56 protein-coding genes and 1 other RNA gene (2 of these 57 cut by a window edge) are annotated in these 57,671 nt (G+C 45.0%); 50 read left to right on the top strand and 7 right to left on the bottom strand.

All coding sequences use genetic code 11. The features are described 5' to 3' along the window. Nucleotides 1–152 carry the 3' portion of an MATE family efflux transporter gene (locus NE671_RS03685; RefSeq protein ID WP_118752516.1) on the top strand. The gene continues 1,138 nt to the left of window position 1, outside the view, so only the last 152 of its 1,290 coding nucleotides appear in the window; the start codon falls outside the window, past its left edge; the stop codon is at nt 150–152. A gap of 125 nt (nt 153–277) precedes the next feature. Here the strand turns inward: NE671_RS03685 and NE671_RS03690 are convergent, their stop codons facing one another. Further along, complete coding sequence (locus NE671_RS03690) at nt 278–769, bottom strand: DUF2798 domain-containing protein (protein ID WP_118752517.1); 492 nt, start codon at nt 767–769, stop codon at nt 278–280. 487 nt (nt 770–1,256) lie between these two features. On the opposite strand from NE671_RS03690, the gene eno reads away from it, so the two are divergent. The 19 genes from eno to rlmD all read left to right on the top strand — a co-directional run bounded on the left by eno (nt 1,257) and on the right by rlmD (nt 25,300). Then, nucleotides 1,257–2,552: a phosphopyruvate hydratase gene (gene eno, locus NE671_RS03695; protein WP_044961624.1), complete on the top strand. Its 1,296-nt coding sequence runs from the start codon at nt 1,257–1,259 to the stop codon at nt 2,550–2,552. Nucleotides 2,553–2,691: 139 nt separating this feature from the next. Continuing rightward, nucleotides 2,692–3,468 (top strand): ABC transporter permease, encoded by a 777-nt coding sequence (locus NE671_RS03700; RefSeq protein WP_044961662.1) that lies wholly within the window; start codon nt 2,692–2,694, stop codon nt 3,466–3,468. Nucleotides 3,469–3,480: 12 nt separating this feature from the next. Further along, complete coding sequence (locus tag NE671_RS03705) at nt 3,481–4,218, top strand: ABC transporter ATP-binding protein (RefSeq protein ID WP_021651749.1); 738 nt, start codon at nt 3,481–3,483, stop codon at nt 4,216–4,218. Between the two features lie 149 nt (nt 4,219–4,367). Further along, nucleotides 4,368–5,111 carry a nickel pincer cofactor biosynthesis protein LarB gene (larB, locus tag NE671_RS03710; RefSeq protein ID WP_022426321.1) on the top strand — a complete coding sequence of 248 codons (744 nt, stop codon included), beginning with the start codon at nt 4,368–4,370 and terminating at the stop codon, nt 5,109–5,111. Continuing rightward, entirely contained in the window at nt 5,112–6,488 is a 1,377-nt protein-coding gene (gene larC / locus NE671_RS03715) for a nickel pincer cofactor biosynthesis protein LarC (RefSeq protein ID WP_256163684.1), read from the top strand. Between the two features lie 138 nt (nt 6,489–6,626). Then, nucleotides 6,627–7,655 (top strand): LacI family DNA-binding transcriptional regulator, encoded by a 1,029-nt coding sequence (locus NE671_RS03720; RefSeq protein WP_022426319.1) that lies wholly within the window; start codon nt 6,627–6,629, stop codon nt 7,653–7,655. A gap of 409 nt (nt 7,656–8,064) precedes the next feature. Beyond that, nucleotides 8,065–9,099 (top strand): 5-dehydro-2-deoxygluconokinase, encoded by a 1,035-nt coding sequence (gene iolC, locus NE671_RS03725; RefSeq protein WP_015524405.1) that lies wholly within the window; start codon nt 8,065–8,067, stop codon nt 9,097–9,099. A gap of 18 nt (nt 9,100–9,117) precedes the next feature. Further along, entirely contained in the window at nt 9,118–11,049 is a 1,932-nt protein-coding gene (gene iolD, locus NE671_RS03730) for a 3D-(3,5/4)-trihydroxycyclohexane-1,2-dione acylhydrolase (decyclizing) (protein WP_256163685.1), read from the top strand. Nucleotides 11,050–11,065: 16 nt separating this feature from the next. After that, entirely contained in the window at nt 11,066–11,851 is a 786-nt protein-coding gene (locus NE671_RS03735; protein WP_114001738.1) for a 5-deoxy-glucuronate isomerase, read from the top strand. A 138-nt stretch (nt 11,852–11,989) separates the two neighbouring features. Continuing rightward, complete coding sequence (locus tag NE671_RS03740) at nt 11,990–13,141, top strand: iron-containing alcohol dehydrogenase (RefSeq protein ID WP_015524408.1); 1,152 nt, start codon at nt 11,990–11,992, stop codon at nt 13,139–13,141. Nucleotides 13,142–13,260: 119 nt separating this feature from the next. Next, nucleotides 13,261–14,208 carry a substrate-binding domain-containing protein gene (locus NE671_RS03745; RefSeq protein WP_256163686.1) on the top strand — a complete coding sequence of 316 codons (948 nt, stop codon included), beginning with the start codon at nt 13,261–13,263 and terminating at the stop codon, nt 14,206–14,208. 305 nt (nt 14,209–14,513) lie between these two features. Then, nucleotides 14,514–15,881 (top strand): MFS transporter, encoded by a 1,368-nt coding sequence (locus NE671_RS03750; RefSeq protein WP_227752198.1) that lies wholly within the window; start codon nt 14,514–14,516, stop codon nt 15,879–15,881. 134 nt (nt 15,882–16,015) lie between these two features. Continuing rightward, a complete protein-coding gene (locus NE671_RS03755) occupies nt 16,016–17,755 on the top strand; it encodes a cache domain-containing sensor histidine kinase (RefSeq protein WP_256163687.1) in 1,740 nt (579 codons plus the stop codon). Then, on the top strand, nt 17,755–19,341 hold the full coding sequence (locus NE671_RS03760; protein ID WP_129974429.1) for a response regulator transcription factor: 1,587 nt from the start codon (nt 17,755–17,757) through the stop codon (nt 19,339–19,341). The genes NE671_RS03755 and NE671_RS03760 overlap by 1 nt, the downstream gene beginning before the upstream one ends. A gap of 15 nt (nt 19,342–19,356) precedes the next feature. Further along, nucleotides 19,357–20,400 (top strand): LacI family DNA-binding transcriptional regulator, encoded by a 1,044-nt coding sequence (locus NE671_RS03765; protein WP_118368426.1) that lies wholly within the window; start codon nt 19,357–19,359, stop codon nt 20,398–20,400. A gap of 683 nt (nt 20,401–21,083) precedes the next feature. After that, nucleotides 21,084–22,097, top strand: coding sequence for an inositol 2-dehydrogenase (gene iolG, locus NE671_RS03770; protein WP_015524414.1), 1,014 nt, complete (start codon nt 21,084–21,086; stop codon nt 22,095–22,097). Between the two features lie 25 nt (nt 22,098–22,122). Next, a complete protein-coding gene (iolE, locus tag NE671_RS03775) occupies nt 22,123–23,022 on the top strand; it encodes a myo-inosose-2 dehydratase (RefSeq protein ID WP_114001744.1) in 900 nt (299 codons plus the stop codon). Between the two features lie 157 nt (nt 23,023–23,179). After that, complete coding sequence (locus NE671_RS03780) at nt 23,180–24,025, top strand: class II fructose-bisphosphate aldolase (protein ID WP_114001745.1); 846 nt, start codon at nt 23,180–23,182, stop codon at nt 24,023–24,025. A gap of 102 nt (nt 24,026–24,127) precedes the next feature. After that, complete coding sequence (gene rlmD / locus NE671_RS03785; protein WP_059085471.1) at nt 24,128–25,300, top strand: 23S rRNA (uracil(1939)-C(5))-methyltransferase RlmD; 1,173 nt, start codon at nt 24,128–24,130, stop codon at nt 25,298–25,300. Here the strand turns inward: rlmD and eutJ are convergent. Together eutJ and NE671_RS03795 are read right to left on the bottom strand one after the other, a co-directional pair. Further along, complete coding sequence (gene eutJ / locus NE671_RS03790; protein WP_059085472.1) at nt 25,297–26,121, bottom strand: ethanolamine utilization protein EutJ; 825 nt, start codon at nt 26,119–26,121, stop codon at nt 25,297–25,299. The genes rlmD and eutJ overlap by 4 nt on opposite strands. A 59-nt stretch (nt 26,122–26,180) precedes the next feature. After that, nucleotides 26,181–28,313 carry a glycogen debranching protein gene (locus tag NE671_RS03795; protein WP_256163691.1) on the bottom strand — a complete coding sequence of 711 codons (2,133 nt, stop codon included), beginning with the start codon at nt 28,311–28,313 and terminating at the stop codon, nt 26,181–26,183. A 214-nt stretch (nt 28,314–28,527) separates the two neighbouring features. Here NE671_RS03795 and NE671_RS03800 point away from each other — a divergent pair, with 214 nt between their 5' ends. Further along, complete coding sequence (locus NE671_RS03800; RefSeq protein WP_173723194.1) at nt 28,528–29,709, top strand: ATP-binding protein; 1,182 nt, start codon at nt 28,528–28,530, stop codon at nt 29,707–29,709. Between the two features lie 20 nt (nt 29,710–29,729). Here NE671_RS03800 and NE671_RS03805 read toward each other — a convergent pair whose 3' ends face one another. Then, nucleotides 29,730–30,098: a hypothetical protein gene (locus tag NE671_RS03805; protein ID WP_015524421.1), complete on the bottom strand. Its 369-nt coding sequence runs from the start codon at nt 30,096–30,098 to the stop codon at nt 29,730–29,732. Nucleotides 30,099–30,368: 270 nt separating this feature from the next. Here NE671_RS03805 and pap point away from each other — a divergent pair, with 270 nt between their 5' ends. After that, entirely contained in the window at nt 30,369–31,841 is a 1,473-nt protein-coding gene (pap, locus tag NE671_RS03810; RefSeq protein WP_129974468.1) for a polyphosphate:AMP phosphotransferase, read from the top strand. Nucleotides 31,842–31,905: 64 nt separating this feature from the next. Here pap and sigG read toward each other — a convergent pair whose 3' ends face one another. Further along, complete coding sequence (gene sigG, locus NE671_RS03815; RefSeq protein WP_015524423.1) at nt 31,906–32,685, bottom strand: RNA polymerase sporulation sigma factor SigG; 780 nt, start codon at nt 32,683–32,685, stop codon at nt 31,906–31,908. A 113-nt stretch (nt 32,686–32,798) separates the two neighbouring features. Next, complete coding sequence (locus tag NE671_RS03820; protein ID WP_015524424.1) at nt 32,799–33,053, bottom strand: YlmC/YmxH family sporulation protein; 255 nt, start codon at nt 33,051–33,053, stop codon at nt 32,799–32,801. Nucleotides 33,054–33,191: 138 nt separating this feature from the next. Here NE671_RS03820 and nrdR point away from each other — a divergent pair, with 138 nt between their 5' ends. Next, nucleotides 33,192–33,638 carry a transcriptional regulator NrdR gene (nrdR, locus tag NE671_RS03825; RefSeq protein ID WP_256163692.1) on the top strand — a complete coding sequence of 149 codons (447 nt, stop codon included), beginning with the start codon at nt 33,192–33,194 and terminating at the stop codon, nt 33,636–33,638. 191 nt (nt 33,639–33,829) lie between these two features. On the opposite strand, the gene gdhA is transcribed toward nrdR, so the two are convergent. Continuing rightward, nucleotides 33,830–35,164 (bottom strand): NADP-specific glutamate dehydrogenase, encoded by a 1,335-nt coding sequence (gene gdhA / locus NE671_RS03830; RefSeq protein WP_021650707.1) that lies wholly within the window; start codon nt 35,162–35,164, stop codon nt 33,830–33,832. A gap of 220 nt (nt 35,165–35,384) precedes the next feature. Between gdhA and NE671_RS03835 the strand changes: the two genes are divergently transcribed. The 27 genes from NE671_RS03835 to dxs form a co-directional block, all read left to right on the top strand. Next, nucleotides 35,385–36,602 carry an aminotransferase class I/II-fold pyridoxal phosphate-dependent enzyme gene (locus NE671_RS03835; RefSeq protein WP_015524426.1) on the top strand — a complete coding sequence of 406 codons (1,218 nt, stop codon included), beginning with the start codon at nt 35,385–35,387 and terminating at the stop codon, nt 36,600–36,602. A gap of 247 nt (nt 36,603–36,849) precedes the next feature. Further along, the gene (locus tag NE671_RS03840; protein ID WP_129974431.1) at nt 36,850–38,211 is read left to right on the top strand and encodes a citrate/2-methylcitrate synthase; all 1,362 of its coding nucleotides are present in this window, start codon (nt 36,850–36,852) and stop codon (nt 38,209–38,211) included. A 21-nt stretch (nt 38,212–38,232) separates the two neighbouring features. Further along, the gene (locus NE671_RS03845; RefSeq protein ID WP_110103007.1) at nt 38,233–38,739 is read left to right on the top strand and encodes a YqeG family HAD IIIA-type phosphatase; all 507 of its coding nucleotides are present in this window, start codon (nt 38,233–38,235) and stop codon (nt 38,737–38,739) included. Further along, nucleotides 38,736–39,245: a shikimate kinase gene (locus NE671_RS03850; RefSeq protein WP_015524429.1), complete on the top strand. Its 510-nt coding sequence runs from the start codon at nt 38,736–38,738 to the stop codon at nt 39,243–39,245. Before NE671_RS03845 ends, NE671_RS03850 begins: the two co-directional genes overlap by 4 nt. 86 nt (nt 39,246–39,331) lie before the next feature. Next, complete coding sequence (gene efp / locus NE671_RS03855) at nt 39,332–39,889, top strand: elongation factor P (RefSeq protein WP_015524430.1); 558 nt, start codon at nt 39,332–39,334, stop codon at nt 39,887–39,889. 260 nt (nt 39,890–40,149) lie between these two features. Further along, nucleotides 40,150–40,495: a transfer-messenger RNA gene (ssrA, locus tag NE671_RS03860) on the top strand. Nucleotides 40,496–40,611: 116 nt separating this feature from the next. After that, on the top strand, nt 40,612–41,772 hold the full coding sequence (locus tag NE671_RS03865) for an FtsW/RodA/SpoVE family cell cycle protein (RefSeq protein ID WP_092070471.1): 1,161 nt from the start codon (nt 40,612–40,614) through the stop codon (nt 41,770–41,772). 141 nt (nt 41,773–41,913) lie between these two features. Further along, entirely contained in the window at nt 41,914–42,147 is a 234-nt protein-coding gene (acpP, locus tag NE671_RS03870) for an acyl carrier protein (protein ID WP_015524431.1), read from the top strand. 173 nt (nt 42,148–42,320) lie between these two features. Next, entirely contained in the window at nt 42,321–43,775 is a 1,455-nt protein-coding gene (gltX, locus tag NE671_RS03875; RefSeq protein WP_015524432.1) for a glutamate--tRNA ligase, read from the top strand. Nucleotides 43,776–43,797: 22 nt separating this feature from the next. Next, nucleotides 43,798–45,624: an ATP-dependent helicase gene (locus NE671_RS03880; protein ID WP_129974469.1), complete on the top strand. Its 1,827-nt coding sequence runs from the start codon at nt 43,798–43,800 to the stop codon at nt 45,622–45,624. Further along, nucleotides 45,621–46,169, top strand: coding sequence for a 4'-phosphopantetheinyl transferase family protein (locus NE671_RS03885; protein ID WP_022426374.1), 549 nt, complete (start codon nt 45,621–45,623; stop codon nt 46,167–46,169). Before NE671_RS03880 ends, NE671_RS03885 begins: the two co-directional genes overlap by 4 nt. A gap of 17 nt (nt 46,170–46,186) precedes the next feature. Beyond that, nucleotides 46,187–47,335 (top strand): YncE family protein, encoded by a 1,149-nt coding sequence (locus NE671_RS03890; RefSeq protein ID WP_092070438.1) that lies wholly within the window; start codon nt 46,187–46,189, stop codon nt 47,333–47,335. 84 nt (nt 47,336–47,419) lie between these two features. Beyond that, nucleotides 47,420–48,352 (top strand): stage III sporulation protein AA, encoded by a 933-nt coding sequence (gene spoIIIAA, locus NE671_RS03895; protein WP_015524435.1) that lies wholly within the window; start codon nt 47,420–47,422, stop codon nt 48,350–48,352. After that, entirely contained in the window at nt 48,337–48,855 is a 519-nt protein-coding gene (locus NE671_RS03900; protein ID WP_021650701.1) for a stage III sporulation protein AB, read from the top strand. Before spoIIIAA ends, NE671_RS03900 begins: the two co-directional genes overlap by 16 nt. 58 nt (nt 48,856–48,913) lie before the next feature. Continuing rightward, nucleotides 48,914–49,108 carry a stage III sporulation protein AC gene (spoIIIAC, locus tag NE671_RS03905; RefSeq protein WP_021650700.1) on the top strand — a complete coding sequence of 65 codons (195 nt, stop codon included), beginning with the start codon at nt 48,914–48,916 and terminating at the stop codon, nt 49,106–49,108. 15 nt (nt 49,109–49,123) lie between these two features. Continuing rightward, a complete protein-coding gene (locus tag NE671_RS03910) occupies nt 49,124–49,510 on the top strand; it encodes a SpoIIIAC/SpoIIIAD family protein (RefSeq protein ID WP_021650699.1) in 387 nt (128 codons plus the stop codon). Next, nucleotides 49,507–50,649, top strand: a complete 1,143-nt coding sequence (locus NE671_RS03915; protein WP_129974432.1) for a stage III sporulation protein AE — start codon at nt 49,507–49,509, stop codon at nt 50,647–50,649. The genes NE671_RS03910 and NE671_RS03915 overlap by 4 nt, the downstream gene beginning before the upstream one ends. Beyond that, complete coding sequence (locus NE671_RS03920) at nt 50,646–51,218, top strand: stage III sporulation protein AF (RefSeq protein WP_161206330.1); 573 nt, start codon at nt 50,646–50,648, stop codon at nt 51,216–51,218. Before NE671_RS03915 ends, NE671_RS03920 begins: the two co-directional genes overlap by 4 nt. Continuing rightward, the gene (locus NE671_RS03925; protein WP_021650696.1) at nt 51,184–51,498 is read left to right on the top strand and encodes a stage III sporulation protein AG; all 315 of its coding nucleotides are present in this window, start codon (nt 51,184–51,186) and stop codon (nt 51,496–51,498) included. The genes NE671_RS03920 and NE671_RS03925 overlap by 35 nt, the downstream gene beginning before the upstream one ends. A gap of 11 nt (nt 51,499–51,509) precedes the next feature. After that, a complete protein-coding gene (locus NE671_RS03930; RefSeq protein ID WP_129974434.1) occupies nt 51,510–52,334 on the top strand; it encodes a SpoIIIAH-like family protein in 825 nt (274 codons plus the stop codon). A gap of 87 nt (nt 52,335–52,421) precedes the next feature. Beyond that, nucleotides 52,422–54,011: a peptide chain release factor 3 gene (locus NE671_RS03935; protein ID WP_022426368.1), complete on the top strand. Its 1,590-nt coding sequence runs from the start codon at nt 52,422–52,424 to the stop codon at nt 54,009–54,011. Nucleotides 54,012–54,091: 80 nt separating this feature from the next. Further along, nucleotides 54,092–54,478, top strand: coding sequence for an Asp23/Gls24 family envelope stress response protein (locus tag NE671_RS03940; protein WP_015524453.1), 387 nt, complete (start codon nt 54,092–54,094; stop codon nt 54,476–54,478). A 32-nt stretch (nt 54,479–54,510) separates the two neighbouring features. Next, a complete protein-coding gene (nusB, locus tag NE671_RS03945; RefSeq protein WP_015524454.1) occupies nt 54,511–54,987 on the top strand; it encodes a transcription antitermination factor NusB in 477 nt (158 codons plus the stop codon). Beyond that, nucleotides 54,984–56,189, top strand: coding sequence for an exodeoxyribonuclease VII large subunit (gene xseA, locus NE671_RS03950; RefSeq protein WP_129974435.1), 1,206 nt, complete (start codon nt 54,984–54,986; stop codon nt 56,187–56,189). Before nusB ends, xseA begins: the two co-directional genes overlap by 4 nt. Continuing rightward, nucleotides 56,189–56,407: an exodeoxyribonuclease VII small subunit gene (xseB, locus tag NE671_RS03955; RefSeq protein ID WP_021650691.1), complete on the top strand. Its 219-nt coding sequence runs from the start codon at nt 56,189–56,191 to the stop codon at nt 56,405–56,407. The genes xseA and xseB overlap by 1 nt, the downstream gene beginning before the upstream one ends. After that, nucleotides 56,397–57,284: a polyprenyl synthetase family protein gene (locus NE671_RS03960; protein WP_161208615.1), complete on the top strand. Its 888-nt coding sequence runs from the start codon at nt 56,397–56,399 to the stop codon at nt 57,282–57,284. The genes xseB and NE671_RS03960 overlap by 11 nt, the downstream gene beginning before the upstream one ends. Nucleotides 57,285–57,306: 22 nt before the next feature. Further along, a protein-coding gene (dxs, locus tag NE671_RS03965; RefSeq protein WP_182465472.1) for a 1-deoxy-D-xylulose-5-phosphate synthase crosses the window boundary here: on the top strand, nt 57,307–57,671 show its 5' portion. 1,522 nt of this gene lie beyond the right edge of the window; 365 of the gene's 1,887 nt are visible here — the first part of the coding sequence; it begins with the start codon at nt 57,307–57,309; the stop codon falls past the right edge of the window.

The raw sequence follows: 57,671 nt of genomic DNA on the forward strand, positions 1-57,671 counted from the left end.
GCCTTGGAGAAACGGTGATCCCTCTGGTTTCCAGTGCGCTGGAGATGATCGGAAAAGTAGTGATCGCGGTGACTCTGGTGCCACTTCTCGGTATGGTGATCCCGCTGATCGTGAAGATACTTAAGATGCCTGAATTAAAGAAAACAGTCTGAGAGATTCGAAGATCCGATGAGAAAGATTCGCGTGAAAAATAAAAAGCACATTGTATGGAATGAGCCGCCACCGGAAAGTATGACTTTTGGGGTGGTTCAACCATAGCAATGTGCTTTCTTTAATTTTACATAGTTGCTGTCGCTTCTTTTACGTTTTCCTTTTCAGGAAAGATATGTCTGAAAATAAAACGTACGATCGGACCTGCATAGATCAGCTGCCAGAAGAATGCCATCGGGAAGTTGAATGCGGTTGTCTGAAGCCATACAGCTACAAACTGATTTCCGGCATCCTTAAAGAGAATGGTTGCCGCGAGGCTCATTAACGGGCACATGAAAGCAACGGAAGGAACGGAGATCGCAAGGATCTTGCTGAACGGATGGCAGTTTTTGAAATCTACCATGCGCATTGCACAACCAAAGGCAAGCTTGGATACAATAAAGAAGTCAAGGATAAATGCGATCGGTCCCATGATCACCAGTTCATGAAAAGCGTCAAGGAACACACGGTTTGTCATACTCCCTGTGTTCAGGGAAATGTTGTAGCAGATCATGGCGTAAACCATAAAAAATACCATGATAAGGGTAAAGATAACTTCCTGAAATTTGTTTTTTGGCATAAAAATCCTCCTTTAAAATGATTAAGTGATAATGTAAAACCTCAGAGCATGTGTTGTTCGTTAATCATTCAGGAGAATGTGCGTTTCCAATATATGACAGGATTTTGTCATAAACCATATTCGGTTTTTTGACCAAATCAAACTGCGAAGCAGTTATTTGGCTGTAAGCAGGCAGCAGAGCGGTTTACGAATATCCGCTTGATACCGGCGGTTATGATATCATAAGTAGTAAAGCCTTGTCAATAAGTAAAATTCGCAACATCCTGCGGAATGTTCTGAAAAAACATGGAAATATCAGAAGAGTAATTGAGAAAAAAATGGCAATAACTCCTCTTGACCGTTAAAGTTAGATATAGTAAACTTGTAAACGGTTAGCGGATTCTAACTAATGCGTAAAATTTGTGGCGGGCCGTATCCCTTGACAAAATGCGGCCTGAACAGGAGTTACGGACAGGGCGAAAAGACCAGACAGGAGGATAAATATCAAATGGATTATTTAGAGATTGAGAAGGTCATTGGAAGAGAGATTATTGATTCAAGAGGAAATCCGACCGTAGAGGCAGAGGTTTATCTGGCAGATGGAACGGTCGGAAGAGGAGCAGCACCAAGCGGAGCGTCCACAGGAGAATTCGAAGCACTTGAGCTGAGAGATCAGGATAAAAGCCGTTTTGGAGGAAAAGGTGTTTCGAAGGCCATTGAAAATATCAATACAGTAATTAATGATGCGTTGGCAGGAATGGATGCATCTGATATTTATGCAGTGGATGCTGCCATGCTCAAAGCAGATGGAACAAAGGACAAATCAAAACTGGGCGCAAATGCCATTCTTGCGGTTTCTATTGCGTGCGCACGTGCGGCTGCGATTTCTCTTGACATCCCCCTTTACAGATTTCTTGGTGGGGTGAACGGAAACAGACTTCCGGTTCCGATGATGAATATCCTAAACGGTGGTGCACATGCTGCGAATACCGTTGATGTTCAGGAATTCATGATCATGCCGGCAGGAGCACCAAGCTTTAAAGAGGGACTTCGCTGGTGTACGGAGGTATTCCACGCTCTTGCTGCACTTCTGAAAGAAAAAGGCCTTGCAACAAGCGTTGGAGATGAAGGTGGTTTTGCACCAGACCTTGGAAGCGATGAGGAAGCCATTGAGTACATCCTTGAAGCAGTGAAAAAAGCAGGATATGAGCCTGGAAAGGATTTTGTACTTGCCATGGATGCTGCATCCAGTGAGTGGAAAGGAAACAAAAAGGGGGAGTATGTTCTTCCGAAATGCGGAAAGAAATTTACATCTGCGGAGCTTGTTGATCACTGGAAAAATCTGATCGAAAAATATCCGATCTACTCTATTGAGGATGGCCTTGATGAGGAAGACTGGGAAGGCTGGCAGATCATGACAAAAGAACTTGGAGGAAAAGTACAGCTTGTAGGTGATGACCTGTTTGTTACAAATACAGAGCGTCTTGAGAAAGGTATCAGCCTTGGCTGCGGAAATTCTATTCTGATCAAACTGAATCAGATCGGTTCTGTATCTGAGACTCTGGAAGCCATCAAAATGGCACATAAAGCTGGCTATACAGCGATTTCTTCCCATCGTTCCGGAGAGACAGAGGATACAACCATTGCAGATCTTGCAGTGGCACTGAATACCTGCCAGATCAAGACAGGAGCTCCTTCCAGAAGCGAACGTGTGGCAAAATATAATCAGCTTCTCCGTATTGAGGAAGAGCTTGGTGATGCAGCAGTATATCCGGGATTCCGGGCATTCAATATCAAGAGATAAGATCATAACTAACACATTTCTCAAAAAGGTACGCTTTGGCGTGCCTTTTTTTGGCGAAAATAAGGTTGCCAGATTTCTCAAAATAGTATATTATGATTTACAGCCGTGTGAAAAAATAAAATTGAATATTGGAGATGCTATGAAAGAATACGTAAATACTTTTATGCGTTACAGGTTTCTTCTGGGAGAGCTTGTAAAAAAAGGAATCAAACTGAAGTACAGACGTTCCTATCTTGGTATCATCTGGTCTCTTCTTGAGCCGTTGCTTACCATGATCGTACTGACGATCGTATTCGGTACCCTGTTTGGAAACAAGGATCGGACATTTCCTGTATATATCCTGACAGGACGTCTTTTGTACACATTCTATTCCAGTGCCACAAAAGCGGCATTGAAATCAGTAAGAGCGAATTCGGCAATGATCAAGAAAGTTTATGTGCCAAAATATCTCTATCCGCTGTCAAGTGTACTTTTTAACTATGTGATCTTCCTGATCTCACTGATCGTGCTGGTTCCGGTAGGAGCAGTACTTGGTGTGGAGCCGACACTTTATATGCTCCAGATCCCGATCGCGCTGATCCTGGTATTTCTGTTGTCTTATGGTTGTGGAATGATCCTTGCTACGATTGGCGTTTTTTTCAGAGATATGGAATATCTGTGGTCAGTAGCGCTGATGCTGATCATGTATACCTGTGCGATCTTTTATTATCCGTCCAGACTGCTGAAAAGTGGTTTTTCATGGATCCTGAAATATAATCCGCTGTACTGTACCATCGATGTTTTTCGTTCAGGAATGTTCGGGGAGCCGATGAACCTGCATTATGCGGCATACGCACTGGTATTCAGCCTTGTGACGATTGCCATCGGAATGTTCTGTTTCAAGAAGAAACAGGATGAGTTTATCCTTTATATTTAACAGGAGAAAAATATGGAAAAACCTGCAGTAGTTGTAGATAACGTAAGTATGAAGTTTAATCTCAGTAAAGAAAAGGTAGACAGCCTGAAGGATTACGTGATTAAATTCTTAAAAAAAGAAATTAAATATAATGAATTCTGGGCTCTTCAGAATGTTGATTTTGAGGTGAAAAAAGGTGACCGTGTAGGAATCCTGGGACTTAATGGAGCGGGAAAAAGTACTCTGCTCAAAGTAATTGCCGGTGTATTCAAGCCTACCGAAGGCAAGGTGGTCCGAAACGGACGTCTGGTCCCTCTTCTGGAACTGGGAGCCGGTTTTGATTCGCAGTATACAGGACGTGAGAATATTTTTCTGTATGGTGCGATGCTCGGATATTCCAAGAAGTTTCTGGAATCGAAATTTGATGAGATCGTTGAGTTTTCTGAACTGAAGGAATTTATCGATGTCCCTATTAAGAATTATTCTTCCGGTATGAAGGCAAGACTTGGATTTTCCATTGCCACACTGGTATCACCGGATATCCTGATCCTGGATGAAGTCCTTTCTGTAGGAGATGCCAAATTCCGGAAAAAGAGTGAAAAGAAAGTCTTAAGTATGTTTGATAAGGGCGTTACGGTACTGTTTGTATCCCATTCTCTGGAACAGGTACAGCGCTTGTGCAATAAAGCAATGATACTTGAAAAAGGAAAACTGATCGCATATGGAGATATTGATGAGATCTCGGCCAAATATACGGAGATGATCAGATAAAGAACAGAAGGCGGCCTAGGCAGTCGCATAAATAAAAAGAACCGGACAGTGAACGGTTTGAATAGCAGATAGCCAGACGATTTGCGGAAATGATGCAAATGTCTGGCTATTGTGTTATTATATTACGAAGAAAACAGGGAGGCAAAAAGATGACTTTACAGCAGATCCTTGAAAAGGTAAAAAAAGGCCAGCTCTCTGTGGAGCATGCAGAGGACCTTCTGAAAAAAGAGGGATATGAAGAAATGGATTATGCGAAGCTGGATACTACCCGAAAAGCGAGGACCGGTTTTGCGGAGGTAGTTTACTGTGCGAGAAAAGCAGACGAACATCTTTTGAATATCTATCAGAAGCTTTATGAGGAAGATGGAGAAGTCTTTGGAACAAGGGCGTCAGAACATCAGTATGAACTGGTAAAAAAGGTTCTTCCTGATGTGGTTTATGATCCTGTTTCCGGAATTTTGAAGATTGAAAAAGAGAAGGAGCATATCGGAAAGGTGGCAGTATGTACAGCCGGAACAGCAGATATTTCTGTTGCGGAGGAAGCTGCCCAGACAGCAGAGTATTTCGGCACACATGTGGAGAGGATCTATGATGTGGGAGTCAGTGGTATGCACAGACTCTTTTCCAGGCTGGATACCATCCAGGAGGCTAACTGTGTGGTTGCGGTAGCAGGAATGGAGGGTGCGCTGGCAAGTGTTATGGGTGGTCTTGTGAAACGTCCGGTGATCGCGGTACCTACTTCTGTGGGATATGGCGCCAGCTTTCATGGATTGTCAGCGCTTCTGACAATGATCAATTCCTGTGCCAACGGAATTGCAGTAGTAAATATTGACAACGGATTTGGGGCAGGATATCTGGCAACCCAGATCAATCGGCTTGCGGAGGGAAAATAAATGAGAAACAAATTATATCTGGAGTGTACCTCCGGGATCAGCGGGGATATGACAGTTGCGGCTCTTCTGGATCTGGGTGCAGATCAGATAAAACTGGTGAGAACTCTTAAAAGTCTGCCGGTAAAAGGTTTCGACATAAAGATCAGCCGTGTGATGAAATCAGGGATCGATGCCTGTGATTTTGATGTACTACTGGATCATGAGAATCATGATCATGATATGAAATATCTGTATGGGCATGATGGAGATTCTCACAGCCAGGATCATGAGGAACATCATTATCAACATAGTCATGAAGCCCATGAGCATCCCCATTCTCATGAACATCATGTACAGGAAACCCATGGAAACAGTCATATATATACAGAAACGATGCATTCCCACCACGGACACCATCACCATGAACACCGTGGCCTTAACGAGATCATGGAGATTATCGACCATGCAGATATGACAGATCGTGCAAAATCCTATGGAAAAAGAATTTTTAAGATTCTTGCCGAGGCAGAAGCAAAAGCCCATAATGTACCGGTGGATCAGGTCCATTTCCATGAAGTGGGTGCAGTGGATTCCATTGTGGATATTCTTTCTGTTGCAATCTGTATGGATGATCTGGATGTGGAGGAAGTGATCGTTCCAAGACTTTGTGAGGGTAGCGGAACGATTCGCTGTCAGCACGGAATCCTTCCGGTGCCGGTACCGGCGGTAAGTAATATTGTAAGTGCTCATCAGCTGAAGCTGCATATCACATCGGTGCAGGGTGAACTGATAACGCCTACAGGAGCAGCCATTGTGGCGGCATTCCTTACATCAGAAAAACTGCCTGAAGATTTTACGGTGGAGAAGATCGGTATCGGAGCAGGCAAGCGCCAGTATGAGTGCCCGGGAATTCTCCGTGCCATGCTGATCCGGGAATCCGAGGAGGAGGCTTCAGGCAATGATACTTGTACGGAAATAGACACCATTATAAAGCTGGAATCCAACATTGATGACTGTACAGGAGAAACGCTTGGCTATGTTATGGAGCTTCTGTATGAGGCAGGAGCCAGAGAGGCCAATTACATGCCTGTATTTATGAAGAAAAACCGTCCGGCATGGCTGCTTACCGTTCTATGTAAAAAAGAACAGGTTTCAGCGATGGAGCAGATTATTTTCAGAGAAACGACAACCATTGGGATTCGTCGCCAGGAGATGGAGAGAACCATTCTGAAAAGAGAGAAAAGAACGGTTACAACCCCGCTGGGAAATGTAGAAGTGAAGGTCTGCACTTTTGACGGACAGGAATATTATTATCCGGAATACGAAAGCGTAAAAAAACTTTGTGAAAAAACAGGGATTTCTTATAAAGAAGTATATCATATGGCTGTGCGGGGATAAGATCGGGTTGGTTGCCTTGTATAATGCACTTACATATTGACACCTTTTCGAAAAAACTATATAAATGTATATAGAAAGATTATTGCCGGACGGAACAGTTGGCAACGACACAGTAAGGCAGAGGCAGGAGAAGGATTTATGGCGGTAACAATACAGCAGATTGCAGAACAGGCAGGGGTTTCCAGGGGAACCGTGGACAGAGCATTGAACCACAGAGGACGGATCAATCCGGAGGTGGCAGAGAGAATCTGCCGTCTGGCGGACGAGATGGGATATGTACAGAAAGAACGGAAACATTCCAGAACAGCTAAAGATGAAAGACTGAAGATCGGAGTGGTGACACAGCTTGCCAGATCTTCTTTTATGCAGGAAGTAAACCGTGGTATTGAGAAGGCAGCCGTGGAACTGAAAGAAAAAGGGATCCAGCTGATCCTGAAAGAGGGTCTTTCCGTTGATGAAGAGGAACAGCTGCAGGCCATTGAGGAACTGGAACAGGAAGGAATCCGGGGACTTGCGATCATGCCGGTAGACAGTGAGACTGTCCGGGAGAAACTGAATGCTTTGATCGAAGAGAAGAATATCCCAGTAGTAACCTTTAACTCTGATATTGTAGGAACGAGAAGAACCTGTTTTGTGGGAATGGATAACCGCAAGAGCGGACGTACCGCAGCCGGACTTCTTGGAATGCTGACAAGAGGAAATGGAAAGATCCTGATCATCACCGGATATTTCAGCAATCATGTTGACAATCAGCGAGTGGATGGCTTTGTGGAGGAAGCCAAGCGGGCTTTTCCACATCTGGAGATCGCCGGTGTTCACGGAAGCTTTGATGAAGCAGCTGAGGTGGAGCACATTATAGAAAATGCCATGATGAGTACTTCAGGGATCAGCGGGATCCTGGTGGTATCCGGAGGCCAGGCAGGAGTGGGTAAGGCATTTGAAAAGCTGAGACTTGACCGCAGGCCCTACGTTGTGATCTACGATCAGACTCCGAAGAATGAACGGGCACTGAAGAATGATCATGTGGATTTTCTGATCGACCAGAATGGATATGTCCAGGGGTATGAACCGCCAAGGATCCTGGCGGATATCCTGACAAAAGGACAGGAGCCGGAGAGAGAATATCTCTTTACAGATATCAAGATCAAAACAAAATATAACCTTTGAACATGTATTGTGCAAAGTATCATATAAAATAGTCTGCAGGATGAAAACTGCAGGCTTTTTTATATTACAGGAAATCTGTAAGATACTACGATATGAAATATAGATTCCAAGAAAACGACTGTCTGGATACATTTGATTGCGTGCTAATAGCGTGCTAAAAATATCAACACGCAAATGCACATGTAGATAATAGCTACTTTGAACAAAACAAAACTACAAAAATTGTATAGAATAACTGAAAAAAAGAAAAATGAAAAGAAGTACTTGCCCAAATTGTAAAACAGTGCTATATTAACATCATAAGAAACACGCAAGAAAGCACGCTAAACAAAAGAAAAAGCACGCAAAGTAAAAAAAGCACATAAAAAAGAAGTAAAAAATAAACCATCAAACAAACGGAGGTAAGATCATGAAGTATATCGAATTTGATGAATCCAGACCAATGGACCTGGTGCTCCTTGGAAGAGTTGCCATTGATTTTAATCCTGCTTACAACGATCAGGTAAAGGAGGAGTTCAAACCCCTGAAGAAGGTACATATGTTTGAGAAATTTGTAGGAGGATCTCCTGCAAACATCGCTGTAGGTGTTACCAAGCATGGCCTGAAAGCAGGATTTATCGGAAAGGTTTCGGATGATCAGTTCGGTGAGTATGTTGTAGATTATTTTGATGAGAGAGGAATCGATACCTCACAGATCACAAAATGTACAAACGGAGAGAAGCTGGGACTTACCTTTACCGAGATGCTTTCTCCAAAGGAAAGCAGTATCCTCATGTATCGTAACCGTATCGCAGATCTGCAGCTTCATGTAGACGACATCCACGAGGATTATATCAAAAATGCAAAAGCGATCCTCATTTCCGGAACTGCTCTTGCAGAGAGCCCTTCCAGAGAAGCAGCGATCAAAGCGGTTATGCTTGCTAAGAAAGTAAACACAAAGATCATTTTTGATATTGATTACAGAGAGTACAACTGGAAGAATGCAGATGAGATTTCCATCTACTATTCCATCGTAGCTAAGGAAGCTGACATCATCATGGGCTCCAGAGAAGAGTTTGACCTTACAGAGAAACTGATCAAAGAAGGCATGACTGATGAGGAGAGTGCAGCTTACTGGCAGGCAAAAAATGCAAAGATCGTTGTCATCAAACACGGTATGAAGGGTTCCACAGCCTACACAGTTGACGGACAGAAGTTCAGCATCAAGCCATTCCCGGTTGAGGCAAGAAAAGGCTTCGGCGGCGGCGACGGATACGGCTCCGGATTCCTGTATGGACTGTATCAGGGCTGGGAGATCATTGACTGCCTGGAGTTTGGTTCTGCTGAGGCATCCATGATGGTTAAAAGCAACAACTGCTCCGATTCCCTTCCGGGACCGGATGAAGTTCACGCATTCATTAAAGATGAAAAAGAAAAATTCGGCGAAATGATCGCAAGAGTATAAAGAAAAGGAGTGGAAAAAATGTCAAAGACAGTAAGAATGACAACTGCACAGGCAATTGTAAAATTTCTGGATAATCAGTATGTTTCCATGGACGGAGTGGAGACAAAATTCGTAGAAGGATTTTTCACGATCTTCGGACACGGTATTGCTGTAGGACTTGGTGAGGCACTGGATACAAATCCGGGACAGCTGAAGGTTCTTCAGGGAAGAAATGAGCAGGGTATGTGTCACGTTGCTACCGCTTTTGCAAAACAGAGCAACCGCAAAAAAATCATTGCATGCGCTTCCTCCATCGGACCTGGAGCTGCAAACATGGTAACAGCATGTGCAACAGCAACTGTAAATAATATTCCGCTTCTTGTATTCCCGGCAGATACTTTTGCATCTCGCCAGCCTGACCCGGTTCTCCAGCAGCTGGAGCAGAGCAGCAGCCTTGCCGTCAGTACGAACGATGCATTCAAGCCAGTCTGCAAATACTGGGATAGGATCACAAGACCGGAGATGGTCATGACCGCTCTGATCAATGCAATGAGAGTTCTTACAGATCCGGCTGAAACAGGTGCATGCTGCATCGCGCTTTGCCAGGATGTTGAGGGTGAGTCCTTTGACTTCCCGGAGTACTTCTTCAAGAAGAGAGTGCACAGGATCACAAGACCGGTTGCAGTAGAGGAAGAGCTTGAGGATGTGGCAGAGGTCATCGCAGGAGCGAAGAAACCGCTTATCGTTGTTGGTGGTGGTGTCCGTTACTCAGAAGCTGGAGAAGCTGTTGAGAAATTCTGTGAAGAGTTCAAGATCCCGTTCGGCGAGACACAGGCCGGAAAGAGCGCCTGCCAGTCTGGCAATCCATACTGCCTTGGCGGTATCGGTGTAACAGGAACCTACGCTTCCAACATCATCGGTAAAGACGCAGACGTGGTAATTTCTATCGGTTCCAGAATGTCTGACTTTACAACAAGCTCCAAGCATCTGTTCCAGAATGAGGATGTTCAGTTTGTAAGTATCAACAACTGCAGATTCCACGCATACAAGATGGATGCAGTAAAAGCAGTGGGTGATGCAAAAGCTACCGTAGAAGCACTAGCAGAAAAGCTTCGTGCAAGAGGATATAAATCTGCATACACAGATGAGATCGAGAAAGCAAAAGCTGCATGGGATAAAGAGATGGAGCGCCTTGGAAGCATTGAGTACACAGGAGATGATTTTGAGCCGCTGATCAAGGCAAGAGATCCTCGTACGATTCCGGAATATGTAAAGCTTACAAACGGAAAGATCACACAGACAGCAGCACTTGCAGCGATCAACAGAACTATCGACAAAGATGCAACCATCATCACAGCAGGCGGTTCCCTTCCAAGCTGTATGCAGCGTATGTGGAGAACAGACAAACGTGGCGGATATCATGCAGAGTACGGATATTCCTGTATGGGATATGAGGTTGCCGCTACCCTCGGCGTGAAATTTGCTGAGCCGGATAATGAAGTATACTGCGTAGTTGGAGATTCTAGCTTCCAGATGCTTCACAGTGAGATCATGACTATCATGCAGGAGAGACAGAAAGTCAATATCATGGTATTCGATAACTGCGGATTTGGCTGCATCAACAACCTTGAGATGAACCACGGAATCGGAAGCCTTGCAACAGAGTTCCGTTATACAGACGGCAAGAAACCGACCGGAGATCTGATCCCTGTAGATTATGCAAAGATCGGCGAAGGCTATGGTCTGAAGACCTATACCTGCCGCACCATCCAGGAATTGGTAGACGCTCTGGAAGATGCCAAAAAGCAGGAGATCGCATGCCTCTTTGATCTCAAAGTTATCCCGAAGACCATGACAGACGGATATGAGTCCTGGTGGGATGTAGGAATTGCAACAACATCTGAGAAAGAAAGCGTAAGAAAGGCCTGCGAGGGAGTTATGAAAGGCCGTGAAGAGGCAAGACTGTACTAATTTGGGAGGTAAGAAAATGAGTAAAGTATTTGGTTATCCGGAATATGACGAAAAAGGCGAAAAGATTCTTACAACATACGATAATGAGTACAAGGCCATGATGATGGACATCCGTGTTTACCGTATGAAATCAGGAGAGACAAGAACATTTTTAAGAGAGGGTGAGGAGACAGCAGTTCTCCTCCTCTCCGGAAACATTACCTATAAATGGAACGGAAACGAAGCTGCAGCAACCAGAAAAGACGTGTTCACAGAGGGACCATGGTGTGTTCACGGATGCACAGGAACTGAGATTACAGTTGTAGCAAATGCAGAGTCACAGATCCTTGTTCAGTGCACAAAGAACGAGAAAGATTTCGGTGCAAAACTCTACAAACCGGAAGATGCTCCGTGGGGATATTCCTGCGTAGGCAAGTTCGGAAACGTGGCAAAGAGAAGAGTAAACACCATCTTCGATCATGACATTTCACCGGAGTCCAATATGGTACTTGGTGAAGTCCTCAACGACAGAGGAAACTGGTCCGGATATCTGCCACACAGACATCCACAGCCGGAGACATACTTTTTTAAATTCGACCATCCGGAAGGATTTGGAGCAAGCTTTGTCGGTGATCAGGTATTTAAGAGTACAGACGAGAGCTTTTCCGCAATTCCAGGAGGAGAGCTTCATCCGCAGGCAGTTGCACCTGGATATCAGATGTATACATGCTGGATGATCCGCCACATTGACGGAAATCCGTGGCTGCAGACAGACCGCTGCGAGGATGAGAGATATACCTGGCTTCATGACGCCGAGTTTTAAGGATTCGGAGATACTGATACTGGATCGTAAATAACAGGCAGCAGGAAGAGGAGAATGCTGTTGTCCGTGAGAAGCGGACAGCAGTAGACCTGCTGCTATTATGAAAAAAATTGTACTGACTGAAGGGAGATTTTGACAATGGCAAGAGAATTTATTGTACCTGGAGAAATTATTTCCGGTTCCGGAGCACTGGACATGGCAGAAGGAGCACTGAAACTCCTTGGTAAAAAAGCTCTGATCGTAACCGATAAAGTAATGATCGACCTGGGAAACTGTGCAAAAGTTGAGAAGGCGCTGACAAATCAGGGCATTGAATACAGCATTTATTCTGACATCTGTGGTGAGCCAACAGATACCATGATCGAAAAAGGCTTACAGATCTATAAAGATGAGAACTGTGACTTCCTGGTAGCTCTGGGAGGCGGAAGCCCCATTGACTCCATGAAAGCCATCGGCTCACTGGTAGTAAACGGTGGAAGCATTTCCGACTACATGGGAAAAGTGATCGATGTAAAGATGCCGCCAATGGCGGCGATCCCTACCACAGCAGGAACGGGATCTGAGGCAACACAGTTCACGATCATCACGGATACCAAAAAAGACATCAAGATGCTTCTTAAAGGCAAAGTTCTCATGCCGGATCTTGCCATTATCGACCCGCAGTTTACTATGACTGCACCTCCAAAGATCACAGCAGCAACAGGTCTTGATGCACTTTGCCACTGTGTGGAAGCTTATACATCCAGAAAAGCACAGACACTTTCCGATACTTTTGCAGTATCTGCAGTAAAGAGGATCTTTAAATATCTTCCGGTTGCATATAAAGACGGAAAGAATGAAGAAGCTCGTGTACAGATGTCTGTCGCTGCTCTTGAGGCAGGAATCGCATTTAACAATGCATCTGTTACCATTATCCATGGAATGAGCCGTCCGATCGGAGCACTGTTCCATGTAGCACACGGACTTTCCAATGCCATGCTTCTGAAGGAGTGCCTTACCTTTGCGCTTCCCGGAGCATACGACAGATTCGGAGCGTTGGGACGTGATATTGGTGTGGCGGATGCAACTGATTCTGATCAGGAAGCAGCTGAGAAATTCCTGAAAGCAGTAGAGTCACTTGTAAATGAACTGGATACTCCGACTCTGGAGCAGTTCGGTATCAATAAAGAAGAGTTCTTCAACGTCATCGACAAAATGGCACATGATGCCATGGACAGTGGAAGTCCTCAGAATACCATGCGTGATGTAACAGAAGAGGAAGTAAAAGAAATCTACAGAAAACTCTGGTAAAATGTAAATGTAAACCCTGCATTGCCAGATAGGAAAAGACTCCGGACCGGAGAAAAAGGCTCCGGAGTCTTTTTTCCCGTAGCAAATATAGCTGCAAAAGAAAAGGAGGCATATCCTTCATGAGAAAAAAGTATATCTGTATTCTGGTGGCAGTCATAGGAGTTTGCAGCCTTTCCGGATGCGGGTCTTCTGCAAAGAAAACAGAAGAAGAGCAGGTAACGATCGGTGTTGTTACAAAATCTAAAAGCAGTGAATATTGGTTGTCTGTCTGCGACGGAATGAAAGATGCGGCAGAAAAATATCATGCAGATGTGGTGATTCTGTCTCCGGATTCCGAAACAGAAGAAGATGTTCAGAAAAATATGATCCGGGATCTTCTGAAAACCGATATCCAGGCGATGGCAGTTTCTCCTATAGATTCCTATGAATGCGAAGATTATTTAAATTTCGCAAGAGAAAAGGGGATTTCTGTATATGCCTGTGATACTCCCATAGAGGATTCAGAAATCCCTTATATTGGAATTGACAATGAAAAACTAGGCTATGAGCTGGGCGAGCAGCTTGCAAAGGCTCTGGATCATAAAGGAAAGATTGGCGTGATCGCCGGTGATTTTAAGCAGGCTGGACACCGGATGCGTGTTGCTGGATTTGAAAAATATATGGAAAAAGAGCCTGGGATCACCATTGAAATGGTTCGGAACGGATACAGCAATATGCGGGTTTCCCAGAAGGATGTGGATGAGATCCTGGTGAAGTATCCGGATCTTAACGGAATCATGGCCACAAGTGCAGTGACGGCCCTGGGGCTTTCAGAGGCAACTGAAGGACGGGAGATTTCTATTGTTTCCGTAGATGCTCAGGAAGATGCCTTGAAAGCGGTTCAGGATGGGCGTATTGTGGCGCTTGGCGCGCAGTCCGGTTATCAGATCGGGTATGAAACCATCCGGTATATTGTGAAGGATCTGGAGGGAGAGGGAACAGGAGAAGATGAGATTCTGGATTCCCAGGTGCTTACCGAAGAAAATATTGATACATATATGAAGGATGACGGACATTCTCATCCCTGATACAAGCAGGTTTCCATCCGCTGCTTATTATTTTTTACAATCCGGCAGAGGCATTGACTGATTCGGTAAAAAGTCAGGCTGGTATCCAAAAATAAAACACGAAACATAAAAATAGGACAAAAGAAGGATGTAGAGATATCAGAATCAGAAAAACTTTGGTACAGATTTAACAGTCAGGTAAAAATAATACCGAAAAAACTAAAATTTCTCATACTATGATAATCCCGTATTTTCGATAAAATAGAATCATCAAAAGGAAAGCGAAAATAAAAAAACGAAAAGAAATGAAAGGGCGGGATAATAAGATGGAGAAGAAAAAACTTTCGGTATCAACAGGGCTGTGTTATGCTGGAGGAGATGTAGGATGTAATATCGTGTTCGGAATGATCGGAACACTGCTGACGCTGTTTTACACAGATTATGTAGGGATAAGCGCAGCAACAGTAGGACTGGTAATGTTACTTTCCAGATGCTTTGATGGATTTTCCGATCTGGTCATGGGTGTCATTGTAGAGAGGACCAATTCCAAATGGGGAAAATCAAGACCCTGGCTTCTGTGGATGAGCATTCCGTTTGCGCTGTCAGCAGTACTGCTTTTCACAGTGCCGCGTACAACAGGGATGCTTCAGTTTCTGTATCTCTTTGTAACCTATAACTTCTGTACGACCATATGCTATACAGCGATCAATCTTCCATATGGAAGCCTTTCTTCAATGATGATTCGCGAATCATCAGAGAGAGATAAACTCAGTGTATTGAGAATGGGGCTGTCACCTATCGGAAAGATCGTTGCAGCAACCTGTACACTGCCGCTTGTAAAGCTTCTTGGAAATGATCAGGCTGCATGGATCAAGGTTATGAGTGTATGGGCAGTGCTTGCGCTTGCACTTCTGCTTCTCTGCTTCTTCAAATGTGAGGAAAAGGTTCAGATCGAAGCAAGAAAGAAAGATGAGAAGCTTCCGATTCCGACAATGCTGAAGGCACTTTTTGCAAATCAGTATTTCTGGGCAGTAATGCTTCTGTGGACAGTACAGAGTGTATCCTTTACGATCACAGGAACCATTCTTCCGTACTACTGTAAATATATTTTCAACAATGATACATGGATGTACAGCGCACTGTTCCTTACAGAAACCCTGGTTCTGGTAGTGGGAATCTTCATCTGCTCACCGTTGATCAAGAAATTCGGAAAAAGAAATATCGCATTTGTCGGCGGATTTGTTGCACTTGGCGGCCAGATTCTGTTTTTCCTGAATCCATACAGCTTCGGCTTCATGGTTATGAGCTGTGTCACACGTGCCATCGGACTTGCTCCACTGAACGCAGTTGTATTCAGTATGGTTGGTGATGTAGTAGAGTTCGGACAGTGGAAAAACCATATCCGTCAGGAAAGTCTGATCTTTGCAGGCGGTTCCATCGGAACAAAAGTTGGCGCAGGTCTTGCCTCCGCAGTGATCACAGGTCTTTTAAGCAGTTCCGGATATGTAAGCTCATCTGCAGGAATAACTGCACAGCCGGAAACAGCACTGGAGATGATCGTTTCTCTTTATAAATTTGGACCGATTCTCATTGCAGCAGTGATCATTGTAACGCTTTTCGGATATAAGCTTGACAAAATGTATCCGGCGATCATGCAGGAGCTTACCGAGCGCGAGGCACACGGACAGTTATAAACATTTTATTGTAAAACATATATTCAACCGCAAACAGGAAATCAGGCAGGGGTAGGATACTCCTGCTGTTTCCTGCGTTTATGGGCATATAGCATAGAGAGGCGTATATCCGCTTTACGGAAGGGAGGAGTTCTATGTTAAAAAGTATCCGGGCAAAGATATTACTGGCGATCCTGACAGTAACCATGTTTACTGCCTGTTCTCTTACGGTGGTATTTTATTTTCGGGCAGCAGGGATGATCGAAGAAAATTATTCAGGTATCCTGTATGGACGGATGCAGCAGACTATAAAAGATCTGGACGAATCCCTGAAAGAGATTTATTATGTGAATACGAGAACTGCCTGGGATACAGATATACGAAATAATGCGAAGGACTACAGCTGTACAGAAAATGAAAACAGCCTGGAAAATATGGCCGGGCTTCTCCGGGAACACAGTCGGGAATATAAAGATATCAACTCCCTTTACTTTGTTTTTCCAGACAAAAAAATGGCTGTGACTTCTGAGGAATTTCCGGTAAACAAGCAGGGGATTTCAGGAGAACATATCGAGGAATTGGAAAAAATACAGGAACTGGATTCCTTTCCGGTTCTTGTGGAATCTCCGATCCATGAAGGCGGCAGCTTTCTTTCTGTGATCCAGAAGGTAGAGGATGATAACGGAGAGATTCTGGGGTATGTTGTCGCAGACATCAGGGAACGGGCAATTTATTACGAATATCTGGAAGCTGTCAATGACGAAAAGATCACCAGAATAGTTCTGGTAGACAGAAATGATGAAATCGTGACATCCGGAGACTACAGTGACATAGGAAAAACATTTCCAGAGATTACAGACCAGAATGTTCCCAAAATGGAAGGCTATGCAGAAAAAAACGGTGTGATCTCTTTTTTCAGCAGAGGTAGCTTTTCAGACTGCGGCTTATATCTGGAGGTACCGAAAAAAGAAGTTTTAAGCGGACTTTCCCGGATGCGGCTCTTTCTGATCGGAATATTTGGTGCAGTTTTTGTGGCAGCTGTGCTGCTGGCACTGTGGCTCTCCAGAGTAGTCTGCGGACCGCTCAGATCCATGACTGGCACGGTTGAGAAGGTTGGTGAGGGAGATCTGAGCCTCCGTACAGAAGTGACTACTGCTGATGAGATCGGAACCCTCGGAAAAGAATTCAACCACATGCTGGATTATATCGAAGCTCTGATCGCCCAGGTGATCGAAGAGGAACAGCAGAAAAAAGATGCAGAGCTGGAAGCACTGCAGTATCAGATCACACCGCATTTTATGTATAATACATTGAACTCCATCAAATTTGCGGCATTTCTGAAAGGGGAAAAAGAGCTGGCGGGGCTTATTGGAGATTTCGTGGAGCTTCTGCAGGCCAGTATCAACAAAAAGGGAAGCTTCCTTTCTGTTGCCGATGAGATCCATATACTGAAAAATTATATCCATCTGCAGGATTTTCGCTATCAGGGAAGCTTTCAGGTGAAATATGAGATCTCTGAGGAAGCATACCGGTGCTATATTCCAAGACTGATCCTTCAGCCGCTTGTGGAGAATGCTCTTCTTCACGGGATCGACATCAAACGGCAAACAGGAAAAATCTGGATCAGCGGAAACGTAAGTGAAGGAAAGCTGATCCTCATAGTAAAGGATAACGGCAGAGGAATGACAAAAGAGCAGATCCGAGATCTTTTTAACAGTCATGCAAAAAAAACAAACGGACTTTCCGCAGTAGGGATTCCAAATGTAAAAGAACGCCTGGAGCTTTATTACGGGACACAGGGAGGAATGGAATACGTAAGCAGTGGAAACGGTACGGAGGTCACGGTATTTCTGCCTGCGATCTATGATATGCCTGAAGAAGGGAGAAAAAATTAATGTACAGAACACTGGTGGCAGATGATGATTTTCTTGTAAGGAGCTATCTCAAAACCCTGGATTCCTGGGAAAAAGCAGGATATGAGATCGTGGATGATGCAGAAGACGGGGAGGAAGCTTATGGATTCCTTCAGAAAGAAAAAATCGATGTTCTTGTGACGGATCTTACCATGCCTGTGATGGATGGAATTGAGCTGATCAGAAAGATCCGTGAGGAAAACAGGGATATCTATATTATCGTGCTCAGCTGTCATGATGATTTTGAATATGTAAAAGAGGCCATGCGCCTTGGGGCGGATGAATATGTATTAAAGAACAGTTTGGATGAGGATAGTCTTTATGATACTCTGGAAAAATCAGCCCGGCTGATCGAGAAGCGCAGAGAAAAAAGTCAGGAACAGGCACGGACGAGAAAGCTGATCCATCTGGGAAGTCACGCTCTGAAGTATTATTTTTTTAACGGACTGATCTCGGGGATGCTGAAAAATCAGGCACGTGAGGAAAAGCGTGTGGAAGCCGGAATCGCCGGGAAATATTTTAACAGTGCTGTGATCTGTATGTTTATGGAGAACTGGGCAGAGAGGGAAAGACAATGGACGCCGCTGGAAGTGGAACAGTATTCCCATCATTTCCGTCACAGACTGCTGGAACGTACGGAGGAGCTTCTTGGGACAGAAAGTGAATTTGCGGAAGTGGTCTATCTTGGCGCAGGGATTTTTTGCTGTTTTCTTGATCTTTCCGGAGACTGCAGGACATCGGCTATGCAGCAGAGACTGACTGAGGCAGCAGCGATCTGCTACCGGCACTGTCAGGAGGATCTTTGTGATTTTGGTATCAGTGTCAGCAGTGTCTGCATGGGAGAGGATGGGATCCGCCAGGCTTATCAGCAGGCCAGAGAAATGATGAAGCTGCATTTTTATGAGAAAAAAGAGATCCTTTATTTTGAAGGACGGAAGAAAGCGGACAGTGTTTTACCGGAAAGTGCTGAGAAGCTGGAAGGGCAGATTTCCAGGTTGAAGGCAGGGAAAGACCGAAAGAAAGCGGAGGAGCTTTGGACACAGGTTCTCGCTGACTGTCAGGATCGTTATACCGACGGAAGACTTCTGGTACAGTGGCTTAAGAAATTGAATCAGACAGCCGGAATTGAGAAAGAGCTCATCTGGTATGGAGATATCGAAAGTTTTGAGAAATTCAGGGAAAAGGGCAGTGCCTGTATTTCACAGCTTTTTGTAGGGGAAGAGGATGCTGTTCCGGAGGGGACCTCTGCTGCTGTGAAAAAAGCTCTGGAGTTTATCCGGGAACATTATGAAGCGCCGATCAGCCTTCAGGATGCAGCAGATGCGGCGGAGGTGAATCCTGCTTATCTCAGTTATCTTTTCAAACAGGAGATGAAGATCGGTTTTTCCAATTATGTGCAGGAGCTTCGGATCGACTGTGCAAAGAAGCTTCTTTCAGAGACGAACTGTAAAGTTAAGGATGTGGCGTTGCGTTCCGGTTTTGGAGATTATCATTATTTTTCCAAGATATTTAAGAAGTTTACGGGCTTAAGTCCTGCGGAATACAGAAAAGAATCCGGATTATCATAGAAAGAGGTGCTTAGTATGGGAGTTACTATAAGGCAGATCGCGGAAGCTGCCGGTGTTTCCAGAGGTACTGTTGACAGAGCGTTAAATAACAGGGGCAGGATCCGTCCGGAGGTTGCTGAGAGGATCCGTGCCATCGCTGATGAGATGGGGTATAAGCCGAATCAACTGGGCCGTGCTCTATCCATGAGCAGAAATAATATTAAGATCGGCGTGATCCTGCAGGGTGCGGAAACACCTTTTATGAAAGAAGTTCTGAAGGGAATCCAGGAGGCGTGCGCTGAGGTGGATAATCTTGGTGGTACAGTCCTGGTCCATAAGATCGAGCATCAGAATGCGGAGGATGTTATTCTCGCCATGGAGAAGATGCGGATGGAAGAGGTTCGTGGTATTGCCATGGTTCCTTTGGATGAGGAACGTGTGAAAAGGGAAATTGACCGGTTTGTGGAGGAATTTCGGATCCCGGTGGTGACGTTTACTTCAGATGTGGAGGATACGAAACGGCTTTGCTTTGTAGGGCAGAACGGTGTGCAGTGTGGCCGTGCGGCTGCGGGGCTTATGGGGGAACTGACCGGTGGAAAAGGAAAGGTTGCTGTGATTTCCGGCTATAGTACCAATACTTCTCTGAGCAGCAGGGTGGTTGGATTCCGTGAAGAAATTGCGCGGAAGTATCCTGGGATTGAGATCATTGGGCCGGAGTATTGCTTTGAGGAGAATGGCAGGGCCAGGGAGATTACGGAAGGGATATTTAAGGATGTTCCGGATCTTGACGGGATATATCTTACTTCTCATGGTGAGGAGGGGGTGTGTGAGGCAATCGCCGGAGCGGGGAAAGCTGGTCAGGTGAAGATGGTTGCCAATGATTTTATGGGGCGGAATTATGAGCTGATGAGGGAAGGGTTTATTCATTTCCTGATCGGGCAGGATGCCAGGATACAGGGGTATGAGCCGGTGATGATTTTGTTCCGGCTGCTGTTTAATGGGGAAGCGCCGGAGAGGGCGAAGATTTTTACGGAAATATATATAAGGAATGAGTATACGATTCCGGAGGGGAGACACTGAAGTGGGGTGTCTCCTTTTTTTGTGCGGAGGGACGCCGCGGAAGGGGATGCTGTCTGGTCTGCGGCTTCGTCGGGGGCTGGCTTCTAGGACGCCGGAAATCTGCTAAAAGCGTTTTTCAAAAGTCCGAACTCGCGGCCTGCTGCCGCTCAGACAGCGGACTTTTGAAAAACAACGCAGATTCCCGCCGTCCAAGAATCAGCTCCCCTCCTGCAGAAGCAGAGCCAGACAGCATCCCCTTCCGCGGCTGGTGTTTCCAGCGAGAAAAAATGTCGTTTGACGATAGGTTGTGGGTTGTCAGCGCTGCGCTGGATGCTGGAAGGGGTGTGGCATCGGCGCTGTGCTGGATGTTTGAAGGGATGTGAGTTGTGATGCTGTGCTGGATGTTTGAAGGGATGTGAGTTGTGATGCTGTGCTGGATGTTTGGAGGGTGGTGGGGTGTGAGAGGCTTGGGGTGATTGTATGGGGATGTGTTGGAGATATTTTCGGTGAAGTTGACCTAAAAATATTACATATTGTGGCTAAAAATAGTTCTCGTCATTTTTAATAGAAAAAAGATGGTAATATTGTACAATATTAGGGGTTGCGATTTGTGTGTTGCGATGATATTATATTAAGCATAAAGAGCGTGTTCGGACACGCAAAGAGATTACATTGGGAAAATAAATCAAAAGGAGATCAAAACTATGATTAAAGTTGGTATTATCGGAGCAGGTAGAATTGGTAGAGTTCATATTACCAGTATCACAACAAGGGTGCCGGATGCGGTGATCAAGACGGTTGCAGATCCTTTCTTAAATGATGAGACTGCTGCATGGGCTAAGAGCATGGGTGTTGAGCACACGACTAAGGATTATAAGGAGATCATCAACGACCCTGAGATTTCCGCAGTTCTGATCTGTTCTTCTACAGATACTCATTCTCCGATTTCTGTAGAGGCTATCAAGGCTGGCAAGCATGTTTTCTGTGAGAAACCGATCGATCATGACATTGCCAAGATCAAAGAGGTTATCGATGCTCTTGAGGGCACAAATCTGAAATATCAGGTTGGTTTTAACAGAAGATTTGACCATAACTTTGAGTCTCTTCAGCAGGCTGTTGCAGCTGGTAAGGTTGGTAAACCGGAGATCATCAAGATCACTTCCCGCGATCCTGAGCCGCCTAGCATTGATTATGTTAAGGTTTCCGGTGGCATGTTCCTGGATATGACAATTCATGATTTCGATATGGTTCGTTATCTTGCAGGCTGCGATGCTACAGAGGTTTATGTTCAGAGCGCAAATCTGGTTGATCCGGCTATTGGTGAGGCTGGGGATGTTGATACAGCTGTTATCACTCTTCAGATGGAGAATGGTGCTATTGCTGTTATCGATAACTGCAGAAGAGCTTCCTATGGCTATGATCAGAGAGCTGAGGTTTTCGGTTCTGATGGTATGGCTGCTATTTCCAATGACAGCCAGTCTTCCACAGTGATCAGCAATGCTGAGGGTGTTACAGGTGAGAAGCCGATGTTCTTCTTCCTTGAGAGATACATGGATGCTTATGGTAAAGAGGTTGCAGCATTTATTGATGCGATCGTTAATGACAAAGAGACACCTCTTAATGTTTATGATGGTCTGAAACCGGTATTAATGGGTCTTGCAGCTAAGAAATCCAGTGAGGAGCACAGACCGGTTAAGATTTCTGAGATTATGGAATAATTCAAATAAAAAGGAGAATTGACCAATGTTTGATAAGAATAAAGTAAAGCTTGGTATTGCACCAATTGCATGGACAAATGATGATATGCCGGATCTTGGCAAAGAGAATACTTTTGAGCAGTGCGTCAGTGAGATGGCTCTTGCCGGTTTCACAGGCTCCGAGGTGGGTAACAAGTATCCGAAGGATCCTGAGGTTCTTAAGAAGGCTCTTGAACTTCGTGGTGTTGAGATCTGTAACCAGTGGTTCTCAAGCTTCCTGATCACCAAACCGTTTGAGGAGGTTGAGAAGGAGTTCCGTGCACAGCTTACTTTCCTGAAAGCTATGGGTGCGAAAGTGATCGGCGCATCTGAGCAGAGCTACAGTGTTCAGGGCCAGATGGATACTCCGGTTTTCGGACATAAATATGAGATGAATGACGAAGAGTGGGATACCTTCTGCACAGGTATGAACAAGCTTGGTAAGATCGCAAAAGAGGAGTATGGTATTGCTCTTACTTTCCATCATCATATGGGTACTGTTGTACAGAGCCTTGCTGAGGTTGACCGTATGATGGAGAATACAGATCCTGAATATGTAAGTCTTCTTTTTGATACCGGTCACTTTACATATTGTGGAGAGGATCCTCTTGAGGTCGTAAAGAAATATGTTCACAGGATCAAACATGTTCATCTGAAGGATATCCGTCCGGAAGTTGTTGAGCAGGTTAAGAAAGAAAACATGAGCTTCCTTGCAGGCGTAAGAGCCGGTGCCTTCACGATTCCGGGAGATGGATGCATCAACTATGATCCGATCTTCAAGGTTCTCGAGGATGCAGGCTACGAAGGATATATGGTTGTTGAGGCTGAGCAGGATCCGGCTAAGGCTAATCCGCTTGAGTATGCGATCCGTGCAAGAAAATTCATTGCTGAGAAGACAGGCTTATAATTACGACAGGGAAATAGGTGCATGCTGATGTACAGTTAAGCGGAATAAAGATGTCCGCTTTGCATAGAAAAAGCGGTATCAGCCAGTAGTGCTTTGACACCGCTTTTTTCTGTAAGATGCAAACAGTGTACGATAAACAGGACAGGAGGGCCGAATCATGGCACTTGTGAAAATGAAAGATCTGCTGAGACGTGCCGAAGAGAAAAATATTGGCTGCGGTGCTTTCAGTGTTGGTAATATGGAAATGGTAAGAGGTGCGATCCGCGCAGCAGAAGAACTGGATACTCCGATCATCCTTCAGATCGCGGAGGTGCGTTTGAAAAATTCTCCGCTTCACCTGATGGGACCGATGATGGTACAGGCTGCAAAGGAGGCTAAGGTGGATGTGGCTGTCCATCTGGATCATGGTCTTACTTTTGAGACGGTTGACAAGGCTCTGGAGCTTGGCTTTACATCGGTTATGCTGGATGCTTCTACGCTTCCTTTTGAGGAAAACATCGCCAGAGTAAAGGCCGTTGTGGAGAAAGCACGTAAATACGGTGCTACAGTTGAGGCTGAGCTTGGACTTGTGGGCGGAAGTGAGGATGGAAGCTGTGACCACGGTATCCGCTGCACAGATCCGGATGATGCGGTCGTTTACGCAAGAGAGACAGGTATTGATGCGCTTGCAGTTGCCATCGGGAATGCCCATGGTAATTATCCGGTAGCGCCGACGCTTGCTTTTGATGTATTGGAGAAGATCCATGAGAAAGTGGATATTCCGCTGGTTCTTCATGGCGGCAGTGGCATCACCGATAAAGATTTCCAGAAGGCGATCTCTCTTGGCATCCGTAAGGTGAATATTGCCACAGCAAGCTTTAACAGCCTGACAGCTCATGTGGAGAAATATATGGAATCAACAGACAAGCATAATTTCTTTGACCTCAATGAGGCTATGGTCCAGGGTACTTACGAGAATGTGAAGAAACATATTCTTGTATTTAATGAGCCATATCAGGAGTAGGCCAAGGATTTTCTTGTAAAAAAAGAAAAGGTCTGATAAGATGTTCTCAGTGAAAATAACTGGGAACATCTTTTTTGTGCCCATAAAAGAGGAGAGATAAAAATGGAACAGAAAGAGACTGTCTGTTCAGTTGCGAAGAAATGCGGCGGTTGCCGTTATCAGGGTGTATCCTATCAGGAGCAGCTTCGCAGGAAACAGAGAATTACAGAAGGCCTTCTGAAAAAATTCGGAAAAGTAGAGCCGATCATTGGAATGGAAGATCCCTATTATTACAGAAACAAAGTTCATGCAGCTTTTGGCCGTGACCGGAAGGGAAACGTAATTTCCGGGATTTATGAGGAGAAGAGTCATAGGATCGTTTCCGTAGATGACTGTATGATCGAAGATAAAAAAAGTCAGGAGATCATCCGTACCATACGTGGTATGCTGAAATCCTTTAAGATCAAGACCTATGATGAGGATACAGGATATGGACTTCTCCGCCATGTGCTTGTGCGGAGAGGCTTTTCCACAGGAGAGATCATGGTGGTATTAGTTACGGTTTCTCCAATATTTCCATCTAAGAATAACTTTGTAAAAGCTCTCCGTAAAGAGCATCCGGAGATCACTACGGTGGTTCTCAATGTCAATGACAGACAGACAAGCATGGTACTTGGAGACCGCAATATCGTACTTTACGGACCGGGATTCATCAAAGATCGACTTATGGGACTGACCTTCCGTATTTCTCCATCTTCTTTTTATCAGGTAAATCCTGTGCAGACAGAAGTACTTTACGGAAAGGCTATGGAGTTTGCGGCAATGACAGGAAAAGAGAGGGTGATCGATGCTTACTGCGGCACAGGTACTATCGGGATCATCGCTTCCGGGAATGCCAGGGATGTCATTGGTGTAGAACTGAACCGTGATGCTATCCGTGATGCCAGAATGAATGCCAGGGAAAACAAGATCCGTAATGTTCGTTTTGTTCCGGGAGATGCAGGATGGTTTATGGAAGGAATGGCAGCAGAGGGAGAGAAGGTGGAGGTTGTTCTCATGGATCCGCCACGTTCCGGAAGTGACCGTAAATTCCTTCACTCCCTTTTGACTCTTTCACCGGAAAAAATTGTTTATGTATCCTGCAACCCGGAAACCCTAGCAAGAGATCTTGCCTGCCTTACTAAGAGAGATTACCTGGTAAAGAAGATGCAGCCGGTTGATATGTTCCCGCTCACCGATTCAGTGGAGGTTGTTTGCCTTCTGGAGAATCGTAGGACCAGACCGGGAAGAGCTTAGATTTTTGGCAGCTCACAGTGATATGCGATGCCAAGGGGCGTGACAAGAAGCGGATGGACCGGACGGTATACCGGAAGCTTCAGCCTCTTTTCAAAAACGGTAGTAAATTCCTTAAACATGGAAGAACCGCCAACTACATAAACAGCCGGAACCTGATAGCCCTTTAGAAATTTCTCGGTGATCACAGCCATTTTTTCTACAGTGGCCTTGATCACAGGGAAAATTTCGTCTTCTTTTTCCGGAGTAGTTTTCAATACTTCGGCTTCCTCATAAGGGATCTTATAGTGACCGGCGACTGTCATGGTCATATGGCTGCCGCCAGTAGCCTCATCATCGGTGTAGATAACTTTTCCGTCTTTCAGGATGCTGATACCGGTTGTGCCGCCACCCACATCCACAACAGCACCGTCTGTGATCTTAAGGACAGCAGCTGCGGCAGTAGGCTCGTCCACGATATTTGTAACCTCGAAACCGGCACCCTCCAGAACATAGCCGATGCTTTTGACACTGCCCTCAGAAACTCCTGGAGGGATGGCAGCAGCACCGTAAATAAGTTCTGTGCCAAGCCTTTCCTCCAGCTCATTTTTAAGCTTTGTCACAAGCTGGACAGATTCATAGTAATTGACGATCACTCCATCCTGGATCGCATGGGATGGTGCGGAAATTCCGGCTATGGGACGGTTATTCCGGTCGACAACGGCAAGAACGGTATTGGCAGTACCAAGGTCGATGCCTGTCTTCAGACGACCGCGGAATTTTTTACATTCACCTGTTTCTACAAGTTCTGCAAAATTGGACAAAGTTCTGTTTTTTAATTCCATTCAAAATACTCCATTTCTTTCAGACGGGGACAAAAAGAATTTTGCCCCTGATATAAATTCTAATAATTGCGGTCGGTAAAGATGGCAACGGATCTGGGCCGCATGCAGAAATCGTGTTCAATGCGTGGCTCCTGGCCTTTTTCGTAGAAATAACGGCCATTTCCGTCACCGAACGTGTTGACACAGAGATACCATGCACCGGGACGGGCAAGCTCCGGAAGTGTGACCGTTACGTCCTCCCAGTATGCGTTGATCACAATGTAGATCAGGTCATCAGTGCCTTTGCTCTTATCATAGCCTGCAAAGCTTACAGCGAAGGTGTGGGCATCTCTTGGAATGGTCACATCCCTTGCGTCAATGTTATGAGTGTGGATATTTTCCATACCGCATACTGCGTTGGGAAGCTTCCGGGAGATAACAGGGTGGTCTTTACGGAACCGGATCATAAATTTGAAAAATTCAAAAAGATCGTGATTTTTCTCCAGAAGCTTCCAGTTGATCCATGAGGTTTCGTTATCCTGACAGTAGGTATTGTTATTTCCGTGTTTTGTGTTTCCGAATTCATCACCTGCAAGGAACATCGGGGTTCCGCGGCTGGACATCAGTACAGCACAGGCATTTCGTATCATGCGGAAGCGGAGGGAGAGCACTTCGGGGTTGGTGGAATCGCCCTCTTCTCCACAGTTCCAGCTGCGGTTATCGTTGGAACCGTCGGTGTTATTCCAGCCGTTTGCTTCGTTGTGTTTTTCATTGTAGGAATAAAGATCATACATGGTGAAGCCATCGTGGCAGGTAAGGAAATTGACACAGGAATTGTATCCTGCATAATTGTCATTATGATCAGAATAAAAGCCTCCGTACAGATCACCGGAACCGGAAATACTCCATGCAGCGTCCCAAGCATTCCAGAAATCTCCCTTCAGGAAGGAACGGAGGCAGTCACGGTAACGGCCATTCCATTCAGCCCATCTGCGGCTGGCAGGGAAAGAACCAACCTGATACAGCCCGCCGGCATCCCAGGCTTCTGCGATCAGTTTGACATTTCTAAGGACCGGATCGTAAGCGAGAAGCTCCAGAAGGGGCGGATTGTTAAGTGGAGAACCGTCCTCATGGCGTCCGAGAATGCTGGCAAGATCGAAGCGGAAGCCGTCTACACGGTAGTTGATGGTCCAGTAACGTAAGCATTCAAGGATCATCTGACGTACAATGGGATGGTTACAGTTCAGAGTATTTCCACATCCGCTGAAATTGTAGTAATTTCCCTCTGGAGTCAGCATATAATAAACCTTATTGTCAAAGCCCTTAAAGCAGAAGGTTTTTCCCAGCTCGTTTCCTTCGGCGGTATGATTGAATACAACATCAAGAATTACTTCGATGCCATTTTCGTGGAGCTCACGGATCAGCTCTTTCAGCTCAGTTCCCTCACAGTTATGCTCCGGCTTGGAAGCATAGCTGGTGTTTGGAGAAAAGAAGTTGACAGAATTGTATCCCCAGTATTCCAGAAGCCGTTTGCCATTTACAGTACGGGCATTCATATTCTCGTCGAACTCGAAGATCGGCATCAGCTCTACGGCGTTGATCCCCAGTTCCTTGAGATAAGGGATCTTTTCACGAAGACCGGCAAAGGTTCCCGGGTGCATAACACCGGAAGAAGAATCCTGTGTAAAGCCGCGGACGTGAAGCTCATAGATGATCAGGTCACTGATCTTACGGGTGGACTGCGGCATGTCTTCCCAGTCAAAGGAATCACGTACCACACGGGCATGATAGCTTCCGATCTTTTGCTGGCCCCATTTACGCTGACCGGCAACGGCTTTGGCATAAGGATCAAGAAGAACCTTTGTCTTATCGAAGATGTGACCCTTTTCCGGTTCGTAAGGACCGTCAATGCGGTAGCCGTACTCCAGATCTTCGATGTCCAGTCCCATGACGATCATGGAGTAGACATCACCGATACGACAGGCATTGGGAAAAGGAAGGACTGCGAAGGGTTCCTCTTCTCCGGAGTGGAAAAGAAGAAGCTCGCAGGATGTACCGTGGCGGGTATGTGCGGTAAAGTTGACTCCGTTGGAAAGAGGAGTAGCGCCATTTAATTCAAAAAACCCGGGACGTACAGGAAATCCCGCAATAATATCTGTGGGCCGGGATGTCAGTGTATTCTCAGAGAGCATAGTCTGATTCTGTGTTTTCATTTCCGGTATCCTCCTTGGTGAAAATTTTTTTACAAACAAAAATATTATAACTGATTTTCAGAAAAAAGTACAGGCTGGGTTGTTGAGAACAAAGTGAACAGCAGCATTCTAATAACGCGGGAACCTTCGGGAAAATCTTCTTGAGGTTTTTGACGGGAAGGCTTACAATATGAACCAGAAACTTTGAAAATGTAAGGAAAGGAATAATAGCAGTATGAATGAAGAAACACTGGAGATTTCTTTTGACCAGATAGAGAAAGAACGGGGGAAATATCTTCTGATAGATACCCGTGATAAAGTAACTGTAGAATATGGAATGATCCCGGGAGCAATCTCTGTTCCGGAACAGGAACTGGAAGAGCGGGCAGAAGAACTGAGGGGGGATAAGATACCGGTCCTTTACTGTACAAGAGGGCTTTTCAGCCAGGAGGGTGCAGAGATGCTCCGGGAAAAAGGAATTCCCGCACTGAGCCTGAAAGGTGGATATACAGGATGGCTTTTTCAGCAGATGCAGAAAGAATCCGGTAAAGAGGACAGTGAAGAAGAGGAAAATGATGCAATGGAACAGCGGCGGAAGGATATCGAGCTGAGTATCCGCAAAAAGTTCCATAAGCAGCTGTTTTCCAGATTTGCTAGGGGAATCAACGATTATGAGCTGGTGAAGCCGGGAGATAAGATAGCAGTCTGTATTTCCGGTGGTAAGGATTCTATGCTGATGGCCAAACTGTTCCAGGAACTGAAGCGTCATAACAAGTTTCCCTTTGAACTGGTGTTTCTTGTGATGGATCCGGGATATAATGAGGCAAACCGTGCGGTGATCGAGCACAATGCCAGGCTTCTCGGGATTCCGATCACAGTGTTTGAGACTGAGATCTTCGATGCGGTTTATAATATAGAAAAATCCCCATGCTATCTCTGTGCCCGTATGAGAAGGGGCTATCTTTACAGCAAGGCAAAGGAGCTTGGCTGCAACAAGATCGCTCTTGGACATCACTATGATGATGTGATCGAGACGATCCTGATGGGAATGCTTTACGGAGCGCAGGTACAGACTATGATGCCGAAGCTCCATAGTACAAATTTTGAGGGAATGCAGCTGATCCGTCCTATGTATCTGATCCGGGAGGCAGATATCAAACACTGGAGAGATTATAATGACCTTCATTTTATCCAGTGTGCATGTAAATTTACCGATACCTGTACTACCTGTCGTACAGATGGTACCAGTGTTTCCAAGAGAATGGAGATCAAGAATCTGATCGCAGAACTTAAGAAGGTAAATCCACATGTAGAAAGTAATATTTTCCGAAGTGTGGAAAATGTTAATCTTCATACAGTTATCGCATACAAAAAAGATGGAGTGAAACATTCTTTTCTGGAAGGGTATGAGGACTGACAGATATAAATAAAAGCTGCTCAGGCGTTAGCCCGGGCAGCTTTTACTTTTTCCCGCTGTTTGGTAAGATCATAATATTCATCAGAGATGATCCCGCGACTGGAAAGTGCTTCGTAGGTTTTCTGCTGTGCGGGGGTCATCTTCATTCCGATCGTGGAATTGACATCGGTCAGTACGCAGCTTGTTTTTTCTACCAGCCAGAAAAGTGCGGAATCATCATCGGGGATCATTTTCCAGATTTCGTTTTCTGTATATGGAAGAAGGGACATGAGAGTTTTTAAGTGTCCATCCTGGATCAGACGGTAATCCCCGTCCGGCATGATGATGCCATCGCCATAGAGTTCTTTTTTCTGTTCCATTTTCTGCAGAAGTTTTTCTGTGAGTTTCATGATCGGCTCCTTGATCTTTATTATTTCAACAGTTTTCAGGCACTGCTTTTTTATGAAGTTAAAAAAATAACAATCAGCGTCTATTGTATGAAGCGGCGACAAAAATGTCAAGAGGTTAAAAAGATTTTCGATGCTTATGAATGATTTTTGTTGTGCAATTTGTTTGCTTTTGTGAGGATTAAAGGTTAAAATTATGTAAAAATTATCGTAAAATAAGATCTTCTGTGGTATAATATGAATATTCAAAAAATTCAAGGAAGGACGATGCAGATGTTGAAAAACTGGAACCCGGAACAGATTCCGGAAAAAGAGGATATCAAAGTGCGTTTAAGCGCTGCAAGAACCAGATTATATGAATTGCAGATGGCTCTGAAAGAGCATAAGATTCCGGTGATCGTGTTGTTTGAAGGCTGGGGAGCTTCCGGAAAAGGAAGTACCATAAGCAAGGTGATCAAGAATATCGATCCTCGTTTCTTCAAAGTTGCGACTATGTCAGCGCCTACAGAGGAAGACCTTCGGAAACCATTTCTTTACCGATATTTCAGGGAAATCCCGGAAGCGGGCAAGTTTACATTTCTGGATTCAGGATGGATGGACCAGACCTGTCGTGAACGTATGGATAAAAAGCTGAAGGGTGACAATTATGTAAAACGGATTGACAGTATCCGGAGATTTGAACGTCAGCTGACGGATAATGGATATGTGCTCCTGAAATTTTTTATGCAGATCGACCGGAAAGAACAAGAAAAACGTATGGGCATTCTTCTGGAAAGCAAGGATACCAGATGGAGAGTCAATGAATATGATCTCTGGCAGAATGATCATTATAAGAAGTGCAGAAAGATTTTTGACCAGTATATGCAGGATACCAATACATCTGCGGCTCCATGGTATATTGTCGATGCCGGTGACCGGAAGTGGGCAGAACTGCAGGTGCTGGAAACCATGATCAGCAATATAGAGGTTGCCATGGAAAACAGCAAACATGCCGTGCCGATCCTGCAGAATGTTTTTCCTCTGGTGGAGATGCCCAGATTAAGCGAGATTCCTCTGGATGGAAAAGAAGTGGGGGATGAAGAATACAAGGCAGAGCTTAAGGAACTGCAGGCAAAGCTTGGAAGCCTGCATAACCGTCTTTACCGAAAAAGAGTGCCTGTGATCATCACCTATGAAGGCTGGGATGCTGCCGGAAAGGGAGGAAATATCAAGAGGATCACGGAGGCTCTTGATCCCCGTGGATTTGAGGTACATCCTATCGCAAGTCCGGAGCCTCATGAAAAAGCCCGTCATTATCTGTGGCGTTTCTGGACAAGGCTTCCCAAGGATGGTCACATTGCCATCTTTGACCGGACGTGGTACGGAAGAGTGATGGTAGAACGTCTGGAGGGCTTCTGCAGCGAGAATGACTGGAGACGTGCCTACAATGAGATCAATGAATTTGAGAAGGAGCTTTCTGACTGGGGCGCTGTGATCGTGAAATTCTGGGTCCACATTGATAAGGACACCCAGCTTGCCAGGTTCAACGACCGCCAGAGCAATCCGGAAAAACAGTGGAAGATCACGGATGAGGACTGGAGAAACCGTGAAAAATGGGATCAGTATGAAACAGCAGTAGATGAGATGCTTCAGAAAACCAGCACTGCTTATGCACCATGGCACATTCTGGAATCCGTAGATAAGAAATATGCAAGGCTGAAGGCGCTTCGGATCGTGATCGAAGAAATTGAGAAAGCGCTGAAATAAGAGATAAAAGCTGCGGCAGGATAACAGATATTCTGCTGCAGCTTTTTGTCTGAAGAGAGATGAATCAATTCCGGAGATAGTTTCGCATACTGCGAAGAGCATGTTTTTCCAGTCGGCTGACCTGAGCCTGGGAGATACCAATCTCATCAGCTACCTCCATTTGGGTTTTTCCCTCGTAGAAGCGGAGATCGATAATGTGACGTTCACGCTCTCCAAGCCGGTTCATGGCATCTCGAAGAGAAATATCCTCCACCCAGTTTTCTTCCAGGTTCTTTTTATCACTGATCTGATCCATAACATATAGGGTATCTCCGCCTTCGGAATACACGGGCTCAAAAAGGCTTACCGGGCTCTGGATCGCATCCATGGCATAGACGATCATTTCCTTGTCGATACCGATCTCATCAGCGATTTCTGCAATGGTAGGCTCTTTGAGATGCTGCCGCATATAGTTTTCCCGGGTATAGATGGTTTTGTAAGCGATATCCCGCAGAGAACGGCTGACCCGTATGCTGTTGTTATCACGGAGATATCTTCGGATCTCTCCGATGATCATGGGAACTGCATAGGTGGAAAATTTTACCTGAAGAGTGGTGTCGAAATTATCGATCGCTTTGATCAGGCCGATGCAGCCGATCTGAAAAAGGTCATCCGGATTTTCACTGCTGTTCTGAAAACGCCGGATCACGCTTAAAACAAGCCGCAGATTGCCTTTGATGTACAATTCCCTGGCTTCTTCATCGCCAGCTTTGATTCTTTTAAAGAGCTCCGCCTTTTCTTCCTGATCGAGAACGGGAAGGGTTGAGGTATTTACTCCGCAGATTTCAACTTTATTCAGTGCCATCTTAGAATCCTCCTTGTCTTGTCAGTACATTAAGATGATTCTCAGAGGGCGGTTGAAATATACTTTTTCAGGGAAAATATAAAAAATAAAGGGCCTTGACAATAAGGAGGTATTTATTCTCCGGACAGCAGTTTTTCATTACGGAAATCAACAAGGATGATATCTTCGCCGATCTGGCGGATGCAGTCCCATGGAATGGAATATTCATTTTCTTTGGAAAAACACCAGCAAAATTTTCCCGGTTCCGGCATGATCAGGGCTTTCAGACGTGCGGTTTCACAGCAGAATTCCACATCAAGAGGGCAGCCAAGACTGCGGCAGGTATGGATATTGATCACTTCTTTTTGTTTCAGCTCACAGATGCGCATAAATTCATCACCTGGTATGATTTTATGGAAAATCTGTAAAATTTATGCAAGTCCGATTATTGACACATTATGTGCATTTATTTTATAATAAAAACAAATTTAGTAATGATTTACTGATCCGGAAAGGGGGAGAGTTCTGTGAGATGTCCGTTCTGTAACCAGGATAATACAAGAGTTGTAGATTCCAGACCTGTAGAGGATACCAATTCCATCCGCCGCCGTCTCTGTGATGCCTGCGGAAAGCGTTTTACAACTTATGAGAAGGTGGAAACGATTCCGCTGACTGTGATCAAGAAGGATCAGAACCGGGAAAGCTATAAACGTTCCAAGATCCAGGATGGTGTTCTTCGTGCCTGCTATAAGCGCCCCATTCCCATTGAGAGAGTGGAAGAGATGATCGATTCCATAGAAGGAGATATTTTCCGGTCAGAAGACCGTGAGATCAGCAGTACCAAGATCGGAGAGATCGTTATGGAGCATCTGAAGGATCTGGATGCGGTGGCGTATGTACGATTTGCGTCTGTATACAGAGAGTTTAAAGATGTCAGTACCTTTATGGATGAGCTGAAGAAGCTGATCAATTAAGAGATTAAATGAATAGACCGCAAATGCAGGAGATTTCAGGCCGATTGTCAAAAGACAACCGGCCTTTTTTGAAACATGAATGTTTGATTTTTCAGAGATCGTAAAAGTGGATACAAAAAAACAGGAACCGCCTGGGAAAAATCCTCTGCGGTCCCTGCTATAAATATACATTAATGATTCAGGAAACTTAATTAAACAATACCCTGAGCTTTCATAGCGTCAACAACTTTTTCGAAGCCGGCGATGTTTGCACCTACAACATAGTTGTCTTCCATACCGTAACGTTTAGCAGCGTCATCAGCTTTGTGGAAGATATCGATCATGATGTGGTGGAGTTTCTCATCAACCTCTTCTCTTGTCCAGGAAAGTCTCATGGAGTTCTGGCTCATCTCAAGTGCAGATGTGGCAACACCGCCAGCGTTTGCGGCTTTACCAGGCATGAAGAGAACACCGTTCTCCTGAAGGTATGTTGTTGCATCAAGAGTAGTAGGCATGTTTGCACCTTCAACGACGTATTTGCAGCCATTTGCAACCAGTGTTTTAGCTCCGTCAAGACCAAGCTCGTTCTGAGTAGCACATGGAAGGTAGATATCACATTTGATATTCCAGATGCCAAGTCCCTCAGTGTAGGTAGCACCCTCAACACGGTCTGCATATTCTTTGATACGTCCACGTTTTACTTCTTTGATATCCTTTACGACGTCAAGGTTGATTCCGTTCGGATCGTAGACATATCCGTTGGAGTCGTTCATTGCAACAACCTTGGCACCAAGCTGAGTAGCTTTCTCAACAGCGTAAATAGCTACATTACCGGAACCTGTTACAACGATTGTTTTTCCTTCTACGGAATCATTGTGAGCTTTGGCGATCTCGTTGAGCATGTATACAACACCGTAACCGGTAGCCTCTGTACGGATCAGGGAACCTCCGAAGGAAAGACCCTTTCCTGTAAGGACACCCTCATAAAGGCCACGGATTCTCTTATACTGTCCGAAGAGATAACCGATCTCACGTCCGCCGACACCGATGTCACCAGCCGGAACATCTGTATCTGCGCCGATATATTTGCAAAGCTCTGTCATAAAGCTCTGGCAGAATGCCATAACCTCTCTGTCAGATTTACCCTTAGGATCGAAGTTGGAGCCACCTTTTCCACCGCCGATCGGAAGGCCTGTAAGAGAGTTTTTAAAGGTCTGCTCAAAACCAAGGAATTTCAGGATACCCTGATTTACAGAAGGATGGAATCTTAAGCCGCCTTTGTATGGTCCGATGGCGCTGTTGAACTGAACACGATATCCCTTGTTAACCTGTACAGTTCCGTTATCATCGATCCACGGTACTTTGAAGGAGATGATCCTCTCTGGCTCTACAAGACGCTCAAGGATAGAAAGTTTACGATACTCTTCCTCATTTTTGTCAATTACGACTTTAAGGGAATCGAGAACTTCCTTAACTGCCTGATGGAATTCTGGCTCGCCAGGATTCTGTGCTACAACTCTTTCATAAACTTCTTCTGTGTAAGACATTGTTGTTTCCTCCTCATCACATATTAAATTGCGTTGAAAACTAAATTCGAGTGCTATTATACATTAACATGCTAAAAAAGGGAAGTGCTAAATTTAATTTTTTTAAATTTTTATTTCTTGCGTTGAAAGCCTAAATGTGAGATGATATAGAATAAATATTTTTTGACTATGAAATTAAAATGGTTAAATAATAGTGAAAATTAGAAGAGGAGTGGTTTTTATGAGAACATTCGGGAAATCATCAAAGCTTGACAACGTGCTGTACGATGTGCGCGGACCGGTTGTGGATGAGGCTGCCAGAATGGAAGAAGATGGAATGGAGATTCTGAAGCTGAATATTGGTAATCCGTATCCGTTTGGGTTTTCAGCACCTCAGGAAGTGATCCTGGATATGCTGAGTAATGTTCGTACTTCCCAGGGATATTCCGATTCCAAGGGCATTTTTTCTGCAAGAAAAGCGATCATGCAGTATGCACAGCTTCGCGGGATCCCGGGAGTTACCATTAATGATATTTATACGGGAAATGGTGTCAGTGAACTGATCAACCTCTGTATGCAGGCGCTGCTTGATAACGGGGATGAGATCCTGATCCCGGCTCCGGATTATCCGTTGTGGACAGCTACTGCAACACTGGCAGGCGGAAATGTAGTTCATTATATCTGTGACGAACAGTCTGACTGGTATCCGGATATTGAGGATATCAAGAGCAAGATCACACCAAGGACCAAGGCGATCGTTATCATCAATCCCAATAACCCTACAGGTGCAGTATATCCGAAGGAGATCCTGGAACAGATTGCAGACATTGCAAGAGAAAATGAGCTGATCATCTTTTCTGATGAGATCTATGACCGTCTTGTTATGGATGGATATAAACATACATCGATTGCATCCCTTGCACCCGATGTGTTCTGTGTAACATTTTCAGGATTGTCCAAGTCTCATATGATCGCAGGTTTCCGCATCGGATGGATGATTTTAAGTGGTGCAAAAAGTAAGGCGAAGGGTTATATAGAGGGAATCAATATGCTCTCTTCCATGCGTCTCTGTTCAAATGTTCCGGCACAGTCCATTGTACAGACTGCACTTGGCGGATATCAGAGTGTCAATGAATATACGCAGCCGGGCGGACGTGTTTATGAGCAGAGAGACTTTATTTACAAGGCCCTGAATGATATTCCGGGAATTTCCGTTGTAAAACCACATGCGGCATTTTATATATTCCCGAAGATCGATACTGAGAAATTCAATATTTTCAATGATGAACAGTTTGCTTTGGATTTTCTTCATGAGAAACAGGTGCTTGTTGTTCCGGGCAAGGGATTCAACTGGAACCAGCCGGATCACTTCCGTATTGTTTATCTGCCGGATATCCGCCAGCTTGACAAGGCAATGAAGAAGATGAAAGAGTTCTTTGCTACATATAAGCAGGGCTGATCGCAGATAGACAAGAAGAGATTTGCGATCCGCATTCGCTGCCTGCTCATAACCGATAAACTGTAAAGCAGATATTCGGTTATATTTTCGGCATAGACCGGAACCGAAAAAAATGTTATAATATATCTGAAATATCCCGGCCAGCTACGCCGGGATATACAAATAAGACCAGAATTGCTTGAGAGGGGAATGAGGAGGGACCGTTATCGAACAGCAATAAAACAGAAATCGAAAGGGGAAATAACTGATGAGCAAATTCAACATGAAAGTGACACCTGAGATTGAGAAACTTACCCAGATCTGTCGTGAGAATGACAAACTGGATCTGTCTTTATATGGCAAATACGATGTCAAGCGAGGCTTGCGTGACCTGAATGGAAAGGGTGTCCTTGCAGGACTGACCCAGATCTCCAATGTCCAGGCAACGAAGATCGTGGACGGAAAAGAGGTTCCCTGCGCAGGTAAGCTTTCTTATCGCGGGTATGACATTAAGGATCTGACAAATGGTTTTATCAATGACCGGCGCTTCGGTTTTGAGGAAGTAACCTATCTGCTTCTTTTCGGAAAGCTTCCGGATCAGGAAGAACTGAATGGATTTTCCGGGATTCTTGCGAACCAGCGTATGCTTCCGCGGAATTTTGTAAGGGATGTCATTATGAAGGCACCATCCAGAGATATTATGAACGCTCTGTCAAGAAGCGTGCTGACACTTTATTCCTACGACAAAGACCCGGATAATATTGAACTGGAGAATGTGCTCCGTCAGTGTATCAACCTGATCAGCGTTTTCCCGCTGTTATCTGTTTATGCATATCAGGCCTATAACCACTATGAGAAAGGCGAGAGTCTTTATATCCATCAGCCTAAAAAGGAGCTTTCCACAGCTGAGAATATCCTGCGTCTGTTAAGACCGGATAAGAAGTATACGGCACTGGAGGCAGAGATCCTTGATATTGCTCTGATCCTTCATATGGAGCATGGCGGTGGTAATAACTCTACTTTTACTACACATGTGGTTTCCTCTTCCGGGACAGATACGTATTCTGCGATCGCGGCAGCACTAGGTTCTCTGAAAGGCCCGAAACACGGCGGTGCCAACATCAAAGTCGTAAAAATGTTTAACGATATGCGTAAACACGTACATGACTACAGTGATGAAGAGGAGATCAGTGCATACCTTAAGAAGCTTCTTCATAAAGAGGCCTTTGATAAACGTGGACTGATCTATGGTATGGGACATGCGATCTATTCTGTTTCAGATCCACGTGCAGAAGTCTTTAAAGGCTATGTGGAACAGCTTGCAAGAGAAAAGGGCAGAATGAAGGATTATCAGCTGTATGCTGCAGTAGAGCGTCTTGCACCAAAGGTTATCGCAGAGGAGCGTAAGATCTATAAGGGTGTCAGTGCCAATGTGGATTTTTACAGCGGATTTGTTTACAGCATGCTGGATCTGCCGCTGGAGCTTTACACACCGATGTTTGCTATTGCACGTATCGTAGGCTGGAGCGCACATCGTATGGAAGAGCTTATCAATGTGGATAAGATCATCCGTCCCGCATATAAGAATGTCCTTCCGGAAGCAGAGTATATTCCTCTTTGCGAGCGATAGGAAAGGACTGAGGTGGAATAGATGTTCAGATGCTTTTTTCCGGATGAATATCTGGATTCTGCGTATGGGATCGATTATGAGAAGCTTTACAGAGAAGGATACAGAGGGCTGCTCTTTGATATCGATAATACCATTGTTCCCCACGGTGCACCGGCAGATGACCGGGCAAAGAAACTGTTTGAAAAGCTGAGGGCTCTCGGGTTTCGATACTGCTTTGTATCCAATAACCAGAAACCTCGTGTGGAGCCCTTTGCCAAAGCAGTAGAGGGGGATTTTATAGAAAATGCCCATAAACCGGCTGTGAAAAATTATAAAAAAGCCTGCCAGGTGATCGGAATCGATCTTGACAGGACGATCTTTATAGGAGATCAGTTGTTTACGGATATTTATGGAGCAAAGAGAGCAGGGATCCGGACGATCCTTGTGAAACCGATTCATCCAAAAGAGGAGATCCAGATCGTACTGAAGCGATATCTGGAAAAAATAGTATTACATTTTTACCAAAAAGAGGAGGGAAAGAATTCATGAACCATATTGTAATCATCGGCTTTATGGGTTCAGGAAAGACACGAGTTGGAAAGAGACTGGCGAAGGACCTGGGGCTTCCGTTTATTGACGTGGACAGACTGATCGTGAAAAAAATGAACATGTCAGTAAAGGAGGTATTTGAACGCTTTGGAGAAGCATTTTACCGTGCGCTGGAGACTATGGCAGTCAAGGAACTGTCCACAGACAGCGAACGGAAGGTAATCTCTGTAAGTGCGGGATTGCCTCTTCAGGAGCAGAACCAGAAATATCTCCAGAGTATGGGAACGATCATCTATCTGAAGGGATCTGCTGCAACGTTGATCAAACGTCTGGAAGGAAGTAACAATCCCACATTGGAAGGAACTGAGAATAAAGAAGAGAAGATCAAGAAACTTCTGAAACAGAGAGATCCGGTTTATGAGAAGTTTGCGGACATTAAAGTTGTCACAGGAGTGAAGCCTTTTGATGAGCTGATCGCAGAAATTGAAGAAAAATTGAAGGCTTAAACAAAAAAACAGTTGAAAAATGGCAAAAGGTATTATAGAATAATCCATAGCGAAAAAGAACCGCATATATTAAGGAGGAAATATTTATGATTTCAGCAGGTGATTTCAAAAATGGTATCACACTTGAAATTGATGGAAACGTATGTCAGATCGTTGAATTCCAGCATGTAAAACCAGGAAAAGGCGCAGCCTTTGTAAGAACAAAATACAAGAACATTATCACAGGCTCTGTAGTAGAGAAATCCTTCCGCCCTACAGAGAAATTCCCGGCAGCACGTATTGAGCGTGTAGATATGCAGTATCTGTATCAGGATGGTGGTTTATACTACTTCATGAATACAGAGACATATGATCAGGTTGGTCTTACAGAGGAGCAGGTTGGCGATTCTCTGAAATTTGTTAAGGATAATGAGATGGTTAAGGTTTGCTCTCATAACGGAGAGGTATTCGCAATCGAGCCACCTCTTTTTGTAGAGCTTGAGGTTATTGAGACAGAGCCAGGATTCGCAGGAAATACAGCACAGGGTGCTACCAAACCGGCAACTGTTGAGACAGGTGCACAGGTTCAGGTTCCTCTGTTCGTAAACCAGGGCGACAAACTGAAGATCGATACAAGAACAGGTGAGTATCTCTCACGTGTATAATGCAGCAAAAAACCCGCGTAAGCGGGTTTTTTTGTGCCATAAAATTAAAAGATCATTTTGACAGTATTTAAAATACCAAAGTTTGAATGCATATTCCAGACTGTACAGGTAAGAAAAACTGTACAGTCTGGACTTTTTTTGAAATATCCTTGACACGAAAAATCATTCTGGTATAATTAAACCCAGTCAAAAAACTGACTAAGAAGTTCGTCTGTCCACCAGAGATGACCGGAAATGATCCTGTCACAGAAGTCTTTTAAGGGCTTGTACTGGTTTCGACGGGGGCTTTGAAGTTAGGGAAGCCATCCGCAGACTCCTGGACTGCGTACCAACCGGGAACTAAATATAAACGCAGACGAAAAGTTAGCGTTAGCAGCCTAAGCTGCTCGTCAGCCCCGTTGCACTCACACATCGGGAATCTGGCGTCGACCATGTGAGAAACCTTGCCGGGTAAGCTTTGCCCCGGTAGATGTATCATGAAGCTACTGAAGCAGTAAGCCTGTCGGTGGGCGTACTGCTGAGGGAATGTTAAATCAGCGACTGTGATGGGAGATGCCTTAAGGGATAGGCTTTCGGACAGGGGTTCGATTCCCCTCAGGTCCATTTATGGAACGTCCCGGAAAGACAGCATTTATGCGGCTTTCCGGGAATTTTTTTTACTTTCTTTATTACTCGTGGATATCAGGAAATTCTTCGCAGATACAGAAAGCGATGGTGATAGAATGAAAAAAACTCTGCTTAACAGAAAAAAGCAGAATAAGAAATCTGATTATTATGATTATAATCTGGTAGCTGTTATTGTACTGCTGGTGTGCTTTGGACTGGTCATGCTTTACAGCACCAGTTCATATATGGCAGAAGTGAATTATGGCAACGATATGTTTTATTTTAAGAAACAGGCACTGATCAGTGCAGCATGTCTGATCGGAGCGTTATTTATTTCAAAAATACTGGATTATCATATCCTTCTTCCTTTTACAACTGCGTTGTATGTGGCTTCGCTGATCCTTATGGGACTTGTGCGGACTCCGCTGGGACATTCCTCTCATGGTGCTACCAGATGGCTGTATATCGGACCGATCAACTTTCAGCCTGCCGAGCTGGCAAAGATCGCGGTTATTATCATGATGGCTTACATGATCGGAAAAATGGGACGAAAGGTGAAAACTTTAAAGAGCTGTATGATCCTGGGACTTCCGGGGGCAGGACTTGCGCTTGCGGCTTATATACTTACAGATAACCTGAGTACAGCCATGATCATTTTGGGAATAACAGTTGGAATGGTGTTTGTGGCACATCCGGATATGCGTCCGTTTATTGCTGTGGCAGCGGCAGGAGTGATCCTTATTGTGATCGGAGTACTTTTTCTGGTTGCGACGACCAAGAATAGTGACAGCTTCCGTGTTATGCGAGTACTTGTATGGCTTCAGCCTGAGAAATATTCCGATGAAGGCGGTTATCAGACGCTGCAGGCATTGTATGCCATTGGCTCCGGAGGGCTTTTTGGCCGCGGGCTTGGAAATAGTATCCAGAAGCTTGGAAGTGTTCCGGAAGCACAAAATGATATGATCTTTTCCATTATCTGTGAGGAGCTTGGAATTTTCGGAGGGATTTTTGTACTGATCCTGTTCGGATATCTTTTGTACAGGTTGTTTTTTATTGCGCAGAATGCACCGGATCTGTTTGGCTCACTGATCGTTACCGGGATTTTTATACATATTGCGCTGCAGGTGATCCTTAACATTGCCGTTGTACTGAATCTGATGCCCAATACAGGTGTCACCTTGCCCTTTATCAGTTACGGAGGAACGTCCATTGTGTTCCTGATGCTGGAGATGGCAATAGCTCTCAGCGTGGCCCGTCAGATAAAATTTCAAGAGTAAAATAGTTTTAAAATCAAAATATTTTTGCTCTGGAGCCATTTTTTGGGAAAATCCTCTTGACAACTGTTTTTGCAGACTATATACTTTGCTCAAAAAGAGGAAACAGATTCGATCTGTAACGATTAAAGGAGAGAATAAGACATGTTAGAAAAAATGAAAGAAATGCTTGCAGAGCAGTTAAATTGTGAGGCATCTACAATCACACCGGAGACATCTTTCAAGGATGATCTTGGTGCAGATTCTCTTGACCTGTTTGAACTGGTCATGGCTCTTGAGGATGAGTACAATGTTGAGATCCCGGCAGAGGAGCTTACAGATCTGAACACAGTTGGAGATGTGATCGATTATCTTAAGAACAAAGGCGTAGAAGCATAAGCAGAAATCTAGGATCCTCTGGGACGACAGTGTCTCAGAGGATTTTTTTGTATATGCGAAGATACATGAGAGGGATGGCAGGGTATTCCGCCGGAAAACCTATGGACATTTTGAAGGATTTGGGTATATAATAGCACCTATAAAGAGAAACAACAAAAACGAGGAGAAAAGAAATGACAAAGATCAGAACAAGATTTGCACCGAGCCCTACAGGAAGAATGCATGTGGGTAATTTAAGAACAGCTCTTTATGCTTATTTGATCACAAAACATGAAGGCGGAGATTTTATCCTCCGTATTGAAGATACAGACCAGGAACGTTATGTGGAGGGAGCTGTAGATATCATCTACCGTACTCTTGAGAAAACAGGACTTCTCCATGATGAGGGACCGGACAAGGATGGCGGATTTGGCCCGTATGTACAGAGCGAGCGTCAGGCAACAGGCATGTATCTGAAATATGCCAAACAGCTTATTGAGCAGGGAGATGCATATTACTGCTTCTGCGGCAAGGAAGAGCTGGAAAGCATGAAACGTACTGTTGCGGGTAAGGAAATCTCTATTTATGACAAGAGATGTCTCCATCTTTCCAAGGAAGAGGTTCAGCGCCGTCTGGATGCAGGTGAGCCGCATGTTATCCGCTTTAATATGCCAACAGAGGGAACCACTACATTCCATGATGTTATTTACGGAGATATCACCGTTAACAATGAGGAGATGGAGGATTTGATCCTGATCAAATCTGACGGTTATCCGACCTACAACTTCGCAAATGTAATTGATGATCACCTTATGGGAATCACACATGTTGTAAGAGGTAACGAATACCTTTCCTCTTCACCGAAGTATAATCGTATTTATGAGGCATTCGGATGGGAAATCCCGACCTATGTTCACTGTCCGCTGATCACAGACGAGACACATCAGAAGCTTTCCAAGAGATGTGGACATTCTTCCTATGAAGATCTGATCGATCAGGGATTTGTGACAGAGGCAGTGATCAACTATGTTGCACTCCTTGGATGGAGCCCGGCAGACAACCGTGAGATCTTTTCTCTTCCGGAGCTTGTGGAGGCATTTGATTATCATCATATCAACAAATCACCGGCAGTTTTTGACATTGCCAAGCTGAAATGGATGAATGGTGAGTATATCAAGAAGATGGATCCGGAGGCATTCTATGAGAGAGCACTTCCGTATCTGAAAGAAGTTCTGAAAAAAGACTTTGATCTTAAGAAGATTGCAGGAATGGTTCAGACCAGAATTGAAGTATTCCCGGATATTCCGGAGCTTGTAGATTTCTTTGAGGCAGTTCCGGAGTATGACAGTGCGATGTACCGCCACAAAAAGATGAAAACAACAGAGGAGACTTCTCTTGCAGTTCTCAAGGAAGTGCTTCCGGTACTGGAAGCACAGGAGGATTATACCAATGATCCGCTGTATGCATCTTTAAGCGCTTTTGTAAAGGAGCACGGATATAAGAATGGTTATGTTATGTGGCCGCTTCGTACAGCAGTATCCGGCAAGCAGATGACACCGGCCGGTGCAACAGAGATCATGGAGATCATTGGCAAGGAAGAGACACTGAAACGTGTACATGCAGCAATCGAAAAGCTTGAAAATAAATAAGAGTGTGATCGATAATCCAGTTATGAAACGAAATCCATCTCAGAAAAGGGCAATCGCCCACCTGTCAGGACCTATGATGGTTCTGGCAGGCCCCGGTTCGGGGAAAACTTCCGTCATAGTAGAAAGAACAGCACATATGATCCAGGAAGGGAAGATACCGGCTTCCTCTGTTCTTGTTGTGACTTTTTCCAGGGCAGCAGCAGTGGAAATGAAAGAACGGTTTCTGAAATTTACCAGTGTTCAGCGAACCGGCGTTACTTTCGGGACTTTTCACGGAGTGTTTTACGGGATCCTCAAACAGGCTTATGGTCTGAATGGAGGAAATATCCTGTCAGAAGAAGAAAAATATGCGATCTTAAGAGAACTGGTGGTAAACTGTGCTGCAGAACAGTCCCAGGAAGGGGATTTTGTGGAAGATATTGCCAAGGAGATCAGTGTTGTAAAAGGTGGAAGGATCTCTCTGGAACATTATTATTCTTCCTGCTGCCCGGATGAAGTATTCCGACAGATTTTTCAGGGATATCGAAAAGTCCTGAATGAAAGAAGAAAACTTGACTTTGATGATATGCTGTTAAGCTGTTATGAACTTCTGAAAAAGCGAAAAGATATCCTATCTGCATGGCAGAAGAAGTTTCACTATATTCTGGTGGATGAGTTTCAGGATATCAATCATCTTCAGTATGATATCGTGAAGATGCTGGCAGCACCGGAGAACAATCTGTTTGTGGTGGGAGACGATGATCAGTCTATCTATCATTTCCGCGGCGCTCACCCGGAGATCATGCTGAATTTCCCGGAAGATTTTAAAAATGCGGAGACGGTGATCCTGAATATCAATTACCGGTGCAGTGGAAATATCTTGGATACAGCCATGAAGGTGATCGATCATAATGAAAACCGTTATGTGAAAAAACTTTCCACACCAAATGAACCGGGAGAGCCGGTGCAGATAAAAGAATTTCGAAATCCCAGAGACGAATATATGGCAGTTGCAGGCCTGCTGCGGAATCGGATGGAAGAAGGGGATAATATTGAAGATACAGCGCTGCTTTTCAGGACTAATCAGGAAGCCGAAGGACTGGTCGCTGCGTTGATGGAGTATGGGGTTCCTTTCACTATGAAGGAAAAACTGCCCAACCTGTTCCGACACTGGATCTGCCGGAATATGATCGCTTATTTGAAAATGGCAGAAGGAGACCGGAGCCGCAGTACATTTCTGGAGATCATGAACCGGCCAAACCGATACATAGCCAGAGATGCTCTGACAGAAAAAAACGTTGATTTTAAAGCATTGGGAGAGTTTTACAAAGACAAAGACTGGATGTGTGACAGGATCACAACGATGGAGACACATCTTCGGATCTTAAAGACTATGGCCCCTTATGCAGCCATTAATTTTATCCGGAATGGCATGGGATACGAAGAATACTTGCAGGAATATGCAAGGTATCGTAAAATAAAACCGGAAGAGCTTATGGAAACCCTGAACCGGATCCATGAAAGTGCCAGAGGAATGAAAACATTGGAAGAATGGATGGCCTATATGGACGAGTATACCAGAAAGCTTGAAGAACAGGCGAAGAAACAGGATGTGAAACGGGAAGGAGTGGTGATATCCACTCTTCATGCGGTCAAAGGTCTGGAATATGACAATGTATATATCATGAATGTAAATGAAGGCAGCATGCCTTATCGGAAGGCAGTCCTGGAGGCACATCTGGAGGAAGAACGGAGGCTTTTCTACGTTGGTATGACACGGGCAAAGAAGAAACTCTGCCTGTATTATGTAAGACAGCAGTATGAGAAGGAACGGGAACCGTCCCGTTTTCTTGAGGAGGCCGGATTATGAATGGGATTATTTATTATACGAAGATCAGAGATGAATATAACAGCAAGAATATGGAGCATATGATCGGGGAAAAACTTCTGGAAATCGGACTTGAGCGGGAATTTGGACGAAAGCTTGCTTTTGAGCCTCGGTCAAAGGGGGAACATGGGAAACCGTTTTTTACCCTGCTTCCAAGAATTCATTATAATATCACACATTCCGGAAAATATGTGATGTGTCTGTTTGCCGGAGAAGAGGTGGGCATTGATGTGCAGATCCACAAGAAGGTAAATTACGAACGGCTCCTTGAAAGAATGGTGCCGGCAGATATGATACGGGAAATCCTGGATGCAGATGATATGGAGAAAGCCTTTTTTGCCCAGTGGGTTTTGAGAGAGGCATATATCAAATGGACCGGAGAGGGACTGTCCAGGGATCTGCGTACGATTTCCATGGATAAGGGAAATTACATAATGCTGGAGCTGGAACCGGGATACAGTGGTGCAATCTGGTCCAGGGACAGCCTGGAATTACGATTTGAATACGAAGACATCATTTTGAAATAGCAAATAGAGACGATGAAATGAACAAAGAGATGAAACGCAGCTTCAGGATTTTCATTCTGAAGATCCTGGCAGTTGTTTTTGTGCTGTGCATATGTTATTTTTTATATGCATTTGTTTACCGTGCAAAAACGGAGCTGCCCACAAAAGCTGTGGTGACAAACCGAGGTGCTGCAGTGTATACACTGCGGGGACAGAAACAGATGCTTTCCCAGAAAGAGGATTTTTCTTATTTTGCCTTTGATGGGAGAGAAAAAGAGAAGGAATATGGAACATATGTCATTCCCGGGCTGAAGAATACCAGGACGCTGCTCACAAAAAAGGGTGCCACTCCTGCCATGTGTACATCCATGACGCCTCAGGGACTGGCGGTTACAGAGGATTATGTGCTGGTCAGCGCTTACTGCAGCACACAGAAACATAATTCGGTCATTTATGTGATCGATAAGGAAAATCATAATTTTATTAAAGAAGTGATACTGCCTGGACAGCCTCATGTGGGAGGACTTGCCTATGACCCGGAGCATAAGTTATTATGGTGTTCCTCCAATATCAATGGGATCGCACAGGCAGTGAGTATAAAGATGGATACAATAGAAGCCTACGATTATGATGACAGCCATCTGCCGGTGGATACTTTCCAGATAGTCAGTCTTTATGGGATCGTGAGAGATTCTTTTATGACCTTTTATAAGGGATGTCTGTATGTAGGCTGCTTTGAAAAATATAACGAAAGTGTAATTGCACGATACGGAGTTGACGAAGAGGGAAAACTGATCAATACCATGGACGAGAAACTGGGCATGGATTTTGAAATGGCAGTTCCGTTGGATTATTCCACCATATCGGAGCAGGTTCAGGGAATTGCTTTTTATAATGATAAGCTTTTGATCTCTCATTCTTTTGGAATCCTGCCATCCAGGCTGGTGTTTTATGAACAATCCGATAAGCGTTTGTATGTAAACGAGAATTCTGCCAGAACTTATCGTTTTCCGGAACGACTGGAACAGATCGTGGTGGAGGGTGACAGTCTTTATGTGATGTTTGAATCCTGTGCCTATGCATACCGTGCGTCCTCCGTAAATATTGTGGATCGGGTCCTGAAGCTGAATCTTTCGAAGATGGAGACCTATGACGAAGAAGAAAGTCTTTTTTTTCTGTCGGAATAAAGAAAAAACGAGAGAGCATCAAAAAAGACAACAGGTACTAAATCCGGCATGTCCGCAATATATTTAAGTGTAAGAGGTGAAAACATGGACGCAAACCAGATCCAGAACCTGTTTGCCAGTAATGTCCGCCAGCTTCTGGTGGATGCAGACCTTGATTATGATAAATTATATGAGATACGTCTCCGCGTGGGAAGACCTCTGTTCCTCACTTATGATGGGGGAGAATGTTTCCTCCGGCAAAAAGATACAGAACCTTATCTGGTTACGCGGGAGGATCTTAAGGAAACACTGGAGTATGTCAGCGGCTATTCCCTGTATGCTTATGAAGATGAGATTCGCCAGGGGTTTTTGAGTGTACAGGGTGGGCACCGTGTAGGAGTTACCGGAAAGGTGATCCTGGACGGAAACCGTATCCGTGGGATGAAATATATTTCCTGCATCAATGTCCGTCTGGCACATGAGATCCAGGGATGTGCAGAAGAAGTGCTGCCATATATCCAGACAAGAGAGCAGATCATGCATACCTTGATCGTTTCTCCGCCCAGATGTGGGAAGACCACGCTTCTTCGGGATATCATCCGGCAGATGAGTAATGGATGGGGAAATATTTCCGGTGTTACGGTAGGAGTAGTCGATGAGCGCAGTGAGCTGGCCGGATGCTATCAGGGGATCCCTCAGAATGACCTTGGAATGCGTACGGATATCCTGGACGGCTGTCCGAAAGCAGAAGGGATGCAGATGCTGATCCGGTCAATGTCGCCGGTTGTGGTTGCTGTGGATGAACTTGGAAAAGAAGAAGATTTCAAGGCTGTGGAATCAGTTATCCACTGTGGATGTCGTCTGATCGCAACTGCACATGGAGCTTCCATGGAAGAAACATTATCCCAGCCGTTTTTCCGGAAATTGTGGGAAGCGCGGGTTTTCCAGAGATATATTTTTCTGGGAAAGCATGAACGTGCAGGAATCGTGGAAGGAATCTATGATGAAAATGGGAAATGCCTATGTACCGGATTGTAGGCTGTATTCTGGTAGTGGCGGCAGGAGCCGGAATGGGATTTTCCGGAAGTATGAGACTTTCGGAGCAGATTCGTATACTGGAAAAACTGCTTCAGATGGTGATCTGCCTGAAAGGCGAGATCCGCTGCGGGAATGCATCACTGCCGGATGCTTTTTATGGAGCAGCAGGAAGAATGAATGGAAAATACAGAGAGTTTCTCATCAGTGCCGCGGACAGGATGAAAGCGGGAACAGGAGAAAAACTTTCACAGATATGCAGGGAATGTGCGGAAAGCGCCCTGAAAAAAAGCTGCCTTACCCATGGGGAAAAGGACGCTTTTTTTTCTTTCGGAGAATATCTGGGCTATATGGATCTGGAAATGCAGATGCGACAGCTTTCCCTGTATGAAAATAATCTGGAAGCAGAGATATTGAAGCGGAAAGCGGAGGTTTCCGGAAAGAAAAAACTGTACCAGGGAATTGGGATTCTTGGAGGCCTGCTGCTTGCGGTTCTCCTGGTATAGTATTGTTTATCAGACAGTAGTAAGAAGGACAGGCTTTCAGAAGAAAAGGAGGGATCATTTGGAGGTCAGTATCATATTTAAGATCGGTGCAGTAGGGATCCTGGTCTCTGTTCTTTCTCAGATCCTGAAACATAGCGGAAGGGAGGAACAGGCTTTTCTGGTGAGTTTTTCAGGACTTCTTTTAGTACTGTTCTGGATCGTGCCGTATATTTATGAGCTTTTTAAAAATATCCAGCAGCTTTTTGTACTGTAGGGGAGGGAAAGAACCGTGGATATTCTGAAGATTTCTGTTCTGGGAGCGGCAGGGGTTCTTCTGGGGATTCTTCTGAAAGACCGCGCACCGGAGTATGTAAGCCTTGTTACGATGGGAATAGGTCTTGTGATACTGGGATTAGCGGTAGGGAAGATCAGCTATCTGTTCCAGTCTCTGGAGAGACTGAAACAGAGTCTTCCGATTGATGGAAGCTATATTACTACTTTGCTGAAGATGATCGGGATCACCTATATCGGACAATTTTCATCCGGTATATGCAGAGATGCAGGATATTCCTCCACTGGTGCACAGATCGAACTGTTCTGCCGGTTATCTGTAATGGTTTTAAGTATGCCGGTTCTTCTGGCACTGCTGGATACCATACAGGGATTTCTTGCATGAAAAGATATTGGTCAGAGATTTGTGCAGCCCTGTTTCTGGCTGTAGTTATAAGCTGTTTTGGCGGTGTGATCGTTTATGCTTCTTCGGCGGAACAACAGATCACAGATCAGATGGAGCTTACCGACCTGCAGTCCATGGTAGATGAGATGCTTGGAGAAAAAACATTTTCTGTTACAGAAGCGTTTCACAGACTGTTGTCAGGGGAAGAGGTGCTTTCGGAGGAGAGTGTGCGGGAATTTTTGCACAGTCTCCTTTTTTACGGTATTGAAAGAGAAAAAGAGCTGATCGTGAAGTTGCTGCTTCTGCTGTTGTTCGCTGCCGTTTTTTCCGGGTTTGCCGGTGCCTTTGATAACGGGCAGGTGGGAGAGATCAGTTTTTATGTGGTGTATCTTCTTGTTTTTACTCTTCTGATGAACAGTTTTTCCGGTTTGAGTGCATCATTGCTTTCAATGCTTGCGTGGATCACGGAGTTTATGAAGGAACTCTCACCGGTGTATTTTATGGCAGTGGCAGCAGCGTCAGGTGCATCCAGTGCAGCTGCTTTTTATCAGGGAGTATTGCTTCTGGTGTGGCTTTTTCAATGGATCCTGGAACGAGTACTGCTTCCCGGAGTGAGTTTATATATTCTTCTGAAATTTGTAAATCATCTTTCCAGGGAAGAAATGCTGGGAAAAATGGCTGAGCTGATCGAGACGGTGATCTCCTGGGGGCTTCGGACATTACTTGGAGTGGCAGCAGGACTGCAGGTGGTGCGTGGGCTTGTAGCTCCGGTAATGGATTCTCTGAAGCGGAGTGCTGTGGGAAAAACTGCCGGTGCTCTTCCTGGGATCGGGAGCGCGGTAAATGCAGTTACGGAACTGGTCCTTACCACAGCTGTTCTTGTAAGAAACAGTCTGGGCATTGCGCTTTTACTGGTGATCCTGGCGGTGGGGGCGGGGCCATTGGTCCGATATGGACTTTTGTCACTGACCTATCGCTTTCTGGCGGCTGCGGCGCAGCCTGTATCAGACAAACGGCTGGTAGAAGCCTTTGGTACCATGGCAGAGGGATGTGCACTTCTGATGAGAATCCTGTTTACTGCGGAAATTTTATGTATGCTTACATTTCTGATCCTGATGGCAGGAGGAGGCTTGGGATGAGAACAGAACTTTATCAGTGGATGAAAAGCCTGGCTTTTTTTCATGTACTTACTACAGCACTTCTGCATATTCTGCCTGATAAGCGTTATGAGCAGTATATACGGCTGTTTATGGGGCTTCTGTTGGTGCTTTTGATCTGTACACCTATATTTGCCGTAGTGGGAAAAAGTGAAGAACTTCTGTCCGGATTCAGCAATAATTATGGGAGAGAAGAACAGGTACGTATGGAGACAGAAGCAGAAGGAATAAGGGAAACATTTCTTAAAGGAGCATATGAACAGGAGTTGAAGGATCAGGTTCAGGGTATCCTCAGGAAAGAAGGGGTTTTTTCGGCAAAAACAGAAGTAGATCTGGAGAAAGAGCTTCAGCTGACCATAACACTTTATGGAACAGTCACAGAAAAACAGAGGGAGGCGGTGAAAAATGAGCTCGAAAGAATCTGCGGACTCAGGAAAGGACAGTATCAGATCCTGGCTTCTGAGGATGGGATGGAAGGAGTGGGGAGTTTTCCTTCTTCTGGGAATCCTTCTTCTGGTGGCAGGACTTCCGGTAACCCGAAAGAACAGTAAAACAGCAGAGGATCAGAATGCGGAGAAAACCCGCCTGGAGAGCCGCCTTGAGGAACTGCTTTCCAATGTGGAAGGAGTCGGAGAAGTGGAAGTGATCATTATGACCGGGGATGAGGGAAATACGGAAAACTTTTCCATAAGCAGCAAAAATGAAGTTACCGGTGTACTGGTGGCGGCCCAGGGAGCAGGCAGCGCAGTGACAGTCCAGAATATTCAGCAGGCAATTATGGCATTATTTCAGATCGACGCTAATAAAATTAGAATAATGAAAATGAAATGAGGAGAGTAGAAGTGAAAAAGATCATGAAGAAAAATCAGGTAATCATCACCTCGCTGGCCATTCTCATTGCTGTGGCCGGATATCTGAATTTCGCAGATGTGGATCTGGGATTTAAGGATAAGGAGACGAGTACAGACAGCAGCAGTATCCTGGATGACGTGGATTATGATCTGACCGATGAAACAGCCCTTCTGGATGAGAACGGGGCAGATGGCACAACCCAGTCGGAGGTGATGGATACCGCATCCCCGGGCGAGGCCGTACTTACCGGTGCTTCGGATTTTGCAGCACAGGCAAAAGTCAGCAGGGAGCAGGTGCGTTCCCAGAACAAAGCGGACCTGCAGGCAATCATCAGTAATAAAGACATCAGTGATGAGGAAAAACAGAATGCCATTAACACAATGGTTTCCATGACAGATCTTACAGAAAAAGAGGCGGCTGCAGAGCTTCTTCTGGAGGCGAAGGGCTTTGAAAATGTGATCGTAAATCTGACGGGTGAAACTGCGGATGTTGTGGTGCCGGATGCAGATCTGGAGGATGCAAAACGTGCACAGATCGAGGATATTGTAAAGAGGAAAACCGGTGTGGCAGCAGAGAGCATTGTGATCACGCCTCTGAGTCAAAGTAAAAATGCATCGGATGTCATAAATACTGCAGATGAAGCTGAAAAAAATACGGGAGGTGCAGAGGATAATGCGGAAAGTACAGGTGATGAGGTGCAGGATACCGCTGCATCTGTGGAAAGCGATCCGGCGGATCAAACATCTGAGGACGCAGAGACGGCTGCAGATATCCAGAACGATCAGACTATTGATACAGAGGGAATTTACGACTGAATTGCCTTGACAGCAAAGCCTTGTCTATACTAGAATAGGAAAGGTTATAGTAAAATAGAGATATCAGAGAATATACAGGAGGCTCACGTGTCGAAGTATACGAAAGAAATAGAAAAAAGAAGAACATTTGCCATCATCTCTCATCCGGATGCTGGTAAAACAACATTAACAGAAAAATTTCTGCTGTATGGAGGGGCCATCAATCTGGCCGGAAGTGTAAAGGGTAAGGCTACGGCCCGCCATGCAGTATCAGACTGGATGGAGATCGAGAAGGAAAGAGGTATTTCCGTTACTTCATCCGTTCTTCAGTTCCATTATGACGGATATTGTATAAACATTCTGGATACACCTGGACATCAGGATTTCTCCGAGGATACCTACCGTACATTGATGGCTGCGGATTCAGCAGTTATGGTCATCGATGGATCCAAGGGTGTTGAGGCACAGACCCGTAAGCTTTTCAAGGTCTGTGTTATGAGACACATTCCGATCTTTACTTTTATCAATAAGATGGACAGAGATGCCAACGATACTTTTGATCTTCTGGATGAGATCGAAAAAGAGCTTGGTATTGCAACCTGTCCGATCAACTGGCCAATCGGCTCCGGTAAGAAATTCCGGGGTGTGTTTGATCGTAATACAAAGAAGATCCTTACCTTTTCCGATACACAGAAGGGCACCAAGGAAGGTGTGATAGAAGAGATTGATATTAATGATCCCCGTGCAGATGAGGTCATGGATCCTGAGCAGAAAGAGCAGCTGATGGAAGAAATCGAGCTTCTGGATGGCGCAAGCGCGGAGTTTTCTCAGGAAGAGGTCAGCAAAGGACAGCTGACACCGGTATTTTTCGGTTCTGCTCTTACCAACTTTGGTGTGGAAACATTTCTGGAGCATTTCCTGAAGATGACCACTTCTCCGCTTCCGAGAACTGCAGACTGCGGACCGGTAGATCCTATGAGTGATGATTTTTCAGCCTTTGTATTTAAGATTCAGGCGAATATGAACAAGGCTCACAGAGACCGTATCGCATTTATGAGGATCTGTTCAGGCAAGTTTGATGCGACCAAAGAGGTTTATCATGTGCAGGGAGACAAGAAGATGCGACTTCTTCAGCCGCAGCAGATGATGGCAGAATCCCGTCATGTTGTGGAGGAGGCTTATGCAGGTGATATCATCGGTGTCTTTGACCCGGGTATTTTTTCTATTGGAGATACCATCTGCGCACCTGGAAAGAAATTTGCCTTTGAGGGGATCCCGACCTTCGCGCCGGAGCATTTCGCACGTGTGCGTCAGATCGATACCATGAAGAGAAAACAGTTTGTAAAAGGTATCAACCAGATCGCTCAGGAAGGTGCGATCCAGATATTCCAGGAGTTTAACACCGGTATGGAGGAGATTATTGTGGGTGTTGTCGGTATCCTGCAGTTTGATGTCCTGAAATACCGTCTGGAGAATGAGTACAATGTAGATATCCGCCTGGAAACACTTCCATATGAGCATATCCGCTGGATTGCCAACAAGGAGACTGTAAAAGTAGATAAGATCGTGGGAACTTCTGATATGAAGAAAGTCACAGACCTTAAGGGAAATCCGTTGCTGCTCTTTGTCAATGCATGGAGTGTTGGCATGGTTGAGGACAGAAACCCTGATCTGGTACTGACAGAATTCAGTAAATAAGCCCTTTTATTTCATAACTTTTTTTGATATAATAGTATAAAATTACGAACAAAAATATTATATCCGTAGGAGGGTTTCCCATGGCAGAAAAAAGAACAACATATAAGATACAGGATTTGGGCGGAATCGGTGAAGTTCACATTGCAGATGAAGTTGTTGCGATCGTTGCAGGACTTGCAGCAACAGATGTGGATGGAGTTGCTTCCATGGCAGGAAATATCACCAATGAGCTGGTAAGTAAACTTGGAAAGAAGAATCTGTCCAAGGGCGTGAGAGTAACCATTCTGGAAGGAGTCGTTACCGTGGATCTGTCACTGAATATCGAGTATGGCAGAAACATTCTTGAGACAAGCAAGAAGGTTCAGGAGAAGGTTAAATCCGCTATTGAGAATATGACAGGACTTGAGGTTGCAGATGTAAATATTCATATTGCCAGCGTGGATATGGAGAACGAAAAAGGAAAGTAAACCTTTCCTTTTTTCCGTCTTAGGAGGAAATTATGAGAAGAAGAGAACAGAGAGAACATGTATTTAAACTTATGTTTATGACAGAGTTTAATTCAGAAGAAGAGATGACAGAACAGCTCTCTCTTTATTTTGAAGGTCTTGGAGAACTTTCAGAACAGGACCAGGAATATATGAAGAAGAAGTACGCACATGTGAAAGAACATCTGGAAGAGATCGATGCACAGCTGAACAGTGCAAGCCGTGGATGGAAGACAAAGCGTATGAGCCGTGTGGATCTTGCGGCACTTCGTCTGGCAGTATATGAGATGGAATATGATGCAGACGTACCGACAGGAGTAGCTATCAACGAAGCGGTAGAACTTGCCAAAAGATTTGGCGGAGATGCTTCCGGCTCCTTTGTAAATGGAGTACTGGGTAAGATCGCATCTGAGAAGGATGAAAAGAAAAACGAGGAGGAGACTGCTGACACAGAAGAGAAGGCAGCAGAAGCCCCGGAAGAGAACGCATGAGAAATGTCTATTCTGTCGGTCAGGTAAACCATTATGTCAAAAATATGTTTACCCAGGATTACTTTCTCCGGAAAGTCTATGTAAAGGGAGAGGTATCCAACTGTAAATACCATACCAGCGGACATATTTATTTTTCCCTGAAGGATGAAACAGGCACATTAAGCTGTGTGATGTTTGCGGGACACCGTAGGGGTCTTGCTTTTCGCATGAAGGACGGGGATAAGGTAGTTGCAGGCGGAATTGTAGACGTATATGAGAGAGACGGGCGTTATCAGCTTTATGCAAAAGAGATCACACTGGAGGGTGCTGGTGCCCTCTATGAGCGGTATCTGGCACTGAAACAGGAACTTGAGGATATGGGGATGTTTGCCCAGGAATATAAGCAGCCCATTCCTCATTTTATTCATACCCTTGGCGTGGTGACAGCACCTACTGGTGCAGCAGTACAGGATATCCGCAATATTGCAGGCAGAAGGAATCCATATCTGCAGGTGATCCTTTATCCGGCACTTGTGCAGGGAGAGGGAGCGGCGCAGAGTATCGTAAAGGGAATCCGGATGCTGGATAAAGCAGGGGTGGACGTGATCATCGTCGGCCGTGGAGGTGGCTCTATTGAAGATCTCTGGGCCTTTAACGAGGAGAGCGTTGCCCGTGCTATTTTTGAGTGCAGGACACCGGTGATCTCGGCAGTGGGACATGAGACGGATTTTACCATTGCGGATTTTGTAGCAGACCTGCGGGCACCTACACCATCTGCTGCAGCAGAGCTGGCAGTGGATGATTTTCGCAGTGTTCTGGAGAGCTTTCATATGTACGGAGACCGTCTGCAGCGTGCCATGAACAGTAAGACAGAACTTTTTGCCGCAAAACTTAAGGCCTATGAGAACAGATTCCAGTATCTGAGTCCGGAGTCCATGCTACGTGAAAAACGTCAGTATGCATCGGAGCTGGAGGAATGCCTGTGTTCTTCCATGAAACAAAAGCTTACAGAGAAAAGACATGAACTGGCAATATGGATCCAGCGGTTTGAGGGACTTTCTCCATTAAGAAAGCTAAATGGAGGATATGCATTTGTGTCCGACTTAGGCGGACATGCGGTGACAGAGATCAGTCAGATAAAAAAAGGTGACAGGATCTCCATTGCAGTAACCGATGGAGTCATAGAAGCAGTTGCGGATCGCATCAGGAAGGAAGAGCGATAATGGCAGAAGCAAAGAAAGAAGAGAAATCCATAGAAGATACTTTTGGGGAGCTTGATCTGCTTGCCCGGAAGCTGGAGGATAAAGAAACACCTCTTGAGGAGTCTTTCCGCCTCTACAGACAGGGAATGGAGCTCCTAAAGGATCTGAACGGAAGACTGGATACTGTAGAAAAAAAGATGCTTCAGATGAATGAGGATGGGACATTTCGTGAATTTTAAAGAAGAACTGAAAAGAAGAACAGAAGAAGCAGAACATGTGATCCGGGAATATCTTCCGGAAGAATCCGGTTTTGCAAAAACCATGGCAGAGGCTATGAATTACAGTATGACGGCAGGTGGAAAGAGACTCCGCCCGATCCTGATCAGGGAAACCTACGAGCTGTTTGGAGGAAAGGATAAGCTTTGTGAGCCTTTTATGGCGGCTATGGAGATGATCCATACACATTCGTTGATCCATGATGATCTCCCTGCACTGGATAACGATGATTACCGAAGGGGAAGGCTGACCACACATAAAGTATACGGAGAGGCCATGGGCGTTTTAAGCGGTGTGGCACTCCTTAACAGAGCTTATGAAGTAATGCTTTCCGCCTTTGATCTGACCGAGGATAAAGACCGTGTGATAGCCGCCATGCGGATCATTGCAGATAAGACCGGCATCAACGGTATGCTAGGTGGACAGAGTGTGGATGTGGAGAATGATGGGAAACCTCTGGAACACAAGATGCTGGATTATATTTACAAAAACAAGACCTCCGCATTGATCGAGGCTTCCATGATGACCGGTGCTGTGCTGGCAGGGGCATCTGAGAAAGAACTTGAGATTGTGGAGCAGGCTGCAGAAAACATCGGGCTGGCTTTTCAGATCCAGGATGATATCCTTGATGTGACCAGTACCCAGGAGGAACTGGGAAAACCGATCCACAGTGATGAAAAAAACAACAAGGTTACCTATGTAAGCCTTGTTGGAGCCCCGGCAGCAGCCAGCAGGGTTAAAGAACTTTCTGACCATGCGGTAGAACTTTTAGACGACCTTGACAGGAAGAACGGCTTTCTGGATCTTCTTGTGGAAAGTCTTGTCAGCCGCAGGAAATAGAAAGAACAAAGGAAGGGTACAAATGATTCTGGAAAAAATTAAAAAGCCAAATGATATTCATAAAGTTTCATTGGAGGATTTTCCGCGCCTTGCTGAGGAAATCAGGAGCTTTTTGATCCAGAGTGTAAGTGAGACAGGTGGCCATCTGGCATCCAATCTGGGTGTGGTGGAGCTGACTCTTGCTCTGCATAATGTGCTTGATCTTCCACAGGATAAGCTGATCTGGGATGTGGGACATCAGGCTTATACACATAAAATCCTTACAGGAAGAAAAGACGGCTTTAAGGATCTTCGTAAAGAAGGAGGTTTAAGCGGTTTTCCAAAAAGGAATGAAAGTGACTGTGATTCGTTTGATACCGGACACAGTTCCAATTCCATTTCCGCAGG

This window comes from Blautia sp. DFI.9.10, from assembly GCF_024461705.1.
GTDB lineage: Bacteria > Bacillota > Clostridia > Lachnospirales > Lachnospiraceae > Blautia_A > Blautia_A fusiformis.

Bases quoted from the DNA above. Each gene is read 5' to 3' on its own strand.
- iolC (WP_015524405.1), top strand. From the start codon at position 8,065: ATGAAGTATATCGAATTTGATGAATCCAGACCAATGGACCTGGTGCTC.
- iolD (WP_256163685.1), top strand. From the start codon at position 9,118: ATGTCAAAGACAGTAAGAATGACAACTGCACAGGCAATTGTAAAATTT.
- NE671_RS03920 (WP_161206330.1), top strand. From the start codon at position 50,646: ATGAGAACAGAACTTTATCAGTGGATGAAAAGCCTGGCTTTTTTTCAT.
- NE671_RS03745 (WP_256163686.1), top strand. From the start codon at position 13,261: ATGAGAAAAAAGTATATCTGTATTCTGGTGGCAGTCATAGGAGTTTGC.
- NE671_RS03800 (WP_173723194.1), top strand. From the start codon at position 28,528: ATGAATGAAGAAACACTGGAGATTTCTTTTGACCAGATAGAGAAAGAA.
- NE671_RS03750 (WP_227752198.1), top strand. From the start codon at position 14,514: ATGGAGAAGAAAAAACTTTCGGTATCAACAGGGCTGTGTTATGCTGGA.
- rlmD (WP_059085471.1), top strand. From the start codon at position 24,128: ATGGAACAGAAAGAGACTGTCTGTTCAGTTGCGAAGAAATGCGGCGGT.
- NE671_RS03735 (WP_114001738.1), top strand. From the start codon at position 11,066: ATGAGTAAAGTATTTGGTTATCCGGAATATGACGAAAAAGGCGAAAAG.
- NE671_RS03780 (WP_114001745.1), top strand. From the start codon at position 23,180: ATGGCACTTGTGAAAATGAAAGATCTGCTGAGACGTGCCGAAGAGAAA.
- NE671_RS03890 (WP_092070438.1), top strand. From the start codon at position 46,187: ATGAACAAAGAGATGAAACGCAGCTTCAGGATTTTCATTCTGAAGATC.
- NE671_RS03915 (WP_129974432.1), top strand. From the start codon at position 49,507: ATGAAAAGATATTGGTCAGAGATTTGTGCAGCCCTGTTTCTGGCTGTA.
- NE671_RS03700 (WP_044961662.1), top strand. From the start codon at position 2,692: ATGAAAGAATACGTAAATACTTTTATGCGTTACAGGTTTCTTCTGGGA.
- gltX (WP_015524432.1), top strand. From the start codon at position 42,321: ATGACAAAGATCAGAACAAGATTTGCACCGAGCCCTACAGGAAGAATG.
- NE671_RS03865 (WP_092070471.1), top strand. From the start codon at position 40,612: ATGAAAAAAACTCTGCTTAACAGAAAAAAGCAGAATAAGAAATCTGAT.
- NE671_RS03805 (WP_015524421.1), bottom strand. From the start codon at position 30,098: ATGAAACTCACAGAAAAACTTCTGCAGAAAATGGAACAGAAAAAAGAA.
- NE671_RS03845 (WP_110103007.1), top strand. From the start codon at position 38,233: ATGTTCAGATGCTTTTTTCCGGATGAATATCTGGATTCTGCGTATGGG.
- sigG (WP_015524423.1), bottom strand. From the start codon at position 32,685: ATGGCACTGAATAAAGTTGAAATCTGCGGAGTAAATACCTCAACCCTT.
- NE671_RS03840 (WP_129974431.1), top strand. From the start codon at position 36,850: ATGAGCAAATTCAACATGAAAGTGACACCTGAGATTGAGAAACTTACC.
- iolG (WP_015524414.1), top strand. From the start codon at position 21,084: ATGATTAAAGTTGGTATTATCGGAGCAGGTAGAATTGGTAGAGTTCAT.
- NE671_RS03880 (WP_129974469.1), top strand. From the start codon at position 43,798: ATGAAACGAAATCCATCTCAGAAAAGGGCAATCGCCCACCTGTCAGGA.
- NE671_RS03720 (WP_022426319.1), top strand. From the start codon at position 6,627: ATGGCGGTAACAATACAGCAGATTGCAGAACAGGCAGGGGTTTCCAGG.
- efp (WP_015524430.1), top strand. From the start codon at position 39,332: ATGATTTCAGCAGGTGATTTCAAAAATGGTATCACACTTGAAATTGAT.
- NE671_RS03940 (WP_015524453.1), top strand. From the start codon at position 54,092: ATGGCAGAAAAAAGAACAACATATAAGATACAGGATTTGGGCGGAATC.
- larB (WP_022426321.1), top strand. From the start codon at position 4,368: ATGACTTTACAGCAGATCCTTGAAAAGGTAAAAAAAGGCCAGCTCTCT.
- larC (WP_256163684.1), top strand. From the start codon at position 5,112: ATGAGAAACAAATTATATCTGGAGTGTACCTCCGGGATCAGCGGGGAT.
- NE671_RS03740 (WP_015524408.1), top strand. From the start codon at position 11,990: ATGGCAAGAGAATTTATTGTACCTGGAGAAATTATTTCCGGTTCCGGA.
- gdhA (WP_021650707.1), bottom strand. From the start codon at position 35,164: ATGTCTTACACAGAAGAAGTTTATGAAAGAGTTGTAGCACAGAATCCT.
- NE671_RS03885 (WP_022426374.1), top strand. From the start codon at position 45,621: ATGAATGGGATTATTTATTATACGAAGATCAGAGATGAATATAACAGC.
- NE671_RS03795 (WP_256163691.1), bottom strand. From the start codon at position 28,313: ATGAAAACACAGAATCAGACTATGCTCTCTGAGAATACACTGACATCC.
- NE671_RS03765 (WP_118368426.1), top strand. From the start codon at position 19,357: ATGGGAGTTACTATAAGGCAGATCGCGGAAGCTGCCGGTGTTTCCAGA.
- NE671_RS03835 (WP_015524426.1), top strand. From the start codon at position 35,385: ATGAGAACATTCGGGAAATCATCAAAGCTTGACAACGTGCTGTACGAT.
- NE671_RS03705 (WP_021651749.1), top strand. From the start codon at position 3,481: ATGGAAAAACCTGCAGTAGTTGTAGATAACGTAAGTATGAAGTTTAAT.
- nusB (WP_015524454.1), top strand. From the start codon at position 54,511: ATGAGAAGAAGAGAACAGAGAGAACATGTATTTAAACTTATGTTTATG.
- acpP (WP_015524431.1), top strand. From the start codon at position 41,914: ATGTTAGAAAAAATGAAAGAAATGCTTGCAGAGCAGTTAAATTGTGAG.
- eno (WP_044961624.1), top strand. From the start codon at position 1,257: ATGGATTATTTAGAGATTGAGAAGGTCATTGGAAGAGAGATTATTGAT.
- NE671_RS03690 (WP_118752517.1), bottom strand. From the start codon at position 769: ATGCCAAAAAACAAATTTCAGGAAGTTATCTTTACCCTTATCATGGTA.
- iolE (WP_114001744.1), top strand. From the start codon at position 22,123: ATGTTTGATAAGAATAAAGTAAAGCTTGGTATTGCACCAATTGCATGG.
- NE671_RS03850 (WP_015524429.1), top strand. From the start codon at position 38,736: ATGAACCATATTGTAATCATCGGCTTTATGGGTTCAGGAAAGACACGA.
- eutJ (WP_059085472.1), bottom strand. From the start codon at position 26,121: ATGGAATTAAAAAACAGAACTTTGTCCAATTTTGCAGAACTTGTAGAA.
- NE671_RS03760 (WP_129974429.1), top strand. From the start codon at position 17,755: ATGTACAGAACACTGGTGGCAGATGATGATTTTCTTGTAAGGAGCTAT.
- NE671_RS03755 (WP_256163687.1), top strand. From the start codon at position 16,016: ATGTTAAAAAGTATCCGGGCAAAGATATTACTGGCGATCCTGACAGTA.
- spoIIIAA (WP_015524435.1), top strand. From the start codon at position 47,420: ATGGACGCAAACCAGATCCAGAACCTGTTTGCCAGTAATGTCCGCCAG.
- pap (WP_129974468.1), top strand. From the start codon at position 30,369: ATGTTGAAAAACTGGAACCCGGAACAGATTCCGGAAAAAGAGGATATC.
- xseA (WP_129974435.1), top strand. From the start codon at position 54,984: ATGAGAAATGTCTATTCTGTCGGTCAGGTAAACCATTATGTCAAAAAT.
- NE671_RS03820 (WP_015524424.1), bottom strand. From the start codon at position 33,053: ATGCGCATCTGTGAGCTGAAACAAAAAGAAGTGATCAATATCCATACC.
- NE671_RS03900 (WP_021650701.1), top strand. From the start codon at position 48,337: ATGTACCGGATTGTAGGCTGTATTCTGGTAGTGGCGGCAGGAGCCGGA.
- xseB (WP_021650691.1), top strand. From the start codon at position 56,189: ATGGCAGAAGCAAAGAAAGAAGAGAAATCCATAGAAGATACTTTTGGG.